The organism is Microbulbifer sp. CAU 1566, assembly GCF_023156515.1.
Classification (GTDB): domain Bacteria; phylum Pseudomonadota; class Gammaproteobacteria; order Pseudomonadales; family Cellvibrionaceae; genus Microbulbifer.
On the sequence record NZ_JALNMG010000009.1, the window covers coordinates 1 to 53,877 of the forward strand.

Below are 53,877 nucleotides of genomic sequence, written 5' to 3' on the forward strand. Positions count from 1 at the left end.
GCGCGACCTCAGCGGCAGTTACGCCCTCCTGATCGCTACGACGAACCGCCTCCCGGCGGAATTCCTCCGTATATGCCGCAACCTTCTTCTTACTCATGATGCACCTCCGTGTTAGGCCGAAACCTAACTATACAGGGTGTCTACTTTTTGTGGGTAACTCGGACAGCTAACGCCGCAATCAGACGCGGCTTACTTTGTGTGCTTTTGCACGAAAATGGGAGCGCAGCGACCGTGCAAAAAGTGCACAAAGTAAGACGTCGGCTGCATTGCTTTGTTAGGCAGGATGCCCCTTCAGGGCTCCAAACAGAGCACCACACCATGACTCGTATACCTCCAGTAGGTCTATATACTCTGTATTAGACCACTGGACTAAATCTCGAATGCAATTTTCGACGGTAAGGATATCTGAAAACCCGAATTCCTCCGATACCGATTTGATACCGTGGTCATATGCAGCCCCCCAAACCAGGATTGCCCCGGAGGGGGCAATGGCATCTCCCGCTTTCACTGCAACTGATTTTGGATCTTCAGCAATTTTCAAAAATAATTTAAACGCATTCTTTTTGTGATGCTCTAGCTGCTTTGGGTTTTCCAGCCTCCAATAACGATAATTATTGTATTGGATCTCACATTTCATCTCAGAAACATAGAACTTACCATCTTTCTCGAACAAGAAATCTAGCGTATACGGTTTATTATCCAAATCATAAAGCGTTGGCCGTTTTTCATGAATGTTGTACGGACTACGACTATCCCTTGCCCAAATCCTTACAATTTCTTCATTGAATATTCCAAAAACTCGGGAGAGAAAACTTCCTTTTTCATGCGGGCCATCTTTAAATATTTCAGCTAAATCTTTCATATATTACTTACTGCCTAACGCCGCCGGCAGGGGCAGCTTACCTTGTGCACATTTTGCGCGAAAATGGGAGCGCAGCGACCTGCGCAAAAGGTGCACAAGGTAAGCTGTCCCGCGGAGGGCCGCAGGCCCGTAGCAAATTGCCCGGCCTTGTTATGGAGAACCTAGGTAAAACGTAAGTTTGGACCACTGGCGCCCACGATACTCTACATTTTCAGCTGAGTATTTCCTACTTGCTACTGACTTCAGGGCTGATCTACTCCACTTCTTGTGACTTTCCGCCTCTATCTTTAAGTTTATAGGAACAAGTGTTCCACCTTGACTATCACTCATTTCAGCGAGCTCAAAAGATACAATTACACATCCAGGCAGAAAGCGATCTCCATGTGTTGGAAATTTTGGCGGCTCCAATTCCGAAGGTATTTCTTTTGACACAGGAATAGACAGAGCTACATCTGGGCAAGGGTCATCTGCTTGGCTTGCCGTGGAATTGAGCGTAAATAGTAATGGAATAAAGGCTACTATTTTTTTCATACCTCTCACTCCATAACGCCGCGCTCAGCCGCAGCTTACTTTGGGCGCATTTTTCGCGAAAATGGGAGCGACAGCGACCGCGCAAAAGGTGCGCAAAGTAAGCTGTCGGATGCAGCGCATTGTTATGTTTTTGCGAAGCTAAGGATCTTATCTACGTTCGATCGCAGATTATCCGGGCCAACCTGCTCGTATTCACCACCCGTGTCATTAGACTGAATAGTAAAGTTCATGTAGTGAATGTACGATTGTGATTGCCGATCAATTGACCTTCCAGTAGAGCAGTAGTAGTTAAACCACTCTCTATCAAAAGCTGCCCATTCACTTTCAGGTAAGCTAAATCTAAATTCACTAACAGCTGCCTGTAAAATAGTAAATTTTTGCCTCAAGTAGCCGTCAATATTCTCTGGCCAATTTACAGAAGTAGGATAGACATCTGCCAATTCTTTAGCAAACACGCTTACCAATTTCCGACTAGCTAGGAGGCGATGTGATCTATCTGAAAGATTAACTGAAAGTCTATAAGTCAGAATAGAACCCAGCAGAGCCCCAACAATAGTTCCCGCCACCCCTATCAAGGCGATTTCATAATTACTCATGTTTTATTCTTAATTTTCTCGGGTCAATTCAAACATAACGCCGCCGGCAGGGGCAGCTTACCTTGTGCGCATTTTGCGCATAAATGGGAGCGCAGCTACCTGCGCAAAATGTGCACAAGGTAAGCTGTCCCGCGGAGGGCCGCAGGCCCGGAGCAAATTGCCCGGCCTTGTTATGCGTGCCTAGCTCCGGTCTACGAATTTACCTCGCGCGATGTGCCAGGGGCCCGCATATAAATTGAACTCTAGGCCATCCTCTATATTACCCATATGAGCATCTGGAGTTAAAAAGTGCACCTCAGCATCAACGAATGTTCTTGGTTCAGCCTCATCACATGACAACAAGCGTATATGACATTCCCACAACTCATTATCTTGATAACTGAGAGAAGGCCTCATTCCGGTCATGTACTTAACCCTACAATTTGGGTCACTTACTTTCAGAAATTCAATTTTTGCTAAGTACGACATTTCTCGTTCTTACGCATAACGCCCGGCACACGCGCCGGTTTGGAGCCGCGAAGCGGCGTAAAAGCGGTCGCAGTGCTGCCGCTTGTTAGGCAATTTCGAGAGGTATACTCTGGGAATTAACGTTGCCTGCCTCATCTCGCAGCTGACACTCAATGTGGTAAATCGCTTTCTTGGCATACGCAGGAACGTCAAATGCAAGCTTCATGAACCCGAAATCTTCATTATTTATCGAGACTGGTTTCCCGAGAAAAGAGGCTTCTATTCCGTCTTTCATAGGGAAGTTCCACTGTTCATCCGAAACACGAAGTAAAGCTTCACAACGTTGCCCCCGTTCCAGGGGGTAACTAGAGAATATTATTTCGGATAAGCGAGGCACATCGCTATTTGCAGGAGTCTCAGAGAATCCGATTCGTTTGGCCGAGGACGCCATGAAGAATGACGGGTATTTCACGCTAAGTAGCGTTTTTTCTGTGTTGTACCCATGAAATTTTGACCTGTTGAGTTCATTCCGATTCTTCCACTGAAAATATTTCGAAACTAACAGGCTAGATGCGACACCAGTCAGAAAGCCAGCACCGAGATTCATCCAATCCATTTCCATATAAATCTGAACTCCTTAAATTGTGCCTAACGCCGCGCTCAGGCGCGGACAATTTTGGGCGCTTTATGCGCGATAATGGGAGCGAAGCGACCGCGCATAAAGTGCACAAAGTTGGCCGTCGCCTGCAGTGCCTTGTTAACGTGAACCTCGGTTTTCTCCTGCCGAAGCGCACAAAACCAAGAACCAAATTTGGCCTACTTCACTGCCTTTAAAAAGAGTGAGTTCTTCAACGTATTTTGAAAATCTCATTCTTTTCTTAACCCCAGCAACAAAGATGGCCTTGAATCGAGAATCTGTGCTTGACGCGGCACGAACTATACCTTCAGCTGACTATCAGGCTGCGCGAAATCAGCTACCGGAAACTTAGCTACTTGCTTCTGACTTCCCGAGCCCGACAAGACCCACCACAGGATTCCTTCATTTTTTCTTGCAGGTTAACCACTTTCACTTTGTGTGATTCCCTACGTTAACGTCATGCTCAGCGGCGGCTTACTTTATGCGCATTTTGCGCGAAAATAGGAGCGAAGCGACCGCGCAAAAGGTGCATAAAGTAAGACGTCAGCTGCAGCACTTTGTTAGCTGGGTTCACGCGCTCGCACCCTCTATTAGCGAATCAAATTTTCGAAGTAACTGAACCAGGCTAAGCGCTTCTTCTACGCAGCTATGGTAATCGTATTGACGCATAGCCATTAGACCTACCTGACTTCCTTTCGGATATTTTCCTGTTGCAGCTGCATTGCGAGCATTCGGGATGAAGACACACTGAAGCCATAGCTCAAAAGACGGTGAATCCAAGTAATTTTTCGCTTGAAATTTTGGAGGGTTATCCTTCCAGAACCCGATGTTTTTCATCTCAAGCTCAATTTTTTCTAGTATTGATAGTACTTGCTGATCTAAATTACTTTTCACTCTTAAACTCTTCCTTGAGGCATGGCGGTACTTCTCACAGCTAACGCCGCGCTCAGCCGCGGACGATTTTGGGCGCTTTATGCGCGATAATGGGAGCGCAGCGACCGCGCATAAAGTGCACAAAGTTGGCCGTCGGCCTGCAGCGCATTGTTATACGTCAGAACCTGATTCCTGCGTTGAGATTGAATAACAAGACGCGGGCTACGGTTTCACCGGGGCTACCAACAAATTGAAATTTTACTTCAGGGCCCAATGTAAAAGTATCTCCGAAAATTAACCCGCCTTTAAAAGATGCTTCTGCCATAGACCTAACATTATTTCGCTCATTGCCAAATTCGACTGCCCCAATTCCAGTCGAGCAACCTAAATATAAATTTAGATCCTCATCAATAATGTACTCTTGGATAAAGCGAACCCCTGCCGATAGCGATTTATAATCGTGGGTACGCTCAAACTGAGCTCCTTTGCTTGGATCCAGCAAAGTGAAATCTATGTAATATGGTTTTGAGAAAGGCACCCAGCGAATGCCTTTCGCAGCATCAGAATCGAAGGTCAAATTTGAATATGGGTTTTCGTTGATTTCATATTCATCCGTATCAGCTTTAACTTTAGCCGATGGAGCGTATGAAATAATCAATTCATTCGCAAAACAGTTGTTTGCAACGAATATTATTAAAGGTAGAAGATAACTTACTTTCACTATTCCTTTCCGTATAACAGTTTATTCAAAAGCTCCAGATATAGACATAATTCCTATATCTAGGCATCTCATGCACACATATAACAATTATGTACACATATAGCCATATAACTCAGGCTGCCTATATGCCTACATCTAGGCATTGATCAACCAGGCCTTCGACAATTCGATGATCTATATTCAGCCGGCTTACCAGGTGACGCTTCGCTACCCAGGCTTTTGCCATCCTGCTCCAGCGACCGCCAATCCGACGAATTTCATTACGGAGTTCGAGTTCTTCGTATGCGATTTTGATTGCAACCCAGTCTTGGCCGACCTTCTCGGGTCGCGGTTCTCGGCCTTTCTGCTGGTAGGCTTCCCGTTGCGCCACTATGATTTCCACGGTGGTGTAAACGGTACTTTTACAGGGTGATCTCCGGTATCGCACCGCGCAAAGCTGATCACCGTATTTTTCCTGGTAACGTTTGCTGCCGTCCTGGCCGGGCCTGATTGTTTTTATGATTTCCATACGCCCTCCCTGGCGTTGCTAATTGTCGCTAGTAAGCCACTTAAAGACCTAGCGCACTCCAGATTTCATCCACTTTTTTGGTTACTTCAGGGTCTTTTACTATCGGCCGCCCCCACTCCCGGGTGGTTTCACCTTCCCATTTATTGGTGGCATCAAAACCGATTTTGGATCCGAGGCCGGATACCGGGGATGCGAAGTCGAGGTAGTCGATGGGTGTGTTTTCTACCATCACCGTATCCCGTGCCGGGTCCATTCTGGTGGTCATAGCCCAGATCACATCCTTCCAGTCGCGCGCATTGACGTCGTCATCGGTGACGATGACAAACTTGGTGTACATAAACTGCCGCAGGAAGGACCAGACGCCCATCATCACGCGCTTTGCGTGGCCCGGGTACTGCTTCTTCATGGTGACGACGGCGAGGCGGTAGGAACAGCCTTCCGGTGGCAGGTAAAAGTCGACGATCTCCGGGAACTGCTTGCGCAAGATGGGCACGAAGACTTCATTCAGAGCTTCGCCCAACACCGCGGGTTCGTCCGGCGGACGGCCGGTGTAGGTGCTGTGGTAGATGGGATCTTTGCGGTGGGTGATTTTCTCCACCGTGAATACCGGGAAGCTGTCCACTTCGTTGTAGTAACCGGTGTGGTCGCCGTAGGGGCCTTCATCGGCCATATCATCGGGGTAGATATAACCCTCCAGCACATATTCGGCACTGGCGGGCACCTGCAGGTTGCTGAGCTTGGCTTCGGCCACTTCGGTTTTTGCACCTCGCAACAGTCCGGCGAAGGCGTATTCGGAGAGAGTATCCGGTACCGGGGTGACCGCCCCAAGGATGGTGGCGGGGTCGGCGCCGAGGGCAACGGCAACCGGAAAGGGTTCGCCGGGGAATTTCAGCTGCCACTCGCGAAAGTCCAGAGCACCGCCACGGTGGGAAAGCCAGCGCATGATGAGACGGTTCTTACCGATCAACTGCATGCGGTAGATACCCAGGTTCTGCCGCTTCTTTTCCGGCCCGCGGGTGATCACCAGTGGCCATGTCACCAACGGTGCGGCATCGCCGGGCCAGCAGGTCTGTATTGGCAGCTTGGTCAGATCTACTTCGTCCGCCTGTAGCTCGAATTGCTGGCAGTCGGCTTTGCTCACCACCTTCGGGCCCATGTTCATGACCTGCTTGAACACCGGGAGCTTCTCCCAGGCGTCTCTTAGCCCTTCCGGTGGCTGAGGCTCTTTGAGGAAGGCGAGTAATTCACCCACTTCCCGCAGCTCACTGACACTGTCACGGCCCATACCCAGCGCCACCCGCTCGGGGGTGCCAAACAGGTTAGCGAGTACCGGGGTGTCGTAGCCGACGGGGTTTTCAAACAACAGTGCGGGGCCACCGGCACGCAGTACGCGATCGGCGATTTCTGTCATTTCGAGGACGGGGCTGACGGGGTGCTTGATGCGCTTGAGCAATCCGCGCTTTTCCAGCAGGCGGATGAAGTCACGCAGGTCTTTGTATTTCATGTTTTACCGGTCGACCAGAAAATTCAGCGGCCAGTGTAAAACAGTCAGGTCCAAATAGGGACAAATGGAAAATTCGAGAAAAAAGAACTGCCGCGCCAGGGTAAAACCAAGCGGGTAAGTAGTGGGGGAGGAAGTTGAACAACCCGCAGCGGCGCTGCGGGCTGCCGGACTTCTAGACGGTACAGCCTGTCTTAGAAGCGAGGACGACGCGGACGGTCTTCGCGCGGCTTGGCTTCGTTAACACGGATGTTACGGCCAGACAGCGGCTGATCATTCATTTCTTCGATAGCCTTACGCGCTTCGTCGTCGTTCGGCATTTCTACGAAACCAAAACCTTTAGAACGGCCAGTTTCCCGGTCAGTGATTACAGTAGCCCGGGAGATTTCACCGAACGCACCAAATGCTTCGTGCAGTTCGTCAGAGGTTACGCCGTAGGCCAGATTTCCGATATAGATATTCACAAAAAAGTCTCACTAGAGTCAGTGGGCTGTCGAGCAATTCACAAATGGTAACCAGCTCCACCGAGTTATCCACTTGAGACTGGTCCAGGGTCAGGCGACTTCCCAGCCACCTGGGACCAATTCTTTACACGCTGAAATACTGTTCAACGCGACAATGTTGGCCTTTATATGCCTAACGGCAGGCCTTTTCAACTGTATTCGGCGTAATTTCCCGCCTCATTTGTCGCATTGCAAAATTCACCTAAGCAATGCAAAAAAGGCTGACGCGTATGGTCAGCCTTTTATTCTGAATTGGAATTATTTCCGTTTCATGGAAAGGAAGAATTCATCGTTGGTCTTGAAGTCCTTGAGCTTGTCGATCAGGAATTCAGTGGCCGCGAGGTCTTCCATATCGTGCAGCAGCTTGCGCAGGATCCACACGCGCTGCAGTTCACCTTCCGGCATCAGCAGCTCTTCGCGGCGGGTACCGGAGCGGCGCACATTGATGGCCGGGTAGACGCGCTTCTCGGCGATCTTGCGGTCCAGTTGCAGCTCCATGTTACCGGTGCCTTTGAACTCCTCGAAGATCACTTCGTCCATCTTCGAGCCGGTGTCGACCAGTGCGGTGGCGATGATGGAAAGGCTGCCGCCCTCTTCGATATTACGCGCTGCACCAAAGAAGCGCTTCGGGCGCTCCAGAGCGTGCGCATCCACACCACCGGTCAGTACCTTGCCGGAGCTGGGCACGGTGGTGTTGTAGGCGCGGGCCAGACGGGTGATGGAGTCCAGCAGGATCACCACGTCCTTCTTGTGCTCTACCAGGCGCTTGGCTTTTTCGATCACCATTTCGGCCACCTGTACGTGACGGGCCGGCGGCTCGTCGAAGGTGGAGGCAACCACTTCGCCGCGCACGGAACGCTGCATTTCGGTAACTTCTTCCGGGCGCTCGTCGATCAGCAGGACGATCAGGTGGCACTCGGGGTTGTTGCGGGTAATGGCCTGGGCCATGTTCTGCAACATGATGGTTTTACCGGCCTTGGGCGGCGCCACAACCAACCCGCGCTGACCTTTGCCGATAGGGGCAACCAAGTCGATGATGCGGCCGATGAGGTCTTCAGAGGAACCGTTCCCGCACTCAAGGGTGAGGCGTTTGTTGGGGAACAGCGGGGTAAGGTTTTCGAACAGAATCTTGTTGCGGGCGTTTTCCGGCTTGTCGAAATTGATATCGCTGACTTTCAACAGAGCGAAGTAGCGTTCACCTTCTTTGGGGGGACGGATCTTGCCGGAAATGGAGTCGCCGGTGCGGAGGTTGAAGCGGCGGATCTGACTGGGAGAAACGTAGATATCATCGGGGCCGGCGAGGTAAGAAGAGTCGGCGGACCGAAGAAAACCGAATCCATCCTGAAGAATTTCCAATACGCCTTCGCCGTAAATGTCTTCGCCGCTTTTGGCGTGGCGCTTGAGGATATTGAAAATAATGTCCTGTTTGCGCGAGCGGGCGAGGTTTTCTAGCCCCATGCCCTTGGCGATTTCAATCAGTTCTTCAATGGGTTTGGTTTTTAATTCAGAAAGATTCATACCAATAGCTTTATTAAGGTTTCTTCTGTCAGTTGGCGCGGACGCACCGGAAGTTTCTGCGGGGGGATTTGAAAGTTCGATCTTGATATGCCCGTAACGGAATGCCGACGGATTTACTTGCCGTACACAACTCTTAATGGTTTGAATCGATCACCCGAAACGGTTTACCGCTCACATTGGCCCACGCATAGGAAATGTGCGCCAGGGGGAGATAGTTCAACTTGAGGAGTTTGCGCCGGAGAGGCTGCGTCGGCAGCGGGTTGGCGACTTGGCTCAGGTCTGGACTGAACAGTTAATTTGATTACTAGGCAGTATAACGGCAGTTCGGCATCCTGCAAGGGCTATTTGGTAACCGCCTTTTGGCAAGCGCGGCCACCACCGGTGACAGTTATTCACCCGCCCCACCCCGGCTTTGACTCGGCGCGCCCCTGCCAGGCAGCGGCGCCCCGATCGCGGGATCAGATCTGGCTGTCGATAAACTCGGTCAGCTGGGCACGGGACAGGGCGCCAACTTTGGTGCCTTCCACATTGCCGCCCTTGAACAGCAGCAGGGTCGGGATACCGCGCACATTGTATTTGGCAGCGGCTTCTTTGTTGGCATCCACGTCCACTTTGACGATTTTCAGCTTTTCACCGTAGTGACCGGACAGATCTTCCAGCACCGGAGCGATCATCTTGCAGGGACCGCACCACTGGGCCCAGAAGTCGACCAGTACCGGGCCTTCTGCCTTGAGTACTTCGGCTTCAAATTCTGCATCTGTTACGTTGACGATGTTCGCGCTCATAGTGCTTTCCTGTGGTTCTACTGTTTCTTGGCATTTGTTTTTGGCAGCGGGCCCATGGATCTAGGTAACAAGATGGGCGCTGGGAGGCTGCCAGTCATTGGCCCCGGGGGCTTTGCCGGCAGACATGATAAGTACGGCCAGTGGACCCCGCAAGGCTATTGGTTCTCGCCTGTTGGTCCCCCCTTTTAATGGGGCCCCGAATTCAGGTTTCAAGGCCGGGGGTGCCGGCCGGGAATCACCGCCTCAATCCGCCGGCAAAAACCGCTGGAGTATTTCGTCTACATAGTCATAACCGAACGGGGTGGCGGCAATCTTTGCCTCCAGGGGCTCCACCAGTTCCATCTGCTGCAGGCGCTGCCACTCACCCGCCAAACTGTCCAGTGACAGCCCGGTATAGGCCGGGTAGGTCGCGGCCGGCACACCGGACTCCAGCCGCAGGCAGTTCATCAGGAACTCCAGTGGGCGCTCTGCCTCCGGGACCTCTTTGACCTTCGGCAGCGGGAAGCCGTCACTCCCGGACTCCACAGCCACGCCCGGCGCCTGTCCCAGTGCCAGCCCCAGCGCCAAATAGTCCCGGGGTGTGCGGGTGCGCTGGGTTCGGATGATGCGGCCGCTGTCGGGCAAGGTGAATTTGCCGTGCGCCCCAGCGCCAATTCCAATGTAATCCGCAAAGGACCAATAGTTCAGGTTGTGGCGGGACGCGAGACCCGCACGGCTGTAGGCGGACACCTCGTAGCGGGCATAGCCCTCGCCGGCTAAATAAGCCCGGCCCGCGCGCTGTATCGCCGCGATTTCCTCGGAACCGGGGGTTACCGGCGGGGCCGAGTAGAAGGCGGTATTGGGCTCGATGGTGAGCTGGTACCAGGAGATATGCTCGACCCCCAGTGCCACCGCGCGCTGCAGATCCCGCAGCGCATCGACCTCCCCTTGCCCGGGTAAGCCGTGCATCAGGTCGATATTGATATTGTCAAAGCCCGCGGCCCGCGCCTGGGTCGCCGCGACCTCCGCTTCCGCGCCGGTATGGATACGGCCGAGGTTTTGCAGCTGCAGCGGGTCAAAGCTCTGAACACCGATGGACAGCCGGTTGACCCCCGCACTGCGGTAGCCGGCAAATTTGGCCTGCTCAAAGGTCCCGGGGTTCGCCTCCAGGGTGATTTCAATTCCGGGCTCAAAGCCCACCAGGGACTCCGCCATTGCCAGAATCTGGCCGATAGCCTCTGGCGAAAACAGGCTGGGAGTGCCGCCACCGAAGAAGATGGAGCCCAGTTTGCGCCCCTGCACCCAGGGCAACTGGCTGCGCAGGTCGCGCTCCAGCTGGGCCACATACTCCGCCTCCGGCAGCTGGCCGCCGGAAGGCTCCGCATGGGCGGCGATATGCGTGGCCACATGGGAGTTGAAGTCACAGTAGGGGCACTTGCGCACACACCAGGGGATGTGCACATACAGGCTGAGCGGTGGCAGTTGCAGCGGCTCAGGCGACGATTGGGGGGAGCGAATACTCAAAGGGGACAACTCAAAGCAGTGTCTTGCCGGAGTCCGGGGAGTGCTGCCCTTCCGGTAACACCATTTCCGCGTGCCACAGTTGCTCGAATTTTTTCACGGCCTGGGCGCGGTGACTGAGGCGGTTCTTAACGTCGCGTGGCAACTGCGCCGATGTGAGCTTTTCCGACTCCACGAAAAACAGCGGATCATAGCCAAAGCCCTGGTCCCCCAGTGGGTGGGTCAAAATCACACCCTGCCAGCGGGCGGTGCACACCAGCGGCACCGGATCTTCCGGGCTGCGCACAAAGGCCAACGCACAGTGGAAACTGGCTCCCCGCTGGGCCGTGGGCAGCCCCTCCAGGGCTTCTAGCAGTTTGCGGTTGTTGTCGTCATCGCTGGCCCCGCTGCCGGCGTAGCGGGCGGAATAAATCCCCGGGGCACCACCCAGGGCATCGACCGCGAGACCGGAATCGTCGGCCAGCGCCGGCAGGCCGCTGGCTTTGCTCGCGTGGCGCGCCTTGATCAGGGCATTTTCGATAAAACTGAGCCCGGTTTCTTCCGCCTCATCCTGTAAAAAGTCGGACTGTGGCATCACGGCGATCTGCCAACCGGCAAACAGCTGGGAAAATTCTTTCAGTTTGCCGGCATTGCCGCTGGCAAGAACGATTTTATCCATGGGGAAACTCGGGAGAGGAAACAGATCCGGAAAGCAAAACAGCGAGCCCAATCGCTCGCTGTGCATCGATGCAAAACTATTCTCAGTTTTTGTGCAGCTGGCGTCTGAACATCAGCTCGCGTGTGCTGCCGTCAGGCAGTACCAGATCAATATTGAAGGTGAGGTTTTCTTCGTCTTCAAACCGCAGCGGCGCCAGGTAATAGACCGCGTTCTGGTCGCGGATTTCCTGGAAGTTCAGCGCGCGGGATTGCTGAATCAGATTGGTTGCATTGCCGGACACCCCCACGCTCATGCCCTGGAGGTCACCTTTTTTGGCCACAGAAATATTGACGAAGGCGCGGTCTTTCGCGCGCACCAGATTGTATTGGCGCGCAATATCCGGGGAAATAAAGTCACTGTTGAAGACCGTGTAAGTCACCCGGTAATCACCGAAATCTTCGTGACTCTCGATGGTTTTGGCGGTCTGCGCCGCAGCCGCGACCGCCCAGAACAGCAAGGTCATGGAGATAAATACTGCGTAGAGACGTTTCACGGCGTCCTCCTTTCTAGTCATTCCAGCTATCTACTCGTTCCAAATATTCGGGGCCAGCTTCTCGGCTTAAGACCGAAACACGGCGCGTTAAACCACTTTCAACCTTAATATTAGCGAGTCAGATGGTAAATCGCCGTTTCTCCGAACAAATTCGGCAAAAGGTCCTTCAGCACCCCGGAAACCGTGGACTCAGAGACTACCTGACGGTGCAGAATCTGCCAGCCGTGCTCTTTGCACAGGACTTCAAAGTCTCTGAAAGTACAAAAGTGAATATTCGGCGTGTCGTACCATTCATATGGCAATAAGTCGGAAACCGGCATGCGCCCGGAAAATGCCAGGTGCCAACGGGCCTTCCACTGTCCGAAGTTGGGGAAGGTAATGATGCACTCGCGCCCCACCCGCAGCATTTCTTCCACCACCAGATGGGGGGAACGCAACGTCTGCAGTGCCTGGGTCATTACCACCGTATCGAAACTCTGGTCACCGAAATTGGACAGCCCCTTGTCCAGGTTCTGTTCCACCACGCTGACACCGCGCTCGACACATTTCTGAATCTGATCGGGGTCGATTTCCAGACCGTAGCCGGAAACCTTTTTTTCTTTTGCCAACCGCTCCAGCAGTGCGCCATCACCACAGCCGAGATCCAGCACCCGGGAACGGGCGGGAATCCAGTTGTGGATGATATCGAGGTCCTTACGCATCATGGCTGCACCCCCTCCTTCGCTTCACCTGCCACATTGTTCATATAGGCCGCGAAGATTTTTTCGTAGCGGTCGTTGGGCAACAGGAATGCATCGTGGCCCATGGGCGACTCCACCTCGGCGTAAGTCACCGGCACATTGGCATGCATCAGCGCATCGGCAATTTCCCGCGAGCGCTCCGGCGCAAAACGCCAGTCGGAAGTGAAAGACACCAGCAGGAATTTACTGCGCGCATGAGAAAACGCCTTCACCGCGTCGTCGTCATACTCCCGCGCCAGGTCGAAATAATCCAGGGCGCGGGTCATCAGAATGTAGGTATTGGGATCAAAGCTGCCGGAAAAGGAATCGCCCTGGTAGCGCAGGTAACTCTGCACCTGAAATTCCACCAACTCTTCCACGCCCTGCTCGAAAGTGCCCGAGCGCAGCTCGCGACCAAATTTTTTGCCCAGACCATCATCCGACAGATAAGTGATATGCCCGATCATGCGCGCTACCGCCAGCCCGTCGCGCGGCAGGGTTTCCGCTTCCTGATAGCGGCCGTCGCGAAAATCCGGGTCCGAGGTAATCGCCTGGCGTGCGGTTTCATTGAAAGCAATATTCTGCGCAGACAACTTCATCGCCGACGCAATCACCACCGCGTGGCGCACCCGCTCGGGGTATTCCAGGGTCCAACGCATCGCCTGCATACCGCCAAGACTACCCCCCACTACCGCGGCCCACTGCTGAATACCAAGCAGGTCTGCCAGCTGCGCCTGAGAGTGCACCCAGTCCCGCGCCCGCAGCGGCGGGAAATCCGGGCCCCAGGGTTTACCGGTCGCAGGGTTGATGGACGAAGGCCCGGTAGAGCCGTGACAACCACCGAGGTTGTTCAGCGCCACCACGAAAAATTTGTCCGTATCGATCGGCTTGCCCGGGCCAATATAGTGATCCCACCAGCCCGGACGCTTGTCCTCGGCCGTGTGGTAACCGGCCGCGTGATGATGCCCGGAAAGCGCATGGCAGATCAGAACGCCGTTGCTCTTGTCTGCGTTCAGAGTGCCGTAGGTTTCATACATCAGGGTGTATTCGTCCAGCACCCGGCCGCAGGCCAGTTTGAAAGGCCCGGGGAAAGTGTGGCTTTTAGGCTCGACGAGGCCAACAGAGTTGGCTGGAAATTCCGCCGCTGCGCCGGAATTGGAAGATTGCGCGTCCGTGGTCAAAATGCTTGTGCGTGTCTGGTTGGAGGGGCGACAAGTTTACGAAAGCTGGGGGCGGGAGTACACCGTAAGCAACCCCAAAGTCCCAGAGTGATTAAATGCGAAGGTGTGGACAGCGGGGATCGCCTTGCGGGACCGTCTGCGGCCTGGACGGCCGCAGCCGAGCCCCCATGGATGGGTTTACGGCGTGTCCCGCAAGGGGATCCCCGTTGGCCGCACCGCCACGAAACACGTTAAGCACTAACCTCAGGAAATAGCAGCCGCCTTCAATGGCGTGACGTTGCTGGCAACCGGTGCCGGTGCAATTGGCTGGGGAGCGGTCTGGGTCTGCTTGAGCAGATCTTCCAGTGCCGTCAGCGCGCCGTGGTTGCGCACCAGCTCTTCTTCCAGTGCGCGCAAATCCGTGCGCTTGCTCTGGGTCTTCTGCTTCAGCTCCGTCAGCTTGATCAGGTGGCGATTCAGCAGATGCTTCTGGTACTGCACATGCTGTTTCAGCGGTTCCAGTACCTGTTCCAGCCAGCCATCCACCGAAGAAATCATCTGGCTGTACATACGCCCCACCTCATTCGCCAGCGTTGCCACAAAGCGCTCGGTCAGGCGGTTACGGCGCGCCAGCAGCAACTGCGGCGAGCGACGCAACTGCGCCGCCTGGCGGTGCAGGCCGCGCAGCGCCGCGCGGAACGCGTGGATATCAAAATGCTGCTCGGCAGAAATGATATTGCTCAGGGTCGAACGATCGTAAATGGCATCCACCAGGCGGTTGGCCTGATCCACTTCCCGCTCGAGATTCATCAACTGGTGCTCAACGCCGCCCATAAAGCCGTCGATGGCGCGGGCCAGGCCCAGCGGCGACCAGCGCTCGATCAGTGCGCGGCGGGTCTCGTCGATCAGCTGCTGCAGCTGCTGGCTGGAAACCGGCGCCAGCAGTGACGCGCGCTGGCGCGACAGCATGCGCTGGCTGGATTTCAGGGTCAGCAGCTCCTGATGACAGAATTTGTGTTGCCCCTTCGCGGTCTGGTGCAGCTGTTTGAGCTCTTCCAGCTGGTCGGGGCTGGTGGAACCGTGGCGCTTCAGGTGCTCCAGGGTGGCACGGCCGCTGTTGAGGCGACGCTTGAGCAGGTCGCGGGTATCAGCCATCAGCGTCAGCGCCTGGTGCAGGGAGCGGTGGTTGGCCACCTTGTTGCGGTGATCCAGCAGGCGCTGCACCAGCAGCTGCTCGAAATCGCCGAAGCAGCTCTGCTGCAACAGCAGCGGATCGCGTTGGGCGCGGGCCAACAGGGCCTTCTTGGCGGATACACCCACCACGTTTTCCTGCGGCAGATCCAGCAACTTGCTGACTTCCGCGCGCATCTTGCGCAGCATCTGGCCGGCATCCTCGTCCGGGTCGTCCCACAGCACATCAATCTTGTTCAGCAGCGCCATTACCGCAGTGCCGCGGTGTTCGCGCAGGGGGACCAGGTGGGTTTCCCACATATTCAGGTCGGTACCACTGACACCGGCGTCGGCGGACAGCAGGAAAGCCACCGCTTGGGCACTGGGCAGGGTGGACAGGGTCAGTTCCGGCTCATTGCCGAGCGCATTCAGCCCCGGGGTGTCAATGATGCGCAGCCCCTGGGCCAGCAGCGGGTGCGGCAGGGATATCAACGCGTAACGCCAGGCGGGGATCTGCACCAGATTGCCATTGCCATCCAGGTGGCGGCGATCAAAGCCGTAGCGGGCGGCTTCTTCCGGGGTTACCGCCTTGGTGGCGGCCACTCTCATCAGGGCGTCGCGGGTGGCATCGGCGTCGTCAGGGTCGAAATCGAAATTCACCCATTTCTGCGGAATGCGGCGAAAGCTCTCCAGGCTGGTGTTGGTGGCCAGGGTCTCGATAGGCAGCAGACGCACCGAAGCCTGCTCGGTACCATCGCTGAAGATTTCCGTGGGGCACATGGTGGTGCGGCCGGGGCGCGACGGCAGCAGGCGCTTGCCGTAGGTGTGGGACAGCAGTGCGTTGATCAGCTCGGTCTTGCCGCGGGAAAACTCGCCGACCAAAGCGACGGTGAACTGATCCTCGACCAGTAGCTGGCGAGCCTGCTGGACTACCTGGCGGGCGCCGGCAGAATTCGGAAAGTGCTCCTCCAGCCAGTGGCTGAAGGTATCAAACTGGCGATCCAGCGCCTTTTTCCAGTGGTCGTAATCGGCAATGTGCTTGCGCAAGGTCGCATCTTCCATGTTATCTGTTCTTATTGTTACTACTTACGAATTTGTGGGCCATTTTCCTGCATGCAGGCGTCAAGTTAAAGCCTGCGAACGGGGTTTCGCGAACTGGGTAGGGTCGGGAAGGAAGATTCGGGAGCGACTGACAGCTAAGTCAGCGCGGGGGCCGGTTAATCCGACCCCCGCCAAGACTCAAAACGGGATATGCCAGAAGAGGTTGTACACCAGCTGCGGCATTTGTGCGCTCTGGGCAAAACCAAGCAGTAGCTTGTCGGCCACTGTCAGCAGGATAAAGATAAAGATGGGACTGATATCAATCACCCCCAGGGGTGGAATGATCTTGCGCACCGGCGCGTACAGCGGCTCCAGCAGCTGGCGCAGCAGCATCAGTGCGGGGTGGCTGCTCTGGGGTGCGACCCAGCTGACCACGATAGAAATCAGCATGCCGACAAACAGGATGGCGATCAGTGTCATCAGGCAGCCCAGCAGAGACCACAGCAGCGCGGACAAGGGGTTCAGCATGCCGGCACCGGCGAGAAAACCGGCCCCCATGATCATCACCCAACCCACCAGCAGCGCGAGCACCAGGGACGCCATATCGATACCGAACATACCGGGAACAATCTTGCGCAGCGGGCGCAACAGCGGGCTGGTGACTTTGACAATGCCCTGGGAGATGGGGTTGTAGAAATCGGCGCGCCCCAACTGCAGCATAAAGCGCAGCAGTACCGCGAACAGGAACAGTACCCCGATTGTGGCGAGAATGAATACGCCGATATTACTGAAGGTGTTGACCATCAAAAGTCCTTTTACTTATCCAGTTCTTTCGCCATTTCTGCCGCGCGCGCGGCACAATCTGTCATCGCCTGCTCAACCAGTTGTGGCAGCCCGCCCTCCTGAAAGCGCTTGACCGCCCTCTCGGTGGTACCGTTGGGGGACATGACATTGCGCTTCAATTGCGCCACATCCACATCCGCGGCCACCGCAAGTTTCGCCGCGCCCAGAGCGGTTTGCAAGGTGAGGCGCTCGGCATCCGCACGCGCCATACCGGCTTTTTCTGCCGCATCGATCATGGATTCCATAAATTGAAAGTAGTAGGCCGGGCCGGAGCCGGAGACCGCGATGACCTGATCGATTCCGGATTCCTGCTCCACCCACAGTGCAATACCCACCGCATCGGCCATCTGGGTCGCGACAGACTTGTGTTCCTCGGTGACGCCGGCGCCCGCGTAGAGTCCGGTGACTCCGGTGCCGACCAGTGCCGGGGTATTGGGCATAGCGCGAATAACCGGCACCCCCTCCCCCAGCCAACGCTGGTAGGCGGCCAGCGGAATACCCGCTGCCAGGGTGATGACCAGAGGTTTGCGAGCACTCACATCGGAGGCAATCGCCTCGCACAGCTCTTTCATCACCTGCGGCTTGACCGACAGCACGATGACATCGGCATCTTTGATGGCCGCAAGGTTATCGGTGCTGCCGTGCACGCCGGTGCGATTACAAAACTCCTTGAGCTTTTGCGCATCGCGACCGGTGGCCACAATCTTGTCTGCCGGATAGCCACTGGCGACCATGCCGCCGATTACTGCTCCGGCCATATTGCCGGCGCCGCCGATAAAGACCATTTTGGACGCTGTCACGAGTACCTCTTTTCGGAAATTTCATCGGGAAACATGGGTTTCATCCGCCAGTTTTCCACCGGATGAGAGACTCCAGCGGGCATATGACGAATTTTTGGCGGCCAATCAACCCGATGCACGGGCACGGGCCGCCAATTGCTTGGCAGTACCGCCACCGCCTCATACCATGGGGGCGCCACAAAGAATAACAAGGAAAGCCCATGAAGCTAGGTTCCCCAGGCACCACCCTCCACTGGCTGGCGCTCGCACTCGGTATAGGTATTAGCGCCGGCGCCACAAGCCTCTCGTTCGCCGCGGTCGAGAGCCGCACCCTCAACAACGGCAATCTGGTTCTCGAAGACATACCGGCCATACCGGCGCGCGTCGCCGATGACCTGAACCGCTATCAGAGCGTACGCTCCGCCGGTTTTGTCGGCTGGGTCGAAGGCGCGGAAGGACTCTACGTTTCCACCCGCTTTGGCGAGGTAAACCAGTTGCACCGGGTGGACCAACCTGGTGGTGCGCGGCGCCAGCTGACGTTTTTCCAGGAACCCGTAGGGCAAGTCAGCCCGCGTCCGGCGTTTTCCGATGTGGCATTCACCATGGATGCCGGTGGCAGTGAGGACTCCCAGATATTCCTGTTCGACCCCGCCAGCGGCGAAAGCCGTATGATTTCAGACGGCGAGTCCCGCAACGGCGCACTGGTGTGGAGTGAAGACGGCCAGTTCCTGGCATACCAGAGCACCCGCCGCAACGGTCGCTCCAACGACCTCTGGATCACCCACTTCACCGGCAGCGGCCACACCAGCACTCTGGCGCTGGAATCACCGGACGGTAGCTGGTGGGGGCCTGCGGCCTTCAGTGCGGACAATCGCAAACTGCTGGTGCAGCAGTACATTTCTTCCACCAGTTCACTGGTACACCTGCTCGACCTGCAGAGCGGCCAGTTGCAGTCCATCGCCGGTGACGTCGACAGCGAATCCCGTAACGAATCCCGTAACTATGCCATGGGCTTCGCCGCCGACAGCAAGGGCGTCTTTTACGTCAGCGACCGCAACGGTGAGTTTGCACAGCTGTTTTATCGCGATCTCGCCAGCGGTGAAGATCAGGTCGTCACCGCCGACATCCCCTGGGATGTTACCAACCTGGCCCTCAGCGCAGACAAACGTCGCGGCGCATTCAGCGTCAACGAAGACGGTATCAGCCAGCTGTATTTGTTTGACCCGCGCAGCCTGCGTTACCGCAAGGTGGATTCGCTGCCCATCGGGGTGATCGGTGGCCTCGAATTCGACGCCGAGGGCGAGCGCCTGGCGCTGTCACTCAACACCGCGAAAACGCCCACGGACACCTTTGTGCTCGACCTGCGCCGCAGCGCGCTGCGCGCCGGCGACCTGGTGCGCTGGACCTCAAGCGAGGTGGGCGGGCTGGATACCGACAAGTTCGTCGAGCCACAGCTGGTGCACTACCCCACCTTCGATCAGGTGGACGGTAAACCGCGGCAGATTCCCGCCTTTGTTTATCGCCCGCGCAATGCCAAGGGCAAGAGCAAGAGCAAGAGCAAGAGCAAGAGCAATGAAAAGGTGCCGGTGGTGATCTCCATTCATGGCGGCCCCGAGGGCCAGTACCGCCCCTATTTCAGCAGCACCTATCAGCTGTGGCTGGAAAAGCTGGGCGTCGCGGTCATCGCCCCCAATGTGCGCGGCTCAGCAGGCTATGGCAAGACGTATGTAGCCCTGGATAACGGCTTCAAGCGCGAAGACTCGGTGCGGGATATTGGCGCTTTGCTGGACTGGATCGAGACACAACCGGACCTGGATGCCGATCGCGTGGCGGTGTTCGGCGGTAGTTACGGTGGCTACATGGTGCTGGCAAGCGCCATGCACTACAGCGATCGACTGCGCGCCGCGGTGGACATCGTCGGCATCTCCAACTTCGTCACCTTCCTGGAAAACACCCGCGACTATCGCCGCGATCTGCGCCGGGTGGAATACGGGGACGAGCGCGACACGGAAATGCGCAGCTTCCTGGAGAAGATAAGCCCCAGCAACAACGTGGAAAAAATCCGCGTACCCATCTTTGTTGCACAGGGAGAGAACGATCCGCGGGTTCCCGTCAGTGAGGCGGTGCAGATAGTCGCGGCACTGCGCGATACCGAGCAACCGGTTTGGTATATGAATGCGCTGAATGAAGGCCACGGATACCGCAAGAAAGAGAACCGCGATATCTTCGCCCAGGCCACCGCGTTGTTCTTCTCTGAGCACCTGCTGGCGGAGCCTGTCTCCAGCTGGAAAGCCCCCACCGACAATGCCATTCAATCCGCAGAACTGAATCCGTGACCTAATCCGGATATCGCCCCTGGGGCGCGGCCGGGATCAGCCAATCAGTACCTTGTGCTGAATCTCAGCCGCGCCGCCCAAAAATGTCGGTGCCGATCCGGACAATGGTGGCACCGCTGAAAATCGCCGCCTCCATATCCCCGGACATACCCATCGACAGCGTATCCAGCGGTTGATCCGGCAGCTGTACCTTGAGGTCTTCCAGCAAACCGGCCAGCTGTATAAACGGTGTACGCTGGTCGTCCGCCGCCCCGCGGGGCGCGGGAATCGCCATCAAGCCGCGCAGCTGCAGATTGGGCAGCGCCGCCACCGCGGCCGCCAGTTCCGGCAGTTTTTCCGGGGTCACCCCCGACTTGCTGTCTTCACCGTCGATATTGACCTGTAGGCACACATTCAGCGGTGGCATATCCGCCGGCCGCTGCTCAGACAGACGGCGCGCAATTTTTAACCGCTCCACCGTGTGCATCCAGTGGAAATGCGCCGCCACATCGCGGGTCTTGTTGGATTGCAGCGGACCGATGAAATGCCAGGTGATGTCGCAGTCCGTCAGTTCCGCCTGCTTGTCCAGCGCCTCCTGCAGGTAATTCTCGCCAAAATGGCGCTGCCCGGCCGCATAAGCCGCCCGCAGGTCCGCCGCCGGACGGGTTTTGGACACCGCCAGCAAGGTGACAGAATCGGCCTGCCGGTCACAACTACGGCAGGCTGTGACAATCCGCTCAGCAACGGAATTGAGGTTTTCGGGGATAGACCCTTTGCGCATATACTGGGACCCAAATTTTGCTCGGCGGGCATTCTATGCGCTCACAGCCCGCACGTCATATCGACAAGCATTCGTAAGAGAAGAATAAAGGGTAGCAGTATGGACATTACAGAACTCCTCGCCTTCAGTGCCAAGCAGAACGCCTCCGACTTGCACCTCTCCGCGGGCCTGCCACCCATGATCCGGGTAGATGGCGACGTGCGCCGTATCAACCTGCCGCCCATGGAGCACAAGCAGGTGCACGGCCTGATCTACGAGATCATGAACGACAAGCAGCGCAAGGACTACGAAGAGTTCCTCGAGACCGACTTCTCCTTCGAAGTCCCCGGTGTCGCCCGCTTCCGTGTGAACGCCTTCAACCACAACCGCGGCGCCGGCGCCGTATTCCGGACCATTCCCTCCAAGGTACTGACCATGGAAGATCTCGGAATGGGCCAGGTGTTCAAACAGATCTCCGATACTCCCCGCGGCCTGGTACTGGTCACCGGCCCCACCGGCTCCGGTAAATCCACCTCGCTGGCCGCGATGATCGACTACATCAACGACAACAAATACGAGCATATCCTCACCGTCGAAGACCCGATCGAATTCGTACACGAATCCAAAAAGTGCCTGGTCAACCAGCGGGAAGTGCACCGCGACACCCACGGCTTCTCCGAAGCCCTGCGCTCCGCACTGCGTGAAGACCCGGACATCATCCTCGTGGGTGAGATGCGAGACCTGGAAACCATCCGCCTGGCACTGACCGCCGCGGAAACCGGCCACCTGGTATTCGGCACCCTGCACACCACCTCCGCCGCCAAAACCATCGACCGGGTTGTCGACGTATTCCCGGCGCAGGAAAAAGCCATGGTGCGCTCCATGCTCTCGGAATCCCTGCAGGCGGTAATTTCCCAGACCCTGCTCAAGCGCAATGGCGGTGGCCGTGTCGCCGCCCACGAAATCATGCGCGGCACCCCGGCCATCCGGAACCTCATCCGCGAAGACAAAATCGCGCAGATGTACTCCGCCATCCAGACCGGCGCCAACGTGGGTATGCAGACCATGGACCAGTGCCTGCAGGAACTGGTGGAGAAACGCATCATCAGCCGCGAAACTGCGCGCGAAAAAGCGAAAATGCCGGAAAACTTCTAAGTCCTATTCGGCGCTTACGAAGTAAAGAAATCTGAATTGAAGGCAAAGTGCCGGGGATTCGTTTTCGAAAGCGTCGGCGACATGGACGTCGCCGACGCAGCGTACAGGGATGTATTCACAGCGGTTTCGAAAACGAATCCCCGGTGCTTTGCCGCTACCGGACCAGCTTAAGATTGCTCCCGGGGCCCCCAATAAAAAACAAGGCGGTAAATAGAAAATGGAAATCGAACGACTCCTGCAACTGGTGACCGAAAAAGGCGCCTCCGACCTGTTCATCACCGCCGGTGTACCGCCGTCCATCAAACTACACGGCAAAATTGTCCCCGTCAGCACCTCCGCCCTGACCCCGGAAAAAGCCCGGGAAATGGTCGTCAGCATCATGAACGACCGCCAGAAAAAAGAATTCGCCGAAAGCAAAGAACTCAACTTCGCCATCTCCGTGCGCAACGTCGGCCGCTTCCGGGTATCCGCCTTCTTCCAGCGCAACCTCGTCGGCATGGTACTGCGTCGGATTGAAACCAAAATCCCCACCATCGACGGACTGGGACTGCCAGAACAGCTCAAAGAACTGGCCATGACCAAACGCGGCCTGATCATCTTCGTGGGCGCCACCGGTACCGGTAAATCCACCTCGCTCGCCTCCATGATCGGCCACCGCAATGAGCACTCCAAGGGCCACATCATCTCCATCGAAGACCCCATCGAATTCATCCACCAGCACCGCGGCTGCATCGTCACCCAGCGCGAAGTGGGCCTGGATACCGAATCCTTCGAAACCGCCCTGAAAAATACTCTGCGACAGGCCCCCGACGTCATCCTCATTGGTGAGGTCCGCTCTCGCGAAACCATGGACCACGCCATCGCCTTCGCCGAAACCGGCCACCTGTGCCTGTGTACCCTGCACGCCAACAACGCGAACCAGGCGCTGGACCGGATCATCCACTTCTTCCCCGCTGACCGTCACCAGCAACTGTGGATGGACCTGTCGCTTAACCTGCAGGCCATGGTCGCCCAGCAGCTGGTACCGACCCCGGACGGCGATGGCCGCCGCGCCTGTCTCGAGATCATGATCAACACCCCGCTGATGTCAGACCTGATCCGCAAGGGCGAAGTACACAAAATGAAGGAGCTGATGAAGCGCTCCGTCGAGCAGGGTATGCAGACCTTCGACCAGGCCCTGTACGAACTCTACGACCGCGGCGAAATCACCTACGAAGACGCCCTCGCCCATGCCGACTCCGCCAACGACCTGCGCCTGATGATCAAGCTCAAGTCCGAGTCCGACGCCGAGTACCTCAACAGTGCCGCCGACGAACTGAGTCTCGCCAGCGACACCGACTCCGGTGGTGCACCGAGCATTTATTAAGCGTCCGGCTCAGAAAATTTACAGGGCAGGTGCGGTAACGCCCCTGCCCTTTTTTATCCAGGAAGTACCCGATTGAAAGACCAGGAAAAAATCGCACTGATCACCGGCGGCAGCCGTGGCATCGGCGCCGCCACTGCCCGATTACTGGCCGCCCGCGGCTACAACCTGTGCATCAGTTACCGCGCGCGAAAGTCCGCTGCTGATGCGCTGCTGGAGGAAATCTCCAGGTTCGACATTCGCGCCATTGCGGTACAGGCCGACATTTCCAGCGAAGCCGATGTCGAGCGGTTGTTTGGCACCGTTGATAGTGCACTGGGCCCGATCAGTGCACTGGTGAACAATGCCGGCATGCTGCTGCAGCAATCCCGCGTTGAGCAGATGACCGCGGAGCGCATCAACCGCGTACTGCACACCAATGTCACCGGCACCCTGCTCTGCTGCCGCGAAGCGATCAAACGCATGTCGACAACATTCGGCGGCAACGGCGGTGCCATCGTCAATGTCTCATCCGGTGCCGCCCGCAGTGGCTCGCCCAATGAATACATCGACTACGCCGCCAGCAAGGGCGCGGTCGACACCCTCACGATCGGGCTGAGTAAAGAAGTCGCGCAGGATGGCATCCGTGTAAATGGCGTGCGCCCCGGACTTATTGATACAGAAATGCACAGCGACGGCGGCGAGCCCGCCCGCATCGATCGGCTCAAATCCAATATTCCGCTGGGCCGTGGCGGCCAGCCGCAGGAGGTGGCCGGGGCCATTGCCTGGTTGCTCAGCGACGAAGCCTCCTTCACAACCGGCAGCTTTATCGATACCACCGGTGGGCTATAAAGCCGTGAAACCAGCCATGAAAGTCGCCGTGAAACCAGTTATGAAACTTGCCTTCATTTGCGGTATCGCCCTGGCAGCGCTACTGGCCGGCTGTGACGATAAATATCCCGACCAGATCTTTATCAACACCACCGTTATAACCCTGAACCCGGCAAACGATATTGCAGAAGCCCTGGCCACAAAAAATGGCCGTATTGTCGCGGTTGGAAAACGACAGGATCTTGCGGCACTGGCGGGCCCGACCACCGAAGTCATCGACCTCAAGGGCAAGACCCTGCTGCCGGGATTTGTTGCCGCCCACGAGCACCCGGCCATCAGTGCCGTATTCCGCAACTTTATTGACATGAGCGGCTTTCGCCACGCCTCCGCAGACGCTGCGTGGCAGGCACTGAAACAATCCATAGACGCGACACCTAAAGGCGAGTGGGTTTACGCCAAGGGGCTGGATCCGGTGTTGCTCGCCGGGCTGCAGCCACCGACACGGCAACAGCTGGATACACTCGCCCCCGAAAACCCAGTGTTTATTCTCGCCCAGAGCATGCACACCGCCTGGGTCAATTCCGCGGCGCTGGCGGCAATGGAAATTGACGAGCAATCCCCCGATCCCGGTGAGGGCTCCTACTATGGGCGCGACGACAGCGGACGCCTCAATGGGCAGTTGGTAGAAAAGCAGGCGCTGGAGCCGTTTATTGCACCGCACAAAAGCCCGCTGAAACTCGTTTCTGCCTATGAAGCGGAACTCGATGACCTGCGCGCGGCCGGCTATACCAGCGTCGCCTCACTGGGATTCAATGTCCCAGCCTGGCTGGCAAGGTGGACCGCCAGCGATCATCTGAAACCGCGCATCCGCCAGTTTTTTTACTACCGCGGGGAAAACCTCGCCAAGCTCGATGGCCAACCGCAAACCGACGGCGACGCCTTCCGGGTACTCGGGGCAAAATTCTGGTACGACGGCTCGCCCTACAGTGGCAGCATGGTGGTGGAGCAGCCATACCAGGACAGTACTCTGGCGCAACAGTTGGGAATTGCCCACGGCAGCCACGGCGAACCGGTGGTAACCCCGCAGGAATTACAGCAAAAAATTTCAGAATTGAGCGGGCGCGGCTGGCAGATTGCCAGTCATGTGCAGGGGGATAGAGCCGCGCGGGAATACCTGCAGATGCTGCGTGACCATATCGAAACTTTACCCGTCGAGGATCGGCAGGCCTTTATCGCCCGTCGCCATCGTCTGGAACACGGATTGCTACTGGGTAAAGAACTGCTACCGGCGTTTGCGGCGCTGGGCATTACGCCCAGCTTCCATATCAATCACCTCTACTATTACGGCGATGCCTTGCAAGACGAGCTGTTGGGAGCCGCGCGCGCCGAAAAAATACTGCCGCTGAAAACGGCATTCGACCTCGGCATGCACCCCACACTGCACGCCGATAGCCCGATGTTTCCGGCGGAGCCTTTCAGCCTGATGCAGACCGCCATTCGTCGCGAATCGCGCGCGGGCACCCTGATCGGCGCCGACGAAGCCATTACGCCATTGCAGGCGCTGCGCGCCATGACCATCAATGCTGCCTGGCAACTGGGCATGGAAAAGGACATAGGTTCGCTGGAAGCGGGAAAATTCGCGGATCTGGTGATTGTGGATAAAAATCCACTGACGACGCCGGCGTTACACTGGCGAGAGATTCGTGTACAGGAAACCCGGATTGCCGGCAGGCGCTAGCGGCAGGCTCAGGCCATTTCCGACAACAGGGATTTGATACCGGACAGCAAGCGTCGGGAGACGGGTGGCATCAGCGCACAATCGCTGAGCGTTACCCGGTAGCCATCGTCCACTTTCTGCAGGCCGGTGATGTAGTCCCGCGCCACAATCGCGCTGCGGTGCACCCGCACAAAGCGCTCGCCGAATTCCGCTTCCAGTTCCTTGAGCGATTCATCCAGCAGTGTTTCACCGCCACTGTGGTGGGCAATAACGTATTTGTCTTCGGCGATCAGGCAGCGAATATCCTCCACATCCAGCAACTGCACGCCGCGGCGGCTCACCGCCCTGATCTGGCGGCGGCCGGCGGCGATAGCCGATGTTTTGGTTTCAGCCTGTGGCTGGTTTTTCAGTTGCGGTTTGCTCAGTCTTCGCGCCTGGGCAACCGCCTGTGCCAGTTGCTCCACATTGACGGGCTTGAGCAGGTAACCCGATGCAGCAACCGCGAAGGCAGGGAGCGCAAACTCGTCGTGGGCGGTGCAGAATATGATGGCGGGTGGGTTCGGGCGGGCGGAAATGTGTTGGGCGAGTTGGAGCCCGTTTTCTCCGGGCATTTCGATATCCAATAACAACAGGTCCGGGTCGAGTAGATCCAGCTGTTGTAATGCGCTTTCCCCATCGGCAGCTTCTCCCAGCAGTTGGCAACCATCAATAGTCTGCAACTGTCGGGCCAGTCTGGCCCGCGCCAGCGGTTCGTCATCGACGATCAGCACACCGAGCTGCTGCCTGGAGTCACTCACCGGTGACCTCCTCGGTCTTTCGTAGCTTCTGCTCTGGTGCCTGTGCTGGCTTCAGCAATTGTCCGGTTCTATCTGTCGGCGAAGGTGTTGGCAGGCGTACCGGCAGGGAGAGCTCCACGCGATAACTACCGTCGCGGGCTTCCGCGTGAAAGCGGAAAGCGTTGCCGTAATACGCGCTGAGACGCTGGCGAATATTGTCCATCGCCATCCCGTTGCCGGCACTTACGCCGGTGACGTTTTCGGTCTCAACGTTCTCTTTACCAACCTTCCCTTCAGATACTGCAATAGGATTTTCAATCGACAATAGCAGTTCGCCACGCTCTCTGCCAATGACATTTGTGCGAAGCGCAATTTGAATGGTGCCGCCAGCACGCAAGCGCGCAACGCCGTGCAGCACGGCATTTTCCAGCAGCGGCTGCAGCAGCATCGAGGGCAACTCGACGCCCGCAGGCAGCGGTTCGATTTGCCACTGTTGTTGCAGGCGGTCGCCCAAACGCAGGGATTCAATTTCGAGATAACGCCTGGCCAGCGCAATTTCCTGCTCCACAGGCACCAGTTTTGAGTCTGCCAGTGACGCGCGGAATAGAGCGCAGAGATCTTCCACCAGTTTTTCCGCGCGCTCTGCATCTATCGCAATCAGACTGGCGAGGCTGTTCATACTGTTGAACAGAAAGTGCGGGCGAATACGCGACTGCAACGCCTCGATACGCGCGCCCAGCTCGGCCTGCTGCTGGTTGTGCAGTTGCTGCTGCACATAGGCATAGCGCAGCACCACACCGGCGCAGATGGCACCGACCAGCAGATTGGCCAGCAGTGCCCAATAATCGATGGCGGTGCCCGCCATATCCGCCAACCACCAGTGCTGCACTCCCAGTACCGTCACCAGTACCCCCAGCACACAGCCGTAACTTATCGCGGCCGCGACTTTGTGGGATTGACGGTGGGACAAACGCGCAAGATACGGGCGCAAACGGCAGAGAATGGCCGCAGAGGGCAGGATCGCCCATTGAATGGTCAGGGATACCAGCCCCAGTCGCTGCCAGTTGAGGGGATGGAGACCATCGGAGGTCAGCACCAGCACCAGCGCCAGCAGCTCGCCCATCAAGACCAGGGCGGCAACACCGGTCACATTGCACAGGTCCGGCAGAAACGCCGCCGGCGCATCAGCCCCCGGGAAACCAGGCTGCAGGCGCGCAGAATCTTTGCCATCGGGGGCAATTTCGCGAATTTGCTGCGCTATAATGCCCGCCGCTTGCGCGGGCCGGGAAGATGTCATACCACTTTATCTTTATTCTGGATCCGCTCTAGAAGAGAGAAGATACCGCCATCCCGGATCGACTTCCATATCCCAACCCAGATTCCACCAGAGGCAGCATGAGCAACGACAACTCCGCCACAAACAATGCACAGAACCCCGCCGCAAAACTGTGGGGCGGCCGCTTCAGCGAAGCCACCGATGCGTTCGTGGAGCGCTTTACCGCCTCGGTGATGTTCGACCAGCGCATGGCTCTGGAAGATATCCAGGGCTCCCTGGCCCACGCGCAGATGCTGTCGGAAGTGGGGGTTTTGACCGCGGACGAGTTCAAGCAGATCGAGGGCGGCCTGAAAGACATCGCCGAAGAGATCAAGGCCGGCGAATTCCCCTGGTCGGTAGAGCTCGAAGACGTGCACATGAATATCGAGGCGCGCCTGACCAACCGCATCGGCGCCACCGGCAAGAAACTGCACACCGGCCGCTCGCGCAACGACCAGGTCGCAACCGACATTCGCCTGTGGCTGCGCAACCGCATCGACCTGATTGCCGGCGAGCTGACCCGCCTGCAAACCGGCCTGGTGGACCTGGCAGAAAAAGAAGCCGACACCATCATGCCCGGCTTCACCCACCTGCAGAGCGCACAGCCGGTCACCTTCGGCCATCACCTGTTGGCCTGGAATGAAATGCTGACCCGCGACTTTGATCGCCTGATGGACTGCCGCAAGCGCGTCAACCGCTCGCCGCTGGGTGCGGCAGCCCTCGCCGGTACCAGCTACCCGATCAACCGCGTGCGCACCGCCGAGCTGCTGGGCTTCGATGCCCCCACCGAGAACTCGCTGGATTCTGTCAGCGATCGCGACTTCGCCATCGAATTCTGCGCTTTCGCTGCGCTGCTGCTGACGCACCTGTCCCGCGCCAGTGAAGAGCTGGTGCTCTGGACCTCCAGCCAGTTCAACTTTATCGATCTGCCGGATCGCTTCTGCACCGGCTCCTCGATCATGCCGCAGAAGAAGAACCCGGACGTGCCGGAACTGGTGCGCGGCAAGACCGGCCGCGTGAACGGTCACCTGATCGCCCTGCTGACCCTGATGAAGAGCCAGCCACTGGCCTACAACAAGGACAACCAGGAAGACAAAGAGCCGCTGTTCGACGCTGCCGACACTGCCCTCGACTGCCTGCGCGCTTTTGCCGATATGGCACCGGCGCTGAAGCCGAAGAAAGAGAACATGCTCGCCGCGGCCGGCAAAGGCTTCTCCACTGCCACTGACCTGGCGGACTATCTGGTGCGCAAGGGCGTGGCCTTCCGCGATGCCCACGAGATTGTCGGTCAGTCCGTGGCGTTTGCGATCGAGAAGGATTGCGACCTGGCCGACCTGAGCCTGGCGGAGTTGCAGAAGTTTTCCGATGTGATCGGCGATGACGTGTTCGACGTGCTCACCCTGGAAGGCTCTGTCGCTGCCCGCGATCATATCGGTGGCACAGCGCCAAACCAGGTGCGCGCCGCTTGCGGTCGCGCGCGTGCACTGATCGCATCGCGCTAACGCCATACCAGCGGGCCGCAAGGCCCGCTGCCACTATTCGCCAGAATTCATCCCAACCACTGCCACTTTCCAGCTTTTGTGACCCGCTAGACTTCCCCCGATAAAAAGAACCAATCACAGGGAAAGTCCAACCATGCGCAAATACCTGCTGCTCGGCATCACCGCGCTCCTCATCGCCGTCTACCTAACCAACGCCTCCTGGCTCGCGGAACAGCGCCCGGGCAAGCCGACGCTGATTGCCCACCGCGGCGTCTACCAGACCTACAACCGCGAAGACCTGGGCCGTGACGACTGTACTGCCATCCGCGTGTTCCAGCCCGAACACGCATATCTGGAAAACACCATCGCCTCCATGAGCGCCGCCTTCGACGCCGGAGCGGATATCGTAGAGATTGACGTGCACCCCACCACCGATGGCGAGTTCGCCGTATTCCACGACTGGACCCTCGACTGCCGCACCGAAGGCAAAGGCACCACTCGCGACCACCCGATGAGCTACCTCAAAACCCTGGATATCGGCTACGGCTACACCCCGGACGGCGGCAAGACGTTTCCCTTCCGCGGCAAGGGTGTCGGCCTGATGCCGACGCTGGAGGAGGTGTACCGGACATTCCCGGACAAAAAATTTCTGGTAAATATCAAAAGCGGCCGCCGCAAGGAGGCGGTACAACTGCACCGGTACCTGCGCCAGCGCCAGTTGCCGACAAACGGACCGCTACTGGTCTACGGCAGCGAAAAAGTGATGGCGAAAATGCGCGAGCTGCGCCCCGATGTGTGGAGCTTCAGCCGCGAGAGCGTCAAAAACTGCAGCTACCGCTATCTGTTTCTGGGGTGGTCCGGGTATGTGCCGCAAGCCTGCCGCAATGGCGCGGTTGTGGTACCAAACACCTGGCACCGGGCACTGTGGGGTTGGCCGGACCGGTTTATCCAGCGCATGGACGATGCGGGCGCAATGGTGATGGAGCTGGATTTCGCCGGGCGCGGACGCGGTTTTCACGGCATCTACAAAACTGAAGAGCTGGATTTTCTGCCGGCGGACTATCGCGGAGCCCTGTGGGTGGAAAATATTGAAGTGATCGGGCCTTACGCCAAGACCCGGTTCGACCAGCAGCGTCTGAATCAAAACTAGGGGGCTTTACAGCCCCAGACTGACGTTACTGCCCTGCTGCTCGCTCAGTACCCGATCCAGTAGCGTCGGCAGATCTTCGCCGGTGGTGGAGCACTTCCAGCCCGCTTTATCACCGGAATTGTCGAAACTCAGGTGGTAACCCCCGGAGCGCGCCGCCACCCACAACTCCTGCACCGCGCTCTGGCGCGACAGAATCACCTGGGTGCCGTTGTCTTCCAGGGTAATCGTCAGCACCGCGTCCGCGCGCTCGTAATCCATATCCACCTCACACTCATCCAGTGCGTCTTCGATGGCGATCAGGGTTTCTTCAATCGCAGCGTTATAGGCAGCCTGACTCATAATCTGATTACTTCTGTTACTGTGTTGCTCAAGGGCCGGGGTCGCTATACTAGCAGGCTTTTCCAGTCTTCTCGTCCCGCGTTGCGGCAGGAATTTTCGATGCGCACACAACTGATTTCCGTGGCACTTCTGCTCACCTTTGCCGGGCTGGTCACCGCCTGTGGACAAAAGGGCCCGCTCTACCTGCCCCAGGACCCCGCGCGCCCCGCAACCAGCGCCCCCGTTGCGCAGCCGCAGGGCTCGACGAATCCGACCCAGGCCGGCCAGGAGCAGCGCGAGCAAGACGAAAGCGAACAGAAAACCGACCAGCAACTTCAGCAACACACGGAAGCAGAAGCAGTAACCAAATGAGTGAATTCCACTACCAGCAGGGAAGCCTGTGGGCCGAGGGCGTAAACCTCGAGCAGATCGCCGAGCAGTTCGGCACTCCCACTTACGTCTACAGTCGCGCCCACTTCGAGCGCCAGTACCAGAGCTATGCCGACGCACTTGGCGAGCACCCCGGGCTCATCTGTTATGCGGTCAAGGCCAACAGCAACCTCGGGATACTGTCGGTGCTGGCCCAGCTGGGTGCGGGTTTTGACATTGTGTCCGCCGGTGAGCTGGAGCGGGTACTGATGGCCGGCGGCGATCCGGCCAAGGTGGTGTTCTCCGGCGTCGGCAAAACCGCCGATGAAATGCGCCGCGCGCTGCAGCTGGGGGTTCACTGCTTCAATGTGGAATCGGAAGCGGAATTGGATCGCTTGGATGCGGTGGCTGCGGAGCTGGGCGTGATCGCGCCGGTCTCCCTGCGGGTAAACCCGGACGTGGATGCCAAGACCCACCCCTATATTTCCACCGGCCTCAAGGAAAACAAATTCGGTATTGCCATCGAGCGCGCCCCCGAGGTGTATCGCAAGGTCGCGGCCTCGGCGAACCTGAATGCCGTGGGCGTGGACTGCCATATCGGCTCCCAGTTGACCGAAATCACCCCTTTCCTGGATGCGCTGGATCGCCTGCTGTTGCTGATCGACCAGCTCGCCGAAGACGGCACTGTGCTCAAGCACCTGGACCTGGGCGGCGGCCTGGGCGTGCGCTACCGCGGCGAAGAGCCGCCGGAAGTGAGCGATTACCTGGGCGCAGTAAAAGAGAAGCTCGCCGGGCGCAACCTGGCGCTGGTGCTGGAACCCGGCCGCTCGATTTCCGCCAACGGCGGCGCCCTGCTGACCCGGGTGGAATTCCTCAAGCGCACCGAAGAGCACAACTTTGCCATCGTCGACGCGGCCATGAACGACAACCTGCGCCCGGCCCTGTACCAGGCCTGGCAGGATATCGTTGCGGTTACCCCGAGCAATGGCGAAACCGAGAGCTGGGACATCGTCGGCCCGGTGTGTGAAACCGGCGACTTTCTCGGCAAGCACCGCCCGCTGGCGCTGGAGCAAGGACAACTGCTGGCGATGCTGTCTGCCGGCGCCTACGGTTTCACCATGAGTTCCAACTACAACTCCCGTACCCGCGCCGCAGAGGTGCTGGTGGACGGCGACAAAACCTATCTGGTGCGGGCCCGCGAAACCTTCGCGGATCTGGTGCGCGGGGAATCCCCGGTACCGGCCAGGGATTGAGTGGAAAAAACGGAATGCGCCTGAAATTCACCAAAATGCACGGGCTCGGCAATGACTTTGTCATGCTCGACGCCATCACCCAGCGGGTCAAACTGTCGCCCGAACGAGTGCGCCAGATCGCCGACCGCCATACCGGTATCGGCTGTGACCAGCTGCTGCTGGTAGAGGCGCCGCGGGATCCGGACGTGGATTTCCGCTACCGCATTTACAATTCCGATGGCAGCGAAGTGGAAAACTGCGGCAATGGCGCCCGCTGTTTTGCCCGCTTCGTGCGCGAGCGGCGCCTGACCAGCAAGGAAAACATCCTGGTGGAAACCGCCGCTGGCATTCTCGAGCTGAAAGTCCAGGACGGCGATCAGGTGAGCGTGGATATGGGCCCACCGATACTGGAGCCGCAACAAGTCCCGTTCGACGCCGATATTCAGGCCGAGTCCTACCCTTTGCAGGTAGACGGCGAGACCTACACCATCGGTGCTGTGTCCATGGGCAACCCGCACGCGGTGCTGCTGGTGGAAGATGTGGATACCGCCCCGGTGGATTCCCTGGGAGCGGCCATCGAATGCCACCCGCGCTTCCCGCAAAAAGTGAATGTGGGCTTTCTGCAGATCCAGGACCGAAAGACCGCCCGCCTGCGCGTGTTTGAGCGCGGCGTCGGCGAAACCCGCGCCTGTGGTACCGGCGCCTGCGGTGCCATGGTGGCCGCACGGCTGCGCGGCCTGGTGGATGAAGAGCTGCAGATCACCCTGCCCGGCGGCACCCTGACGATCCACTGGCCGGGGCCCGGCGAGCCGGTTACCATGACCGGACCCGCAACCGCGGTATATCACGGACAGATAGTGCTCTGACAAAAACTCCCGGGCTCAGCGATACCACCACAGGGCATCGCCCGCAGCAGCCGACGGGATCAGCCGGTGGAAATGACAATGACCGACCACAGCGACGCAACCCTGATCGACAGCACCGTCGAGGCCAACCTGGAAAAACAGGTCGCCGCCGACAGTGAAAACCAGCGCAACAAAAAGCTGCTGGCGCGACAGGTGGCCCGCTACCTGATCCAGAATCCCACCTTCTTTGCCGAAAATATGGAGCTGCTGGAAACCATCCAGCTGCCAAAGGAAAACGGCAAGACGGTGTCGCTGATGACCCACCAGACCAACCTGCTGCGCGAGCGCAATATCGAAATGCGCCAGCGCCTCGACCAGCTGCTGCAAAACGCCCGCGACAACGACCAGCTGTTCCTGAGCAGCCGCCGGCTGGTACTGGCACTGCTGGAATCCCGCACCGTCGCCGAGGCCGGCAAGGCACTGCTGACCAGCTTCCAGCAGGAGTTCAAGGTCGAGGTCACCGCACTCACCCTGTTCGGCCCCCTGCCAGGTTCCGGCAAGTATCTGGGCGATGTGCGCAGTAGCTCCCGCAGCAGTGCGGAAACCTCCATTGGCTCGATACTGCGCAACGGCCGCACCGTCTGCGGCACCCTGCGCCCTACCGAAACCGCCTACCTGTTCGGCAAGGATGCAGACCGCGTCGCCTCCGCCGCAGTCGTGCCCCTGGCAAACCAGCTGGGTATTCTGGCAGTGGGTTCCAGCAACCCCAATCACTACCGCTCCAGCCTGGACACCCTGTTCCTGTCCTATATCGGCGAAATCCTCGAGCGGCTGCTGCCGGACCTGCTGGCGCGGAGTTGATCCCCGGTGCAGCTGACCGCAGCAACGGACGCCTTTCTGCTGCACCTGCAGCACAAAAACCTGTCTGCCCATACCTTGAGCGCCTATCGCCGCGATCTGGAAAAGCTGCAACAGTTGGCGGACCAGGAGCAACTCGACGACCTGCGCCAACTGGAGCAAATGCGCCTGCGCAGCTGGCTGGCGCAACTGCACCGCGGTGGCCTCTCCCCCAAAAGTCTTCAGCGCTGGCTATCGGCAGTGCGCACCCTGCTGCGCTATTGCGTGCGCGAGGGCTGGCTGCCGGCGAATGTGGCGGAAGGCCTGCGCGCACCCAAGGCGGAAAAGAAACTGCCCAAACTGTTGGATGTGGATGCCGCCGCGCAATTTGTGGAAAGCCCCAGGGAAGCGGGGACAGAAAATACCAATGAACTGCTGAGCCTGCGCGACAGCGCCATCCTCGAACTCTTCTACAGCAGTGGCCTGCGCCTTTCCGAGTTGACCGGCCTGAACTGGCAAGACCTGGACCTGAAAAGTGGCGAGGTCCGGGTCACGGGTAAAGGCGATAAAACCCGCCTGTTGCCCGTAGGCCGCTACGCCCGTGAGGCGCTGCACGCATGGCACCTGCAGGCTCCCCCGGCGCAGGCAGACAGCAAAGGTGTAGCCCCGGTGTTCACCACCGCCAAAGGCAAGCGCCTCAGCAATCGCGCGGTTCAGGCGCGCCTGGCTCACTGGGCCAGGAGCGGCGGCGCCGACCAGCGGGTGCACCCGCACATGCTGCGGCACTCCTTCGCCAGCCATATGCTGGAATCCAGCAGCGACCTGCGCGCAGTGCAGGAGCTGCTGGGCCACGCGGACATCAGCACCACCCAGATCTACACCCACCTGGATTTCCAGCACCTGTCCCGGGTCTACGACCAGGCACACCCGCGCGCGCAGACATCGGACGACGATTGATACGGTAACCGGGTATGGCCTAAAGCGGCGAGCGGGGAATGCGCCAGATGGGGCGGGAGGAGTCGGCAGGAATGGAATTGAACAAAATTGCTTGAAACTGGACCCCGGCCGGAACCGGGGGACGCTTCAATTGCCGTCATGCCGGCGGCTGCCGACATCCAGTTTTACCTCTTGGTCCAGTCCACTAGATGGGCCGACTACCGTACTTCGGCTGCGGCTTGCGTGGTGGGTCTGCAGTGACTTCCGGTGCTATCTCGTTGATGGCACCACCCTGGGCGAGGAAAGCCTCGACCTCGGAACTCAGTTGACTGCGGGCCCGCTGGCGGGAGGTAATAGTGCGCTCTTCGCTAAACTCATCTGAGTCTTTTGCTCGAGCGCTGGACTGATCGTCTTTCATGTTGATTTACCCTGTAACTTGATACCCCTGTTACAGAGGGAATACCCCTGCTGCCGCTACCGTCTCCCGGAAAACGCCGTTTAATCCCGGCCGATTTATTCGGGCGATCCTTCATTGCCGCAATGGCAACACAGAATCTGCAAATAAATTCCGCCGGGCAGAAACTTTCCTGCGGCGAAATATTTATAGGCAGTGTCCAAGCAGCCTGCCAGAAAAGGTTCCCGTATTTGGTAGAGTTTTTTCAGCCGGTTTTAGGCCAATTTATTGCTGTTGGTTATGCTTTTTTTCCCGCCAGGGTTTTGAACGCCATCACGTCGCCCAAAGCATTCCGATGCCATTCGAACAAAAAACCTCCGCACAAATTTTTTACGGGCACAAAAAAGCCCCGCAAGCGGGGCTTTGAAAACACTGTGTCGGATTCTTTGATCAGACCGCTTCGCTGCCGGTTTCGCCGGTGCGGATACGGATGACTTCTTCGAGCGCAGTGATAAAGATTTTGCCGTCACCGATTTTACCGGTCTGGGCAGCCTTGGTGATGGCTTCAACGGCGCTATCGACCATGCTGTCGTCCACCGCCAGTTCCAGTTTCACCTTGGGCAGAAAGTCCACCACGTATTCGGCGCCACGGTACAGCTCGGTGTGACCTTTCTGACGACCGAAGCCTTTGACTTCGGTCACGGTCATGCCCTGCACGCCGACTTCGGACAGCGCGGTGCGCACGTCGTCCAGTTTGAATGGCTTAACGACAGCCGTAATCAATTTCATTGACTTATCCCCTGATTATGTTTCTTGCGGGCACCGGCCCAGAACTGAATCGGCGCCGGAAGATTCTTGTTGCCGCCGGTTCCAGGGACAAGTCCTAAAACCCGGCGGCGATATTATGAGCCCTTATTTGCTCATAAATTCCGGATAAGCTTCCATTCCGCACTCGACCAAGTCAACACCTTGCTGCTCTTCTTCTTCGCTGACGCGAATACCGGTGATCAGCTTGAGGGCAAACCAGACTGCGAAGGAGGCGGCGAATACCCATACGAAGATGGTGGCAGCGCCGATCAGCTGGCCGCTGAAGGAAGAACCGTCGTTGGTAACCGGTACCAGCAGCAGGCCCAGCAGACCAACCACACCATGCACGGAGATGGCGCCAACGGGATCGTCGATCTTCAGTTTGTCCAGGCCAACGATGGAGAAGACCACCAGTACACCACCCAGGGCGCCAAACAGGGTTGCCTGCAGGGCAGTCGGCGTAGAGGGCTCAGCGGTGATGGCCACCAGGCCAGCCAGCGCGCCGTTCAGCAGCATGGTCAGGTCAGCTTTGCCGAACAGGATGCGACCGGTGATCAGCGCAGCAACGGCACCACCAGCGGCAGCGGCGTTGGTGTTCAGGAACACCATGGCGACGGAGTGTGCATTGGCAGCATCGCCCAGTTTCAGAACGGAACCGCCGTTGAAGCCGAACCAGCCCATCCACAGGATGAAGGTACCCAGGGTCGCCAGCGGCAGGTTGGCACCGGGGATGGCGTAGATTTCGCCATTCGGGCCGTATTTGCCTTTACGCGCGCCCAGCAGCAGTACGCCCGCCAGAGCAGCGGCAGCACCCGCCATGTGCACGATGCCGGAACCGGCGAAGTCGGAGAAGCCCAGGTCGCCCAGGTTGAACATGCCGAATACGTCCGCACCGCCCCAGGTCCAGGAACCTTCCAGCGGGTAGATAACGCCGGTCATCACTACCGCGAACACCAGGAAGCTCCACAGCTTCATGCGCTCGGCAACAGCACCGGAAACGATGGACATGGCAGTTGCCACGAAGACCACCTGGAAGAAGAAGTCGGAAGCGCCGGAGTAAACGGAGTCACCATCGAAACCGTTCTCTGCGGAACTCGCCAGAACGCCTTCGAGGTCAAACGCCTCGATACCGTTCAGCAACCAGCCACCGTCGTACATGATCGCGTAACCGCTGATCAGGTACATGATGCTGGCAATGGCAAACAGCGCCACGTTTTTAGTCAGAATTTCCGTGGTGTTTTTGGAACGCACCAGGCCCGCTTCCAGCATGGCAAAGCCAGCTGCCATCCACATGACCAGTGCACCGCACACGAGGAAATAAAATGTATCAATTGCGTACTGCAACTGAAAAATTTGATTTTCCATTTTTCGCTCCGTTTAACCCAAACTTTCCCGAGTCGCCCCGGCAGTTTTCTGTTTATTGATCAAAGAATCGTTTTAGCAATCTGTTCTGTTTTTAGATCGCTTCCGCGCCGGTTTCACCGGTACGAATGCGGATTGCCTGCTCAAGGTTTGCAACAAAGATCTTGCCGTCGCCGATCTTGCCGCTCTGCGCCGCAGAACCGATGGCTTCCAGCACGGCGTCTACCTGGCTGTCGTCAACGGCGATCTGCAACATGGTTTTGGGCAGAAAATCCACTACATACTCCGCTCCACGATAGAGCTCGGTATGGCCTTTCTGCCGCCCAAAACCTTTTACTTCGCTAACAGTAATGCCACTAACACCGGCTTCGGCCAGCGCGTCGCGCACTGCGTCAAGCTTGAAAGGCTTGATGATTGCGGTTACCAGTTTCATGGTCTCCCCCTACGATAAAGCCCACTCTGGGAGCGGGCTCGGTTAGTTATCCGGTTATTACCAGCTGTAAGAAGCGCCGGCGAGTACGGTGGGCTCACACCAGTCGGTGAAGAAGCATTCTTCGTCACTGACGTCAGTGCCCACCAGGGAGGCGCTCAGGGCCAGGCCACCGAACTCTTTACCGACAGATACTGAGTAGTCGATGTAGGAATCCGATCCATTCAGGAAGATTTCTTCATCGAACAGGTTCAGGCCGGCGCTCAGGTCGAGCGAGATATCGTTCGGCAGTGCGAAAGAGTAACCAGCATTCAGGTAGTAAAATTCACCGGCCTGGTACCAGTAGTCGTCAGAGTATGCGAAGCCAACAGACGCATCGCCGAAGCTCAGGCTGCCGTACACTTCCTGGTAATCTTCATCCTGGTCGCTGCCGTGGTAGGCGTAGTAGATGTAGCCAACGTCGTAGCCAACACCACCGGCGGTTTCACCGGCATAGCCACCGTAGAAATCCTGCTCGAATTTGGTTTCATCGGCGCCGTAGTTGAAGTCAACCTGGGAAGCCCAGGTACCCAGGTAAACGCCGTTACCCATATCCAGATCCACACCGCCCTGAATCGCAGGACCGCTATCGGTCTGGGAAACACCGCGGAAACGGTAGTCGCTGACGACGCCTACATTGGCACTGAAGCTGGGACCAGAATCTGCCGCAGTAGCAGCGCTGGAGATCGCCATCGCCAGTAAACTTCCTGATACAGCGGCGGCAATTTTATTATTCAATTTGATTCCCACTTTTTGGTTCTCCTAGATCTCTGTGTGAAATGCTCGTCATTTATTTTTGTAAGCGGCTCCGACTTCGCCGGGGACACGGCACTCGCCGCGTTCGCCCAGGCACTTCACTGAAGACCTATCCCCTGCCGTCATTGCCAGGGCGATTCGCATCACACTACTTGCAGAGTTAGTGCCAACTTTTGAAAGAGATTGGAAAATCAAAGGGTTAGCGCGAAATACGGGGGTTTTCACGGCCTTTTTGACCGGGCGCCCACAAACACTGCGCAAAAATAGTGCGCACCAAAATGGAACCCGCACCGCAATCGGGCACCGGATGATTGGGAATGGAGCCTGCGAACCAAGACGGAGCATGACTTTTACGCCTTGGTGGCAAATACCGGCTGCGGTACTATTTGCCGCTACAGAAATCGAATTTTTTAGTGGAGAATTGCGCTTGGCCGCGGATAAATTGCAACAGTTATTAAGTGAGCTGCAACAACAGGGGGCAGTAATCAGCAGTGACCTGCGCGACGCTTTGGAAGTCGCGATGGGCAAGCTGCCACTGGTCAGCCAGCGGGAATTTGATCTGCAGGCTGCCAAACTGGCGCGCGCCGAGGAAAAGCTCGCGCAGCTGGAGCAGCAGATCAAGGATCTGGAGGAGCGCCTCGGCGCCCAGTAAGCGCGCGCGCAACAGGGCAAGTCGGCCCCAAATCGACATCACACAGAACGTCAGGAAAGACCGTTTTTCAGGGAAGAAAATGAGCCTATCCATTACCTACGCCCGTGCCCAGCTGGGCATACAGGCACCCTTGGTGACCGTGGAAACCCACCTCGCCAATGGATTGCCCGCATTCAATATTGTTGGTTTGCCAGAGGCCGCGGTGCGCGAGAGTCGCGACCGGGTGCGCAGCGCCATCGTCAACAGCCATTTCGAGTTCCCCCAGCGGCGCATCACCGTGAATCTTGCTCCCGCCGACCTGCCCAAGGCCGGCGGGCGCTACGATCTCGCCATCGCCTTAGGCATCCTCGCCGCCTCCGGGCAGGTGCCGGGAGATGCCCTGGGGCACTACGAGTTTATCGGTGAGCTGGCGCTGTCCGGCAGCCTGCGCCCGATTCCCGGCGCCCTGCCCGCCGCCATCGCCTGTCGCGACAGCGGCCGCACCCTGGTTACCGCTATTGAATCCAGCGCCGAGGCCGCGCTGATCGACACCCCAGTGAAATCCGCCACTTCACTGCTGCAGGTGTGCGCGCAACTGCACGGTCGCGAACCCCTGCCGGATGCCCAGCAATCGACCGAGCAGGAAACGGTGGTGTGCGCGGATCTGGCCGACGTGCGCGGGCAGCTGAAAGCCCGCCGCGCGCTTGAGGTTGCCGCCGGCGGAAACCACAATCTTTTGTTTTACGGGCCACCGGGTACCGGCAAAACCATGCTCGCCAGCCGACTGCCCGGCATACTGCCGCCGCTGACCGAGAAAGAACTGGTGGAAGTGGCCGCACTCTATTCCAGCGCCGGCCTCTCGCGTATCCGCCAGCGGCCCTTCCGCGCACCCCATCACTCCGCCTCCCCCACTGCACTCGTTGGCGGCGGCAGCAATCCGCGTCCCGGGGAAATCAGCCTGGCCCACCGCGGCGTGCTATTTCTGGACGAAATGCCGGAGTTCCCGCGCTCGGCGCTGGAGATATTGCGCGAGCCACTGGAAAACGGTGAGGTGCGCATTTCCCGCGCCCGTGCCCAGGTCACCTTCCCGGCTAACTTTCAACTGGTCGCCGCCATGAACCCCTGCCCCTGCGGCTACCTGGGAGAAACCCGCTGCCGCTGCACTCCAGACCAGATTGATCGCTACCGCAACAAGCTCTCCGGTCCGCTGCTGGATCGCATCGACATGCAGGTGGAAGTGGCCAGCATGAGCGCCAGCCAGCTGCAGGATTCACCGCCGGGGGAAAGCTCCGACACGGTGCGCGAACGGGTAATCCGCGCGCGGGAAATCCAGTGGCAGCGACAGGGAAAAATCAACGGCGACTTGCAAGCTAGTGAGCTGGACGAATTCTGCCGCCTGGGCAATCAGGAAGCGGCGCTGCTGCGCACCTCGGTCGAAAAGCTCGGGCTCTCCGCGCGCAGTTATCACCGGGTATTGAAAGTCGCGCGCACACTGGCGGATTTGAGTGGGCAGGAACACATCGGCACGGCACAGATTGCCGAGGCACTGGCCTATCGCAATCTGGACCGAAGAGCGATTGCGTCCGCGTAAACCAACGCAGCACACGTCCTGTGCATGGGTGCGGTTCTATGCAACCCTCTCACTCGCTTTTAAACGTTGAGGCGTAACCAGTAGGCCCGTAAATCGGCCCGCTTCTCCTTACAATATGCGCACTGAACAGCGAACGATATGTGGAGGACACCTTGCTAGAACAGTCGGACATCAGAGAATTCTGTCATCTGGGGTTCCGCCGTTTTCTCCCGGATCCGGCGCTCGCCCACCGCGTGGAGTGTTACTGGTCTACGGGGACACTCCTGGTGCCTTCGCTGGAGTCCCCGGAAACCCTTTATCCAGATGGCGGCACCAGTCTTCTGATTGACCTCGACTGCCCGGTACAGAGCGCAAGATTCGTGTTCAATACCCAGCGCAGCCGTTGGACCTTCGCATCCACCACGGCCACGGTCAGCGTACGTTTCCTGCCTGGTGCACTCTATCGGCTTTTTGGTTTCTCACCGCATGAATGGGACGACCAGGCCATCTCCGCCATCGACCTGCTTTCAACAACGGACTATGCGCTGTTGTTGCCGATACTCGTAAAAATGCATCCGGAAAATGTCGTCGATTCGCTTGAGCTTCTTGAACAGTTTCTACTGACACAGGAAAGAGCCGTCGCGAGCGGCACGGATCGGGTCCGCACCGTGCTTGCAACCTTTTCAGTCACATCCAACGTAGAACAAATGGCGGAAGCCGCCAGTACCAGCGCGCGAACACTAGAACGGCAATTTCGCAAGGAAGTTGGGATGCGGCCATCGGAGTTACTCGGCTACCGAAGAATCAAACAAGCACGCGCCCAGCTCTCTCAAACCAGGCAGTCCGTTACTGAGGTCGCACTGAGTTGTGGCTTTTACGATCAGGCGCACTTCAGCAAGTCGTTTGCCCGGTTTGTGGGAGAAACGCCCAGCCGCTATCGACAGCGAAAGCTGTCGGATATTTACAAGCCCAAATGAAGCCCATTCAACATACTTCGGCGTACAACAACTGAGGAGTACGCCAGATGACCAACCGACTATCCGCTTCCGAGCTCTATCGCCTTTGCCCGCAAATTCCGGAAGCCCTGTCACTTTTGGCTAGCAACGACCGTCCGAGCGAACACATCGAGCGCTCACTCGGTCACCTGGTCAGGTTGCGAATCTCACAGATAAATCACTGTTGCTATTGTCAGCGAATGCACGCCGAAGAAGCGCGCGAGGATGGAGAGCGACAGGCTCGCCTGGACGTGTTGCCCGCGTGGCGAGAAGCAGCCTGCTTTAGCGACAGGGAGCGCACCGCATTGCTGTGGGCAGAAGCCCTGACTCATGCCGCCAAGGGCAGTGTAGCTGACGATCTCTATAGCGCAGTGATAGCCGAGTTTGAGGCAGCCGGCCTGCTGGAACTCACGGCCATCATCCTTGAAATCAACAGCTGGAATCGGGTGTCTTTGAGCCTGGGTTTTCAACCGGACTTTTAACCCTTTTAATCGGGCAGCCCAACTGTTTGCGAGCCCGGGTTAAATTACATTTATTGAAAGGAGGTCTGAAATGATCAAGCGCAGAATCAACATGTCGCTGATGATTGTGGCAAGCCTATTTTTCCTTATTGGCAGCATCCTGTTCCTGCCGCAATTTGCCAACTATTCCACCGTCGGTGTCTGGTGTTTTGCGACCGGCTCTTTCACCATGTTGGCGATCTCTATCGCCGACCTGGTTGAAGACCTGATTGCCGGTAATTAAATAACCATGCGGTCGACCTTGCTTCACCAGTAAGCATTTAAAATGCTATTTTTTACATTCTGCGCTGTATACGATAGAGCACATGTTCCTGCATCGGATGCCCCTGCGGCAGCCCCGGGCGTGAAAAGTTATCGCACTGTTGCAGTCCCAATTTTTCCATCACCGCGCGCGAACGAAAATTTCCCGGCACGGTGAAGGAAACAATTGCATCCAGTCCGAGCTGTTCAAACCCAACCCTCAATGCGGCATTTGCCGCTTCGGTCGCGTAACCTTTTCCCCAATACGGCGCAGCAAGGCGCCAGCCTATTTCCACCGCCGGCGCGAATGGCATATCGTCGGTCACATGTTTAATACCGACAAATCCCATAAACTGCTGATCTTCCAATCGCTCCAACGCCCAGAATCCCCAACCGTATTTTTCGATATGCGCGATCTGGCGATCGATACCCGCATCGCTTTCCGCACGACTCAACAAGGCCGGGAAAAATTCCATTACCCGCGGATCTGAATTCATTGCAGAAAACGGCTCGCGATCCGAATCCCGCCACTGACGCAGTAGCAGCCGTTCGGTTTTCGGCTGAATCGGGGTGACCATTGCTCAGTGCTTCCGTTGTTTTTCCAGCTGCTTTTCCAGCGCGATCTCTGCCTGTACCGCGTAGTCGGCACAGTCCATTCGCTTCTCCTGCTTCGCCACTTCCCCGTACTGCCAGCCGCTGGCTCCCGGGTGCGGTGTCAGCAGCAGGTCACAGGGCAGATCGCGCACCTTGGCAAAAGTCTGATGGAAGTCGTGCAGCAGTTTCGGGTAGCGCGGATTGTCCTGAAGTTGATAGCCGGGTGCGGTCAGACTGTCGACATAGGCCACATCAACCTGTTTGCCATTGCGGCGGTCTTGCCAGGTCCAGGCCATACTGCCGGGTGTGTGACCGGGAATAAAATGCACCCGAAATTCCATCTCTCCCAGCACCAGGCTTTCGCCATCCATCAGGTAGCGATCGACAGCGACCGGGGGGAATAGCAGCGCATCGCCAAAGTGGATATCCCCGGCACCCCCATTGGCCAGCAGATGCGCGGACTCAGCATTGCTCGCGAGCTTGGCGCCGGTTACCCGCTTGATCTCGGCCAGCGGCCCGGCGTGATCCGCGTGACCGTGGCTGTGCAGAATCCACTTGAGGTCTTGCGGGTTTACGCCCAGCTTTTGCATGTTCGCCAGCAGTTGCTCTGCCGCTTGCGGCATGCCGCCATCAATCAGCAGGGCACCCGCGTTTGTCTTGACCAACAGCGCGGTCAGTTCCTCAGTGCCTATTTGCCAGGTGTGATCCGAAATCTGCAGGGGCGTGACCGGGGTGCGCCAGGCTTGCGGCACCTCGTAGGCTTTCAATTGCGGCAGCGGCTCCGCTGCCATTGAAGGTATCATGCTGCTTACTAACAGCGCAGGAAGTAAAAACAGCCTGCGCAAGCGGGAGTTCATTCCCATATCAGATTTCCATTTCCAGTAGGTGCTGCGCCGGCGCAATCATATAGTGACACTCTTGCAGGCCTTCAAACGGTTCCGGGTAATCGCTCTGTTGAAAGCCGATTTTTTCATACAGCGCCTGTGCCGGCCGATTGTTTTTCAATACAAACAGGGAGCATTGGTCTGTCGCCAGCGCATTGCACCCCCGCTTTGCCAGAAGCCGAATCAGGGATTTACCGATTCCGCAGCCGCGCGCCTCCGGTGCCACAATTAATCGCCCCAGATGGCAGCGATCCAGGCGACGGTAGAACTGGCCGAATGCCAAGAGCTTTCCAGTCACATCCTGCAATACAAAACTCGGCAGCTTCTGCCAACTGCAGTCTTCAGCGAAGCTCTGGGTATCAAAGGGGTAGCGAAAGAATGGTCCGCCCCACTCTCGGCACTGGGTTTCGGATTGAATCCACTTCATCAATACCGGGATGTGCTCCTGCGTACAGGCCGCCAGCTGCAATCGATGAGTTTCCATTAATCTGCCCGGTTTTCTCTCAGGTTTTGTTGCGTCTTGCCTGCATCAGCCAGCGATCCAGTTGATCGGCAAAGGCCTTGCGCTCCTGCTGCCCCAACGGCGGCGGCCCACCGGTATGTACCCCGCTGGAGCGCAGGGTTTCCATAAAGTCGCGCATGTTCAGGCGCGCGCGAATATTGGCCTTGGAATATTTTTCGCCACGGGGGTTGAGGGCGGTGGCACCCTTGTCGATCACTTCCGATGCCAGGGGAATGTCCGCGGTAATAATCAGGTCGCCCTCACTACAGCGCTGCACGATTTCGTTGTCGGCGACATCGAAGCCGGAGGTGACCTGGACTGCGCGGATAAATTTTGACGGCGGCACCCGCACGTACTGGTTAGCGACCAGGGTCATTTCCGTTTCGGTGCGCTCGGCGGCGCGACACAGGATTTCCTTGATGACCGTGGGGCAGGCGTCGGCGTCGACCCAGATTTTTGGCATTAGTCGGTTTCTCGCAATTGTTCATCGGGTCGATTGTCAAACGGGGCACCCTGATCGCATTTTTTGCACTCGAGCTTCAGCCCCAGCTTCGCTGCGCGCCCCTCGGGCGTGGTGACCCAGAGCCGGTTCTGCCACGGCGGGTCGTGACGCACGTGCTGGTTGTGGCCGCAGGCGAGCTGGGCCACCCAGTGGTTTTCCTCGTCGCGGTGGTAGCCAATGATGGGTTGGAGCATAGGATCGTCAATAAAAAAGGCACCTCACAGAGGTGCCTTTATAGACAAATAATCGCGGAAGGTAAAAGCTCGCCATCAATCTCCCGCGGCGGCCACCTGTGAGGGTTGTTCTTGACGATGCTCTGACGAGTGCTCCGCTGAATCGGCTGTTTTCCGCCGACTCGGCAGATTGCCGTTAATGAAAATCAGCAGGAATACCGCAGCCGCCAGTGCCGTCCACACATCAAACATTGCCAGCATGTAGCCAATCACCAAGGCGCAAACCATTTCCAGCGGCTTCTTCACCAGCGGCGCGGCCACCATGATGCAGGCAAACGCGGTGAGCGCGAGGGTCAGCATCAGGGCAATGGCCATGATGGGTTTGATCAGGCTGATCCAGGGCCAGCACAGGTAGATCAGCGGCAAACCGAAGCCGTAATAGGAACCGATGCCACTGTGCAGGTCGACCATTTTCTGGCGGCCGCCACGCCAGGTCTGGATGATCACCGCGTGCACCCCGGTCCACAGAATGCCCTGATAGGGAAACAGCGGCGCGATCACGGCAGAGACCGCATTGCGCAGGGCCACGGCGATCTGGCTGCGTTCAAAATTGGTATCTATCGGGTCATCCTGCCGCGCCGGTTGCGCGCTGCGAATCATTTCCGAGCCGGTCACAAAGTCCCCGAACAGAATCACATAGGCCACAAACGCCAGCGGCAACACCTCCAGATACATCGACAGCGGCGGCCAGCCAATGCTGAGCGGCGATACCTTGGCCAGGGTCTCAGCCACCGGCGGTAGGAACAGGCCCCAGCGCATCTCGAACTGGATCTCCCCCACCAGTGCGCCCACCACCGCCGCGGCCACAAAGCCCGGCAGCAGGCCGAGACTGGACAGGCTGTCGAGCCATTTGTGCTTCGCCCGCAGGGCCTGCATGGGGGCGGAAAAGGTGAACAGCAATGCCACCAGCAACGCGGTCGTGGCGCTGATCGGGTGGTTCTGGAAGAGGCTGATGTCTTTCACAAACACCCGATCCAGCGCGGAGATTGCCGCACCGAAAATGATCCCCGCCTTCAGCGCCACCGGTAGCGCGCTCATCAACCGCCGCGACAGCCCGGAGAGGCTGAATAGCAGTGCGATCGCCGCCAGGCTGAGGGAGAGCGCGGTCATCACCTGAAAGCGCACCGCCCCCTCGGGGTAGCCGCTGACAATGAACGTCAGCACCAGCGGAAAAGCCGGGGTCAGCATCCCCGGGGCGAAGGGCTCGCCAAACAGCAGAAAGGACGCGCAGAGTACCGTGTTGACCAGCAGCAATAGCGCCAGGGATTCTTCAAACGACAGGCCGAAGTAGCCAATCATCACTGGCGCCATGATCAGGCTGGTGCCGCTGGCCACCACCACGCCTTGAATAAACTGGGAGGGCACGAACTTCAGGTGCAGAAAGGGGACACGGAGGGTAAAGGGGCCCCAGCGCCAGCCACTGGCGGGCGCCGCGTTTGCACCGCCCGCAGGGGCGGCGTCTTGCGGTTTGGTCTGATCCATCGCTTTGCTCTCATTATATTTATGTCGATATGAGCAGCCGCTGTGGGCAGTCATCGCGAATTTTGAGCTTAGGCGGGGGCAGACCGGGCAACCATTATTTGGGAGGTAATCCCGAGGCCACCTTATCCGGCGACCAGCGGACGGTAGAGCAACGGATGCGTATCGGGCACGGCGGCGATTTCCTCATCCGTTACCACCCGCTGCGCGTCGTCCCGATAAATGCGACCGATCAACAGCCGCGGCTGCACCAGCTGCGAGGTGGAAGACAGGGTGTCGTTGTAGACCGTGAGATTGACGATACCGCCGTCGGTATTGAGTGCCAGCGGGTAATCGCTGGTGTGGATCAGGCGGCGCCCCAGTTGCTGCCAGTTCTCCGGCAGGGCACCGGCCTGCTCCAGCCGCTCCAGCATGGCCCAGCCCCTGGGTTCATTGCTCTGCAGTGTCTCCATGGTCAGGTACAGCGCCAGGCCACAGGACAGCGCGGTGCCATTGTGCAGCCGGGGCCGCAGGCCGTTGGGGTTCATCACCAGTTCGTACATATTGGGATCTTCCAGCAGCGCCGGATCCACCCGCGGCAGGAAAAACGCCAGCCAAGCGCGATTGACCGAAATCACCCGCCCGAAGTTGTCCAGCGCAAAGGCCGGCTCCGGTTCGGCGCGACGCATGGCGTTCTGCATCGACTTGTTCATCCACACCGCCAGTTCCGGGGAATCGAATACCGACTGGTCGGCGGAGAATCCGGCGGCTGTCAGCAGATAGGCACGGTCGCGGCCGCTCAGGCCAAAACAATCCGCCAGCGCTGCGGCCACCAGCCGCGAGGGCTGGGAGCGCCCGGTTTCCAGAAAGCTGATATGTCGGGTAGACACCCCCAGCCGCTCCGACAATTCCTCCTGAGACATCCCCAGGGTTTTACGCCAGAAGTGCATCAGGCGCCCGAAAGCGCTCTCCCCCCGGGATTGCTCCACCAGCGTCAGCGGTGTGGTCTTCATATGGGTTGATCCTTGTAATTCTTATCTTCTCTTTGATCTGACTCTCATCGACTTGCTGTTCAATATAAATCCAAGTGGAAGCCACCGCCAGACGCAGCCAAGCACTCCCGGCGCTGGTAGAATCGCCCGCAGTTCCGATCCAGATTGATTCAGATAGCAGTACCCCGAGTTCGTTTCCCTATGACCAAGCTCAATCCCCGCCAGGCAGAAGCCGTCAAATACATCGACGGCCCCTGCCTGGTTCTGGCCGGCGCCGGTTCCGGCAAGACCAGTGTAATTACGCGAAAAATCGCCTATCTGATCGAACAATGCGGCTATCAGGCGCGAAATATCGCCGCCCTGACCTTTACCAACAAGGCCGCACGGGAGATGAAGGAGCGGGTCGGCAAGCTGATCACCGGCCCCGATGGCAAAAAATCCAAGGCCTCCCACGGCCTCACCGTGTCCACCTTCCACAACCTGGGCCTGAATATCCTGCGCAAGGAGTACCGCGCCGCCGGCTTCAAGCCCGGCTTCTCGATTTTTGACTCGGAAGACGCCCGCAGCCTGATCAAGGAACTGATGCTGCGCGACGGCGACCTGGATACCGACCTGCTGGACCGGGTGCAAAACCAGATTTCCAACTGGAAGAACGACATGCTGCCCCCGCGCAAGGCGCTGGAAACCGCCCAGAGCCCGGGGGAACAGGCCATGGCGGTGGCTTACGGGCGCTATTGCGACGCCCTCAAGGCCTACAACTCGGTGGATTTTGACGACCTGATCATGATCCCGGTGCAGCTGTTCGATTCCGATCCCGAGCTGCTGCAGCGCTGGCGTAAAAAGATCCGCTACCTGCTGGTGGACGAGTACCAGGACACCAACAGCTCCCAGTATCTGCTGGTGAAAATGCTGGTGGGCAGCGGCGGCGGCCTCACCGTGGTGGGCGATGACGACCAGTCGATCTACGCCTGGCGCGGCGCGCGCCCGGAAAACATGAGCCAGCTGAAGCAGGACTACCCCAGCCTGCGCCTGATCAAGCTGGAGCAGAACTACCGCTCCACCAGCCGCATCCTCAAGGTGGCCAACCACCTGATCGCCCACAACCCGCACGAGTTCGACAAGGCGCTGTGGTCCGACAAAGGCCTCGGCGACGAAATCCGCGTGCTCAAGGTGGCCAATGAGAATGAGGAAGCCGAGCGCGTCGCCAACGAAATCTTCCTGCAGAAGGCTCGTCGCGGCTGCAAATTCATGGACTTTGCGGTGCTCTACCGGGGCAACCACCAAGCGCGTCTGATCGAGATGAAGCTGCAGGAAAACCAGATTCCCTACCAGATGTCCGGCGGCACCAGCTTCTTCGCGCGCGCCGAGATCAAGGACGTAATGGCCTACCTGCGCCTGCTGGTGAACCCGGACGACGACAACGCCTTCCTGCGCATCATCAACACCCCGCGCCGCCAGATCGGCACCAGCAGCCTCGAGGCCCTGGGCAACTATGCCAAAGGCCGCGAGATTTCGATGCTGCGCGCCTGTTCCGAAATCGGCTTCAAGGAACACATCACCGAGGCGGGCTACGAGCGCCTCGACCGCTTCTCCCAATGGCTGGAAGGGGTCGCGCGCAACTGCCGCGACAACAACCCGGAAACCGCCCTGCGCGAAATGCTCGACGACATCGACTACGCCGGCTGGCTGTCACAGAACGCGAGCAGCGAGAAGGTCGCCGAAAAGCGCATGGAGAACGTCTACTGGCTGCTGGACAGCCTGATGAAAACCATGGAAGGCACCGACGACGAGCTGGAACAGGACGTGCGCCTGGAGCAGGCCATCTCCAAACTGATCCTGCGGGACATGCTCGACCGCCAGGAGGAAGAGGAAGCCACCGACAAGGTCAGCCTGATGACCCTGCACGCGTCCAAGGGTCTCGAGTACCCCCACGTGTTCATGATCGGCATGGAAGAAAACCTGCTGCCCCACCGCAATAGCATCGAAGACGACAATATCCAGGAAGAACGGCGACTGACCTACGTGGGCATTACCCGCGCCCAGCGCACCCTGACCATGACCCTGGCCGGCAAGCGCAAGATGTTCGGCGAGAACCAGGACACCACCCCGAGCCGCTTCCTCGACGAACTGCCCCAGGAAGACTGCGTGTTCGAGGGCTTCGGCAAGGCGACGCCGGAACAGAACCAGGCCAAGGGCGCGGAGACGCTGGGCTCACTGTTGAGTATGTTTGACTGACATCCACCAAACCCCAATCGCCAGACACAAAAAAGCCGCTCATTGAGCGGCTTTTTCGATGCATCAGTAAGCTCTCACTTACTTGCTGTTTTCCACCATATGGTCAACAGCGGCCTTCACCTCATCGTCTGAACAGGTCATACACAGACCTTTCGCCGGCATGGCGTTGAAGCCATTCAGTGCGTGGGTGTAGAGCGTGTCCATACCCTTGGCAACGCGAGGACCCCAGGCACCGGCATCGCCGAACTTGGGCGCGCCAGCCGCGCCGGTACCGTGACAGGCCGCGCAATGCGCGCCGTACACATCGCTACCACTGCGGGCACCGCCGGAGGAAGCTGCTGCCGCAGGCGCCGCTGCCGCACACTCATCCCCTTTCATACAGGTTTTGCCGGCCGGGGCCAGACGCTCAGCGATCTGCTCATCCACAGACTGAGCCACGGCTACCGCTGCGCCAGCCACTACGGCCAGCGCCGCTACAAAATTCAATACAACTTTCATCCATTCCCCCTAAAGGCCTTGTCTGATGGCCTGTAGTATTCCGGCGGAGATGCCACATACTTCTACCAGCCGCGCATTATAAGCATAGCGCCGCCCCCTGCGAAGGCCCCCGAGGCCCATTGCTGTCGACACCTAGTGACCAATTTCCCGATTCGCCGATGAATTTGGGGATATTGAACCTGCTATCTGCGGGAACGCTAGACTGTTTCGTACCAATGGACAAACTTGCCAGCGACCGCAGAGGTACCCCCATGATCGAAAGGATTCACGATCAAAGCGCGCGCCAGTTGATCACTCTCACCCTGTATTTTTCCATGGCACTGCTGCTGTTGCCCTCGCGTGCCGACGCCACAGAGGGTGGTATCGGCTATTACGTCCCGGGCACCATGGCCACCCTGATCGACCGCGCGCCGGTGCAGACCGGTTGGGTAGTTAAGCCCCAGTACATGCACTACAGCGGAGACTTCAGTGCCTCCGCGGATACGCCACTCGCCGGGCTGGTGGTCGCCGGTGTCGATGTGGAAATTGATGCCTTCGCCCCGGGCTTGCTTTACACCTTTGAGGAAGATGTCCTCGGCGCCAAATATACCGTCGGCGCCTTTCCCTCCTGGGTGGATGTGACCGTCACCGGTACCATCGAAAGCGATTTAGGTAATTTCAGCCGGCGCGACTCGGTCTCGGGCCTGGGCGATACCACCCTGATCCCGGCGCTGATGGCCTGGCAGGAGGGCTGCTGGCAATACAACTTCATGTTTGCGGTTCATGCACCCACCGGCGACTACGAGGTTGGCCGATTGGCCAACGAGGGGCTCAATTACTGGGCAGTGGATCCCGTAGTTGGCATTGCGTATAGCAACCTAGAGGCCGGGTTCAACGCCTCGGTGTTTAGCGGTGTGATGTTCAATGCCGAAAACTCGGACACCGATTACCGCAGCGGCCGCACCTTCCATCTGGACGCCAGCGTGCAACAGATGATCAAGGCCGGATCCGGGTTCGTCACCCTGGGGCTCAACGGCTTCTGGGGCCAGCAATTCAGCCCGGACCGCAACCCCGGTCGCTTCGTGGATGAGTTCAAAATGCGCTCTTCCGGCATCGGCCCGGTGGTCGGCTATATGCTCCCCATGGGCAAAGACAACATCCTGGTGGAGCTCAGCTGGCTACCGCAGACAGACACCCGGAACACCACCGAAGGCGACTATGTGTGGCTCAAGTTTGTCTACCAGTGGCAATGACCCATACAAAACCCCAATCCGTGCTTTGCCCGGTCCGGGTGCTTCTGTATAATCCGCGTCCGCGCCGGGGTTCGGTAACCCATTGATTTGGCGCGAATTTGACCAACAGTGTCAACCGCCCGTAGCTCAGCTGGATAGAGCGTTGCCCTCCGGAGGCAAAGGTCAGAGGTTCGAATCCTCTCGGGCGGGCCATATAAAAGAAAAGGCCACCCAACGGGTGGCCTTTTCTTTTATACCGTCCCAAGCCCTAGGGTTTCGACCAATTCCCAGGTTCGAGCCGGAGGCGCAAAGCGCCGGAGACCAGCGAGCCCAAAGGGCGAAGCTAATCCTCTCGGGCGACTTTACTCTTAATACCTCTCAAGCCCTAGGGTGTCGACCAACTCCCAGGTTCGAGCCGGAGGCGCAAAGCGCCGGAGACCAGCGAGCCCAAAGGGCGAAGCTAATCCTCTCGGCTGTCTTTACTCGTATATCGTCCCAAGCCCCAGAGCTTTGCCCAACTCCCAGATTCGACTCGCAGACCAAAGCGCCGGGCGTTTGTTAAAACCGGGAATCACTCGGGATGCACATTAGCAGGTCGGTAGCCCCTATATCATGCCCAAGTTGGCTAAAGAGAGTGCTAACCTGCCCCCGGTGATGTGTTTGGTGATTAAAAATATGCTGAACAAGGTGACCAAAATTTTTACTAAACACATCACCTTGCGTATTACGATAGATTAATGAGGAGTCAGCATCTGATTGCGTTATCTCTTTTGAAAAATTGACGATCATTTCATCGATAATCTTTCTTTCACTACGCAGAGCAGATAAATCACAATGACGCACTTCTGCGAGAGATTCAGGCTGACTTATTTCTCTCACATGGACCAGCGATGAAAAATTACTAGGATGCTCTGAAAAGCGCGTTAACCAAATAATGTCGCCGACGAGAATATGGTTAAGCGTGCCCAGAATCGACCCAAAAAACGCACCTCTATCTTCAGCTAATTCAAACGTACTGAGACTTTCAGCAGAAGTATAAATCCTCTCATTCATCCATTGATTGTATTGTGCCAGTAACTCAAAGGCTTTCATTCTTGGATCTGCCTCTATTGGTTATAACTTCCATATAAATAGCGAGCAATTTTTTGCGCGTTGAACGCGGTGCGAAGCGGCGCCATTTAGCACTTCAAAGTCAATTAGATAGAGGTGTGCCTAAAAGCGGCGTAGGTTCCAAGTAAATTATCCGGCTTTGTTATACTTTTTGAATTCCTTAACCTCAGACTTGCAACATCTTAGTAATTCTTGGAGGAGGATCATACGAAAATTCAAACGTGTATTTTCCATTCCTTAATATTTTCAAATCAGCTATTGCCCATGAAAATTTTTCATTTGGTTTTTTTGACATTTTTTCGCTTAGTTTTCTCAAACAAAAATTCAAATCTGTAGAGTTAGTAACTTGAACCCTTTTCTTTATAAAGAAATTACAGAAAAAATTAATGCTGGTAATAGTATCCCCATGAAAATCAAAGACTTCACAATTTATATCTATTGATCTCCAACCAGGAACTGCAACTAGCATAGCCTCTCGAACAATTTCTTCTTGAATTTCAATTAGATTATCCATTGAACTCTCTCCGAAACTGGTCTTACCCACAAAAAGTAGACACTATAACTATGTGATTTTGCGCTCGTACTCCGCTGGACTTTTGTAACCCAGTGTAGAGTGCCTACGTACTCTGTTGTAGAAAATCTCGATGTAT

58 protein-coding genes and 1 tRNA gene are annotated in these 53,877 nt (G+C 57.7%); 20 read left to right on the top strand and 39 right to left on the bottom strand.

Translation table 11 applies throughout. From position 1 onward, the window contains the following. Positions 1-274 precede the first annotated feature (274 nt). From M0G74_RS17575 to proC, 19 genes are all read right to left on the bottom strand, one after another. Positions 275-862 carry a hypothetical protein gene (locus tag M0G74_RS17575; RefSeq protein ID WP_248220038.1) on the bottom strand — a complete coding sequence of 196 codons (588 nt, stop codon included), beginning with the start codon at positions 860-862 and terminating at the stop codon, positions 275-277. A 150-nt stretch (positions 863-1,012) separates the two neighbouring features. Beyond that, positions 1,013-1,393 (bottom strand): hypothetical protein, encoded by a 381-nt coding sequence (locus M0G74_RS17580; RefSeq protein ID WP_248220040.1) that lies wholly within the window; start codon positions 1,391-1,393, stop codon positions 1,013-1,015. Positions 1,394-1,515: 122 nt separating this feature from the next. Next, complete coding sequence (locus tag M0G74_RS17585; protein ID WP_248220041.1) at positions 1,516-1,989, bottom strand: hypothetical protein; 474 nt, start codon at positions 1,987-1,989, stop codon at positions 1,516-1,518. Positions 1,990-2,542: 553 nt separating this feature from the next. Further along, complete coding sequence (locus M0G74_RS17590; RefSeq protein WP_248220042.1) at positions 2,543-3,058, bottom strand: hypothetical protein; 516 nt, start codon at positions 3,056-3,058, stop codon at positions 2,543-2,545. Positions 3,059-3,643: 585 nt separating this feature from the next. Further along, the gene (locus tag M0G74_RS17595) at positions 3,644-3,967 is read right to left on the bottom strand and encodes a YqcC family protein (protein ID WP_248220044.1); all 324 of its coding nucleotides are present in this window, start codon (positions 3,965-3,967) and stop codon (positions 3,644-3,646) included. A 157-nt stretch (positions 3,968-4,124) separates the two neighbouring features. Then, positions 4,125-4,667 carry a hypothetical protein gene (locus tag M0G74_RS17600; protein ID WP_248220046.1) on the bottom strand — a complete coding sequence of 181 codons (543 nt, stop codon included), beginning with the start codon at positions 4,665-4,667 and terminating at the stop codon, positions 4,125-4,127. A 121-nt stretch (positions 4,668-4,788) separates the two neighbouring features. Then, positions 4,789-5,175 carry a hypothetical protein gene (locus M0G74_RS17605; RefSeq protein ID WP_248220048.1) on the bottom strand — a complete coding sequence of 129 codons (387 nt, stop codon included), beginning with the start codon at positions 5,173-5,175 and terminating at the stop codon, positions 4,789-4,791. Positions 5,176-5,215: 40 nt separating this feature from the next. Then, a complete protein-coding gene (gene ubiD, locus M0G74_RS17610; protein ID WP_248220050.1) occupies positions 5,216-6,679 on the bottom strand; it encodes a 4-hydroxy-3-polyprenylbenzoate decarboxylase in 1,464 nt (487 codons plus the stop codon). A 191-nt stretch (positions 6,680-6,870) separates the two neighbouring features. Beyond that, positions 6,871-7,140: an RNA-binding protein gene (locus M0G74_RS17615; protein ID WP_010133764.1), complete on the bottom strand. Its 270-nt coding sequence runs from the start codon at positions 7,138-7,140 to the stop codon at positions 6,871-6,873. Between the two features lie 297 nt (positions 7,141-7,437). Beyond that, entirely contained in the window at positions 7,438-8,697 is a 1,260-nt protein-coding gene (rho, locus tag M0G74_RS17620) for a transcription termination factor Rho (RefSeq protein ID WP_160151722.1), read from the bottom strand. A gap of 458 nt (positions 8,698-9,155) precedes the next feature. Continuing rightward, positions 9,156-9,482, bottom strand: coding sequence for a thioredoxin TrxA (gene trxA, locus M0G74_RS17625; RefSeq protein ID WP_077399614.1), 327 nt, complete (start codon positions 9,480-9,482; stop codon positions 9,156-9,158). A 243-nt stretch (positions 9,483-9,725) separates the two neighbouring features. After that, positions 9,726-10,985, bottom strand: coding sequence for a radical SAM family heme chaperone HemW (gene hemW / locus M0G74_RS17630; protein ID WP_248220052.1), 1,260 nt, complete (start codon positions 10,983-10,985; stop codon positions 9,726-9,728). 10 nt (positions 10,986-10,995) lie between these two features. Next, positions 10,996-11,640, bottom strand: a complete 645-nt coding sequence (rdgB, locus tag M0G74_RS17635) for an RdgB/HAM1 family non-canonical purine NTP pyrophosphatase (RefSeq protein ID WP_248220054.1) — start codon at positions 11,638-11,640, stop codon at positions 10,996-10,998. 82 nt (positions 11,641-11,722) lie between these two features. Next, positions 11,723-12,172: a DUF4426 domain-containing protein gene (locus tag M0G74_RS17640; protein ID WP_248220055.1), complete on the bottom strand. Its 450-nt coding sequence runs from the start codon at positions 12,170-12,172 to the stop codon at positions 11,723-11,725. 110 nt (positions 12,173-12,282) lie between these two features. Continuing rightward, entirely contained in the window at positions 12,283-12,873 is a 591-nt protein-coding gene (gene metW, locus M0G74_RS17645; RefSeq protein ID WP_248220118.1) for a methionine biosynthesis protein MetW, read from the bottom strand. Beyond that, positions 12,873-14,072 (bottom strand): homoserine O-acetyltransferase, encoded by a 1,200-nt coding sequence (locus M0G74_RS17650; protein WP_248220057.1) that lies wholly within the window; start codon positions 14,070-14,072, stop codon positions 12,873-12,875. The genes metW and M0G74_RS17650 overlap by 1 nt, the downstream gene beginning before the upstream one ends. Positions 14,073-14,315: 243 nt before the next feature. Then, the gene (locus tag M0G74_RS17655; protein ID WP_248220059.1) at positions 14,316-16,283 is read right to left on the bottom strand and encodes a dynamin family protein; all 1,968 of its coding nucleotides are present in this window, start codon (positions 16,281-16,283) and stop codon (positions 14,316-14,318) included. A gap of 177 nt (positions 16,284-16,460) precedes the next feature. Then, a complete protein-coding gene (locus tag M0G74_RS17660; protein WP_160151728.1) occupies positions 16,461-17,066 on the bottom strand; it encodes a YggT family protein in 606 nt (201 codons plus the stop codon). A gap of 11 nt (positions 17,067-17,077) precedes the next feature. Beyond that, the gene (proC, locus tag M0G74_RS17665; protein ID WP_248220061.1) at positions 17,078-17,905 is read right to left on the bottom strand and encodes a pyrroline-5-carboxylate reductase; all 828 of its coding nucleotides are present in this window, start codon (positions 17,903-17,905) and stop codon (positions 17,078-17,080) included. Positions 17,906-18,105: 200 nt separating this feature from the next. Here proC and M0G74_RS17670 point away from each other — a divergent pair, with 200 nt between their 5' ends. Then, positions 18,106-20,220, top strand: a complete 2,115-nt coding sequence (locus M0G74_RS17670) for an alpha/beta fold hydrolase (protein ID WP_248220064.1) — start codon at positions 18,106-18,108, stop codon at positions 20,218-20,220. Between the two features lie 64 nt (positions 20,221-20,284). Here the strand turns inward: M0G74_RS17670 and M0G74_RS17675 are convergent, their stop codons facing one another. Next, positions 20,285-20,980, bottom strand: a complete 696-nt coding sequence (locus M0G74_RS17675) for a YggS family pyridoxal phosphate-dependent enzyme (RefSeq protein ID WP_248220065.1) — start codon at positions 20,978-20,980, stop codon at positions 20,285-20,287. A 99-nt stretch (positions 20,981-21,079) separates the two neighbouring features. Between M0G74_RS17675 and M0G74_RS17680 the strand changes: the two genes are divergently transcribed. From M0G74_RS17680 to M0G74_RS17695, 4 genes are all read left to right on the top strand, one after another. Next, a complete protein-coding gene (locus M0G74_RS17680; RefSeq protein WP_160151731.1) occupies positions 21,080-22,114 on the top strand; it encodes a type IV pilus twitching motility protein PilT in 1,035 nt (344 codons plus the stop codon). A gap of 217 nt (positions 22,115-22,331) precedes the next feature. After that, positions 22,332-23,480, top strand: a complete 1,149-nt coding sequence (locus tag M0G74_RS17685) for a PilT/PilU family type 4a pilus ATPase (protein ID WP_160151732.1) — start codon at positions 22,332-22,334, stop codon at positions 23,478-23,480. A 72-nt stretch (positions 23,481-23,552) separates the two neighbouring features. Next, positions 23,553-24,308, top strand: a complete 756-nt coding sequence (locus M0G74_RS17690; protein WP_248220067.1) for an SDR family oxidoreductase — start codon at positions 23,553-23,555, stop codon at positions 24,306-24,308. A 40-nt stretch (positions 24,309-24,348) separates the two neighbouring features. Then, positions 24,349-26,025: an amidohydrolase gene (locus tag M0G74_RS17695; protein WP_248220068.1), complete on the top strand. Its 1,677-nt coding sequence runs from the start codon at positions 24,349-24,351 to the stop codon at positions 26,023-26,025. 8 nt (positions 26,026-26,033) lie between these two features. On the opposite strand, the gene M0G74_RS17700 is transcribed toward M0G74_RS17695, so the two are convergent. Together M0G74_RS17700 and M0G74_RS17705 are read right to left on the bottom strand one after the other, a co-directional pair. After that, positions 26,034-26,801: a LytTR family DNA-binding domain-containing protein gene (locus tag M0G74_RS17700; RefSeq protein WP_248220070.1), complete on the bottom strand. Its 768-nt coding sequence runs from the start codon at positions 26,799-26,801 to the stop codon at positions 26,034-26,036. Beyond that, complete coding sequence (locus M0G74_RS17705) at positions 26,794-28,077, bottom strand: histidine kinase (RefSeq protein WP_248220073.1); 1,284 nt, start codon at positions 28,075-28,077, stop codon at positions 26,794-26,796. Before M0G74_RS17705 ends, M0G74_RS17700 begins: the two co-directional genes overlap by 8 nt. Positions 28,078-28,175: 98 nt before the next feature. On the opposite strand from M0G74_RS17705, the gene argH reads away from it, so the two are divergent. Both argH and M0G74_RS17715 read left to right on the top strand, forming a co-directional pair. After that, on the top strand, positions 28,176-29,597 hold the full coding sequence (gene argH / locus M0G74_RS17710; RefSeq protein ID WP_248220076.1) for an argininosuccinate lyase: 1,422 nt from the start codon (positions 28,176-28,178) through the stop codon (positions 29,595-29,597). A 133-nt stretch (positions 29,598-29,730) separates the two neighbouring features. Then, positions 29,731-30,726, top strand: coding sequence for a glycerophosphodiester phosphodiesterase family protein (locus M0G74_RS17715; RefSeq protein WP_248220077.1), 996 nt, complete (start codon positions 29,731-29,733; stop codon positions 30,724-30,726). A 6-nt stretch (positions 30,727-30,732) separates the two neighbouring features. Here M0G74_RS17715 and cyaY read toward each other — a convergent pair whose 3' ends face one another. Continuing rightward, positions 30,733-31,065 carry an iron donor protein CyaY gene (gene cyaY, locus M0G74_RS17720; RefSeq protein WP_160151739.1) on the bottom strand — a complete coding sequence of 111 codons (333 nt, stop codon included), beginning with the start codon at positions 31,063-31,065 and terminating at the stop codon, positions 30,733-30,735. A 99-nt stretch (positions 31,066-31,164) separates the two neighbouring features. Here cyaY and M0G74_RS17725 point away from each other — a divergent pair, with 99 nt between their 5' ends. The 5 genes from M0G74_RS17725 (at position 31,165) to xerC (ending at position 35,284) form a co-directional block, all read left to right on the top strand. Then, a complete protein-coding gene (locus M0G74_RS17725; protein WP_248220079.1) occupies positions 31,165-31,416 on the top strand; it encodes a lipoprotein in 252 nt (83 codons plus the stop codon). Then, a complete protein-coding gene (lysA, locus tag M0G74_RS17730) occupies positions 31,413-32,666 on the top strand; it encodes a diaminopimelate decarboxylase (RefSeq protein WP_160151741.1) in 1,254 nt (417 codons plus the stop codon). The genes M0G74_RS17725 and lysA overlap by 4 nt, the downstream gene beginning before the upstream one ends. Before the next feature lie 14 nt (positions 32,667-32,680). Further along, entirely contained in the window at positions 32,681-33,511 is an 831-nt protein-coding gene (gene dapF, locus M0G74_RS17735) for a diaminopimelate epimerase (RefSeq protein ID WP_248220081.1), read from the top strand. Positions 33,512-33,589: 78 nt separating this feature from the next. Further along, positions 33,590-34,351, top strand: coding sequence for a DUF484 family protein (locus M0G74_RS17740; protein WP_160151743.1), 762 nt, complete (start codon positions 33,590-33,592; stop codon positions 34,349-34,351). 12 nt (positions 34,352-34,363) lie between these two features. Continuing rightward, positions 34,364-35,284: a tyrosine recombinase XerC gene (gene xerC / locus M0G74_RS17745; RefSeq protein ID WP_282450331.1), complete on the top strand. Its 921-nt coding sequence runs from the start codon at positions 34,364-34,366 to the stop codon at positions 35,282-35,284. A 184-nt stretch (positions 35,285-35,468) separates the two neighbouring features. Here xerC and M0G74_RS17750 read toward each other — a convergent pair whose 3' ends face one another. From M0G74_RS17750 to M0G74_RS17770, 5 genes are all read right to left on the bottom strand, one after another. Then, the gene (locus tag M0G74_RS17750; protein WP_160151745.1) at positions 35,469-35,681 is read right to left on the bottom strand and encodes a hypothetical protein; all 213 of its coding nucleotides are present in this window, start codon (positions 35,679-35,681) and stop codon (positions 35,469-35,471) included. A gap of 426 nt (positions 35,682-36,107) precedes the next feature. Beyond that, positions 36,108-36,446, bottom strand: coding sequence for a P-II family nitrogen regulator (locus M0G74_RS17755; protein ID WP_043319767.1), 339 nt, complete (start codon positions 36,444-36,446; stop codon positions 36,108-36,110). Positions 36,447-36,569: 123 nt separating this feature from the next. Continuing rightward, positions 36,570-37,829, bottom strand: a complete 1,260-nt coding sequence (locus M0G74_RS17760; RefSeq protein WP_248220084.1) for an ammonium transporter — start codon at positions 37,827-37,829, stop codon at positions 36,570-36,572. Positions 37,830-37,920: 91 nt separating this feature from the next. Further along, positions 37,921-38,259: a P-II family nitrogen regulator gene (locus tag M0G74_RS17765; protein ID WP_160151747.1), complete on the bottom strand. Its 339-nt coding sequence runs from the start codon at positions 38,257-38,259 to the stop codon at positions 37,921-37,923. Positions 38,260-38,316: 57 nt separating this feature from the next. After that, complete coding sequence (locus M0G74_RS17770; RefSeq protein ID WP_248220086.1) at positions 38,317-39,033, bottom strand: TorF family putative porin; 717 nt, start codon at positions 39,031-39,033, stop codon at positions 38,317-38,319. Between the two features lie 445 nt (positions 39,034-39,478). Here M0G74_RS17770 and M0G74_RS17775 point away from each other — a divergent pair, with 445 nt between their 5' ends. From M0G74_RS17775 to M0G74_RS17795, 5 genes are all read left to right on the top strand, one after another. Next, on the top strand, positions 39,479-39,703 hold the full coding sequence (locus tag M0G74_RS17775; RefSeq protein ID WP_248220088.1) for an accessory factor UbiK family protein: 225 nt from the start codon (positions 39,479-39,481) through the stop codon (positions 39,701-39,703). 79 nt (positions 39,704-39,782) lie between these two features. Further along, positions 39,783-41,273: a YifB family Mg chelatase-like AAA ATPase gene (locus tag M0G74_RS17780; protein WP_248220090.1), complete on the top strand. Its 1,491-nt coding sequence runs from the start codon at positions 39,783-39,785 to the stop codon at positions 41,271-41,273. 152 nt (positions 41,274-41,425) lie between these two features. Further along, positions 41,426-42,229: a helix-turn-helix transcriptional regulator gene (locus M0G74_RS17785; protein WP_248220092.1), complete on the top strand. Its 804-nt coding sequence runs from the start codon at positions 41,426-41,428 to the stop codon at positions 42,227-42,229. Positions 42,230-42,276: 47 nt separating this feature from the next. Then, positions 42,277-42,729: a carboxymuconolactone decarboxylase family protein gene (locus M0G74_RS17790; protein WP_248220094.1), complete on the top strand. Its 453-nt coding sequence runs from the start codon at positions 42,277-42,279 to the stop codon at positions 42,727-42,729. A 70-nt stretch (positions 42,730-42,799) separates the two neighbouring features. Continuing rightward, a complete protein-coding gene (locus M0G74_RS17795) occupies positions 42,800-42,991 on the top strand; it encodes a YrhK family protein (RefSeq protein WP_248220096.1) in 192 nt (63 codons plus the stop codon). Positions 42,992-43,043: 52 nt separating this feature from the next. Here M0G74_RS17795 and M0G74_RS17800 read toward each other — a convergent pair whose 3' ends face one another. From M0G74_RS17800 to M0G74_RS17830, 7 genes are all read right to left on the bottom strand, one after another. Beyond that, positions 43,044-43,586: a GNAT family N-acetyltransferase gene (locus tag M0G74_RS17800; protein WP_248220098.1), complete on the bottom strand. Its 543-nt coding sequence runs from the start codon at positions 43,584-43,586 to the stop codon at positions 43,044-43,046. Positions 43,587-43,589: 3 nt separating this feature from the next. Continuing rightward, positions 43,590-44,393, bottom strand: a complete 804-nt coding sequence (gene bla / locus M0G74_RS17805) for a subclass B3 metallo-beta-lactamase (RefSeq protein WP_248220100.1) — start codon at positions 44,391-44,393, stop codon at positions 43,590-43,592. Positions 44,394-44,466: 73 nt separating this feature from the next. Next, positions 44,467-44,970, bottom strand: a complete 504-nt coding sequence (locus M0G74_RS17810) for a GNAT family N-acetyltransferase (protein ID WP_248220102.1) — start codon at positions 44,968-44,970, stop codon at positions 44,467-44,469. A 19-nt stretch (positions 44,971-44,989) separates the two neighbouring features. Then, on the bottom strand, positions 44,990-45,451 hold the full coding sequence (locus M0G74_RS17815) for a YaiI/YqxD family protein (protein WP_248220103.1): 462 nt from the start codon (positions 45,449-45,451) through the stop codon (positions 44,990-44,992). After that, complete coding sequence (locus M0G74_RS17820; protein ID WP_248220105.1) at positions 45,451-45,684, bottom strand: DUF3565 domain-containing protein; 234 nt, start codon at positions 45,682-45,684, stop codon at positions 45,451-45,453. Before M0G74_RS17820 ends, M0G74_RS17815 begins: the two co-directional genes overlap by 1 nt. 75 nt (positions 45,685-45,759) lie before the next feature. Next, the gene (locus M0G74_RS17825) at positions 45,760-47,205 is read right to left on the bottom strand and encodes a hypothetical protein (RefSeq protein ID WP_248220107.1); all 1,446 of its coding nucleotides are present in this window, start codon (positions 47,203-47,205) and stop codon (positions 45,760-45,762) included. A gap of 122 nt (positions 47,206-47,327) precedes the next feature. Then, on the bottom strand, positions 47,328-48,194 hold the full coding sequence (locus tag M0G74_RS17830; protein WP_248220108.1) for a helix-turn-helix transcriptional regulator: 867 nt from the start codon (positions 48,192-48,194) through the stop codon (positions 47,328-47,330). Positions 48,195-48,374: 180 nt separating this feature from the next. Here M0G74_RS17830 and rep point away from each other — a divergent pair, with 180 nt between their 5' ends. Further along, positions 48,375-50,408 carry a DNA helicase Rep gene (gene rep, locus M0G74_RS17835; protein WP_248220109.1) on the top strand — a complete coding sequence of 678 codons (2,034 nt, stop codon included), beginning with the start codon at positions 48,375-48,377 and terminating at the stop codon, positions 50,406-50,408. A 78-nt stretch (positions 50,409-50,486) separates the two neighbouring features. Here the strand turns inward: rep and M0G74_RS17840 are convergent, their stop codons facing one another. After that, the gene (locus tag M0G74_RS17840; protein WP_160151758.1) at positions 50,487-50,906 is read right to left on the bottom strand and encodes a cytochrome c5 family protein; all 420 of its coding nucleotides are present in this window, start codon (positions 50,904-50,906) and stop codon (positions 50,487-50,489) included. Positions 50,907-51,157: 251 nt separating this feature from the next. On the opposite strand from M0G74_RS17840, the gene M0G74_RS17845 reads away from it, so the two are divergent. Together M0G74_RS17845 and M0G74_RS17850 are read left to right on the top strand one after the other, a co-directional pair. Then, positions 51,158-52,138, top strand: a complete 981-nt coding sequence (locus M0G74_RS17845; protein WP_248220111.1) for a transporter — start codon at positions 51,158-51,160, stop codon at positions 52,136-52,138. 115 nt (positions 52,139-52,253) lie between these two features. Next, positions 52,254-52,330: transfer RNA gene (locus M0G74_RS17850), tRNA-Arg, on the top strand. A 345-nt stretch (positions 52,331-52,675) separates the two neighbouring features. On the opposite strand, the gene M0G74_RS17855 is transcribed toward M0G74_RS17850, so the two are convergent. The 3 genes from M0G74_RS17855 to M0G74_RS18415 all read right to left on the bottom strand — a co-directional run. Next, a complete protein-coding gene (locus M0G74_RS17855; RefSeq protein WP_248220113.1) occupies positions 52,676-53,209 on the bottom strand; it encodes a DinB family protein in 534 nt (177 codons plus the stop codon). 184 nt (positions 53,210-53,393) lie between these two features. Further along, complete coding sequence (locus M0G74_RS17860) at positions 53,394-53,741, bottom strand: hypothetical protein (protein ID WP_248220115.1); 348 nt, start codon at positions 53,739-53,741, stop codon at positions 53,394-53,396. A 48-nt stretch (positions 53,742-53,789) separates the two neighbouring features. Continuing rightward, a partial coding sequence (locus M0G74_RS18415) for an IS3 family transposase (RefSeq protein ID WP_348983721.1) occupies positions 53,790-53,877 on the bottom strand: 88 nt, incomplete at its 5' end.

Excerpts from the sequence above, each read along its gene's own strand:
- M0G74_RS17855 (WP_248220113.1), bottom strand. The coding sequence starts at position 53,209 with ATGAAAGCCTTTGAGTTACTGGCACAATACAATCAATGGATGAATGAG.
- M0G74_RS17780 (WP_248220090.1), top strand. The coding sequence starts at position 39,783 with ATGAGCCTATCCATTACCTACGCCCGTGCCCAGCTGGGCATACAGGCA.
- M0G74_RS17580 (WP_248220040.1), bottom strand. The coding sequence starts at position 1,393 with ATGAAAAAAATAGTAGCCTTTATTCCATTACTATTTACGCTCAATTCC.
- M0G74_RS17675 (WP_248220065.1), bottom strand. The coding sequence starts at position 20,980 with ATGCGCAAAGGGTCTATCCCCGAAAACCTCAATTCCGTTGCTGAGCGG.
- rep (WP_248220109.1), top strand. The coding sequence starts at position 48,375 with ATGACCAAGCTCAATCCCCGCCAGGCAGAAGCCGTCAAATACATCGAC.
- M0G74_RS17860 (WP_248220115.1), bottom strand. The coding sequence starts at position 53,741 with ATGGATAATCTAATTGAAATTCAAGAAGAAATTGTTCGAGAGGCTATG.
- M0G74_RS17765 (WP_160151747.1), bottom strand. The coding sequence starts at position 38,259 with ATGAAACTGGTAACCGCAATCATCAAGCCTTTCAAGCTTGACGCAGTG.
- cyaY (WP_160151739.1), bottom strand. The coding sequence starts at position 31,065 with ATGAGTCAGGCTGCCTATAACGCTGCGATTGAAGAAACCCTGATCGCC.
- M0G74_RS17790 (WP_248220094.1), top strand. The coding sequence starts at position 42,277 with ATGACCAACCGACTATCCGCTTCCGAGCTCTATCGCCTTTGCCCGCAA.
- M0G74_RS17830 (WP_248220108.1), bottom strand. The coding sequence starts at position 48,194 with ATGAAGACCACACCGCTGACGCTGGTGGAGCAATCCCGGGGGGAGAGC.
- M0G74_RS17815 (WP_248220103.1), bottom strand. The coding sequence starts at position 45,451 with ATGCCAAAAATCTGGGTCGACGCCGACGCCTGCCCCACGGTCATCAAG.
- metW (WP_248220118.1), bottom strand. The coding sequence starts at position 12,873 with ATGCGTAAGGACCTCGATATCATCCACAACTGGATTCCCGCCCGTTCC.
- bla (WP_248220100.1), bottom strand. The coding sequence starts at position 44,393 with ATGGCAGCGGAGCCGCTGCCGCAATTGAAAGCCTACGAGGTGCCGCAA.
- M0G74_RS17685 (WP_160151732.1), top strand. The coding sequence starts at position 22,332 with ATGGAAATCGAACGACTCCTGCAACTGGTGACCGAAAAAGGCGCCTCC.
- M0G74_RS17755 (WP_043319767.1), bottom strand. The coding sequence starts at position 36,446 with ATGAAATTGATTACGGCTGTCGTTAAGCCATTCAAACTGGACGACGTG.
- M0G74_RS17825 (WP_248220107.1), bottom strand. The coding sequence starts at position 47,205 with ATGGATCAGACCAAACCGCAAGACGCCGCCCCTGCGGGCGGTGCAAAC.
- M0G74_RS17740 (WP_160151743.1), top strand. The coding sequence starts at position 33,590 with ATGACCGACCACAGCGACGCAACCCTGATCGACAGCACCGTCGAGGCC.
- M0G74_RS17680 (WP_160151731.1), top strand. The coding sequence starts at position 21,080 with ATGGACATTACAGAACTCCTCGCCTTCAGTGCCAAGCAGAACGCCTCC.
- lysA (WP_160151741.1), top strand. The coding sequence starts at position 31,413 with ATGAGTGAATTCCACTACCAGCAGGGAAGCCTGTGGGCCGAGGGCGTA.
- M0G74_RS17750 (WP_160151745.1), bottom strand. The coding sequence starts at position 35,681 with ATGAAAGACGATCAGTCCAGCGCTCGAGCAAAAGACTCAGATGAGTTT.
- rho (WP_160151722.1), bottom strand. The coding sequence starts at position 8,697 with ATGAATCTTTCTGAATTAAAAACCAAACCCATTGAAGAACTGATTGAA.
- argH (WP_248220076.1), top strand. The coding sequence starts at position 28,176 with ATGAGCAACGACAACTCCGCCACAAACAATGCACAGAACCCCGCCGCA.
- rdgB (WP_248220054.1), bottom strand. The coding sequence starts at position 11,640 with ATGGATAAAATCGTTCTTGCCAGCGGCAATGCCGGCAAACTGAAAGAA.
- ubiD (WP_248220050.1), bottom strand. The coding sequence starts at position 6,679 with ATGAAATACAAAGACCTGCGTGACTTCATCCGCCTGCTGGAAAAGCGC.
- M0G74_RS17670 (WP_248220064.1), top strand. The coding sequence starts at position 18,106 with ATGAAGCTAGGTTCCCCAGGCACCACCCTCCACTGGCTGGCGCTCGCA.
- M0G74_RS17810 (WP_248220102.1), bottom strand. The coding sequence starts at position 44,970 with ATGGAAACTCATCGATTGCAGCTGGCGGCCTGTACGCAGGAGCACATC.
- M0G74_RS17705 (WP_248220073.1), bottom strand. The coding sequence starts at position 28,077 with ATGACATCTTCCCGGCCCGCGCAAGCGGCGGGCATTATAGCGCAGCAA.
- M0G74_RS17820 (WP_248220105.1), bottom strand. The coding sequence starts at position 45,684 with ATGCTCCAACCCATCATTGGCTACCACCGCGACGAGGAAAACCACTGG.
- M0G74_RS17695 (WP_248220068.1), top strand. The coding sequence starts at position 24,349 with ATGAAACTTGCCTTCATTTGCGGTATCGCCCTGGCAGCGCTACTGGCC.
- M0G74_RS17760 (WP_248220084.1), bottom strand. The coding sequence starts at position 37,829 with ATGGAAAATCAAATTTTTCAGTTGCAGTACGCAATTGATACATTTTAT.
- trxA (WP_077399614.1), bottom strand. The coding sequence starts at position 9,482 with ATGAGCGCGAACATCGTCAACGTAACAGATGCAGAATTTGAAGCCGAA.
- M0G74_RS17795 (WP_248220096.1), top strand. The coding sequence starts at position 42,800 with ATGATCAAGCGCAGAATCAACATGTCGCTGATGATTGTGGCAAGCCTA.
- M0G74_RS17575 (WP_248220038.1), bottom strand. The coding sequence starts at position 862 with ATGAAAGATTTAGCTGAAATATTTAAAGATGGCCCGCATGAAAAAGGA.
- M0G74_RS17590 (WP_248220042.1), bottom strand. The coding sequence starts at position 3,058 with ATGGAAATGGATTGGATGAATCTCGGTGCTGGCTTTCTGACTGGTGTC.
- M0G74_RS17585 (WP_248220041.1), bottom strand. The coding sequence starts at position 1,989 with ATGAGTAATTATGAAATCGCCTTGATAGGGGTGGCGGGAACTATTGTT.
- M0G74_RS17655 (WP_248220059.1), bottom strand. The coding sequence starts at position 16,283 with ATGGAAGATGCGACCTTGCGCAAGCACATTGCCGATTACGACCACTGG.
- M0G74_RS17725 (WP_248220079.1), top strand. The coding sequence starts at position 31,165 with ATGCGCACACAACTGATTTCCGTGGCACTTCTGCTCACCTTTGCCGGG.
- dapF (WP_248220081.1), top strand. The coding sequence starts at position 32,681 with ATGCGCCTGAAATTCACCAAAATGCACGGGCTCGGCAATGACTTTGTC.
- M0G74_RS17845 (WP_248220111.1), top strand. The coding sequence starts at position 51,158 with ATGATCGAAAGGATTCACGATCAAAGCGCGCGCCAGTTGATCACTCTC.
- M0G74_RS17840 (WP_160151758.1), bottom strand. The coding sequence starts at position 50,906 with ATGAAAGTTGTATTGAATTTTGTAGCGGCGCTGGCCGTAGTGGCTGGC.
- M0G74_RS17800 (WP_248220098.1), bottom strand. The coding sequence starts at position 43,586 with ATGGTCACCCCGATTCAGCCGAAAACCGAACGGCTGCTACTGCGTCAG.
- M0G74_RS17715 (WP_248220077.1), top strand. The coding sequence starts at position 29,731 with ATGCGCAAATACCTGCTGCTCGGCATCACCGCGCTCCTCATCGCCGTC.
- M0G74_RS17660 (WP_160151728.1), bottom strand. The coding sequence starts at position 17,066 with ATGGTCAACACCTTCAGTAATATCGGCGTATTCATTCTCGCCACAATC.
- M0G74_RS17605 (WP_248220048.1), bottom strand. The coding sequence starts at position 5,175 with ATGGAAATCATAAAAACAATCAGGCCCGGCCAGGACGGCAGCAAACGT.